Below are 57,671 nucleotides of genomic sequence, written 5' to 3'. Positions count from 1 at the left end.
GCCACCATGACCGACATGGCCTCCACGAAGACCACGTCCTCGTCCCGAATCTCGTACGCCAAGGTGAACCGGACCGGGCTGATCGCGGTCACCCAGGTCTCCACCCGCACGGGTTCGGGACGGAACGTCAGCGCCCGCCGGTAGTCGATCTCGTGCCGCGCCACGACCAGGCCACGATGCGGCTGCCCACCCGCCCGGATCGGATCCAGGTAGAGCATGGCCAGCCGCGCGTCCTCCAGGTAGTCGAAGAACCGGACATTGTTGACGTGCCCCAGCTGATCGATGTCGGCGAACCGGATCTGCCGGGAGAACACATGCCGCACGCTACTCGCGCGTCAGCTTGCGGTAAGTGACCCGATGCGGGCGCGCCGCGTCCGCGCCAAGCCGGTCGATCTTGTTCTTCTCGTAGTCCGCGAAGTTGCCCTCGAACCAGAACCAGTTCGAGCCCTCTTCCCAGGCCAGGATGTGGGTGGCGATGCGGTCCAGGAACCACCGGTCGTGCGAGGTGATGACCGCGCAGCCGGGGAAGTCCAGGAGCGCGTTCTCCAGCGAGGAGAGCGTCTCAGTGTCAAGGTCGTTGGTCGGCTCGTCCAGCAGCAGCACGTTGCCGCCCTGCTTGAGGGTGAGCGCCAGGTTGAGCCGGTTCCGCTCGCCGCCGGACAGCACGCCCGCCTTCTTCTGCTGGTCGGGACCCTTGAACCCGAACGCCGCGATATACGCCCGGGACGGCATCTCGACGTTGCCCACCTTGATGTAGTCGAGCCCGTCGGACACCACCTCCCAGACGTTCTTGCTCGCCTCGATGGCGGCACGCGTCTGGTCCGCGTAGGAGATCTTGACGGTCTCGCCGATGGTGATCGCGCCCTTGTCCGGCGTCTCGCTGCCCGTGATCATGCGGAACAGCGTGGTCTTGCCGACGCCATTCGGGCCGATCACGCCGACGATGCCGTTACGCGGCAGGTCGAAGCTGAGATTGTCCATCAGCAGCCGGTCCTCGAAGCCCTTGGTGAGGTTCTCGGACCGGATGACCGTGGTGCCCAGGCGCGGGCCCGGCGGGATCTGGATCTCGTCGAAGTCCAGCTTGCGGAACTTGTCCGCCTCGGCGGCCATCTCCTCATACCGCTGGAGGCGGGCCTTGCTCTTGGTCTGCCGCGCCTTGGCGTTGGAGCGCACCCACTGGAGCTCGTCCTCCAGTCGCTTCTTCCGCTTGGCGTCCTTCTGCCCTTCCACCTTCAACCGGGCGGCCTTGGCCTCCAGGTAGGTGGAGTAGTTCCCCTCATACGGATAGCAGCGGCCGCGGTCGAGTTCCAGGATCCAGCCGGCCACGTTGTCGAGGAAGTAACGGTCGTGGGTGACGGCGAGCACGGTCCCCGGATACTTCTCCAGGTGGGACTCCAACCACTGCACGCTTTCGGCGTCGAGGTGGTTGGTGGGCTCGTCGAGCAGGAGCAGGTCGGGCTGCTCCAGCAGCAGCTTGCACAGCGCGACCCGGCGGCGCTCACCCCCGGACAGGGTGGTGACCGGGGAGTCGGCGGGCGGGCAGCGGAGCGCGTCCATCGCCTGCTCCAGCTGGCTTTCGAGCTCCCAGGCGTTGCGATGGTCGATCTCGTCCTGGAGCTTGCCCATCTCGTTGAGCAGCTCGTCGGTGTAGTCGGTGGCCATCTGCTCGACGATCTGGTTGTAGCGGTCGAGCAGCGCCTTGGTCTCGGCGACGCCCTCCTCCACATTGCCGAGCACGGTCTTGCTCTCGTTCAGCGGCGGCTCCTGCTGGAGCATGCCGACGGTGAAGCCGGGCATCAGCTGGGCTTCGCCGTTGGAGGTGTTCTCGATGCCCGCCATCATCTTGAGCAGGGTGGACTTGCCGGTGCCGTTGGGACCGAGCACGCCGATCTTCGCTCCGGGCAGAAAGGAGAGCGTGACGTCGTCAAGGATCACCTTGTCGCCGACCGCTTTGCGCACACGTCGCATCGTGTAGATGTACTCGGCCATGGGGTCAAGCTTAGTGGGCCGTGGCGGGCTTGCCGTCCGTCGGCGGATTCTGGGTGGCGGGCAGGCAGATGCGGTCTCGGCCCAGTTCCTTGGCCCGGTAGAGGGCCAGGTCGGCGGCGGCGAGCAGTTCGATCAGGTCGTCCCCGTGCATGTTCATGATCGCGACTCCGGCCGAGATGGTCACGGTGATCATGGCGTCGTCGGCGGGCACGGCCATCCGCCCGACCCGGGTCCTGAGCCGTTCGGCCACCCGGCGGGCCTCGGCCACGTCGGCGCGGGGCAGCAGGACCACGAACTCCTCGCCGCCGAACCGGCCGACCACGTCGTAGTCGCGCAGCTGGCTGCGCAGGGTGGCCGCGACCCCGATCAGGACCTGGTCGCCGACCAGGTGGCCGTAGGTGTCGTTGACCCGTTTGAAGTGGTCGATGTCGACGATCAGCAGGGCCAGCATCTCGCCGGTGCGGCGGGCCCTGACGATCTCGGTGTCCGCCTCGCGCTGCCAGGCGGCGGCGTTGAGCAGGCCGGTCTTCGGGTCGGTCCTGGCCGCGGCCTGCAGCTGGGCGTGGAGCAGGCTGCGCTGCAGCAGCATGACCGGAGGCAGCGCCAGCAGGAGCAGCGCCAGGTTGAGCCCGCACAGGATGGCCACCGACACGCCCAGGCAGAGCTCGACCGCGTCCAGCAGCAGGCTCTCCCGATCCCACAGCACGTCCCGCCAGCGGCTGTCGGGGTCGGCGGTGTGCGCGGCGATGGCGATCAATGCCGTGTTGAGCACGGTGAACATGGCCGCGCAGGCGACCGCCGTCACGATCGGCCAGCCGGTGCCCAGGCCCAGCTCCCCCGGGTCGGCCACCCGGGCATGGAAGGCCACCGAGGCGGTCCCGGCCGCCAGGCCGATCGCGGCCGCGCTGAACACCCGCCGGTAGGCGACAGTGGCCCGGACCCGCAGCTGCAGCAGGATCTGCAGCGGGATCGGCGCGACCAGCGCGTAGACCGGCGGCAGCAGCAGCGCGGCCGGCAGCCACCAGGCCGAGAGCAGGTCGCGGTGGACCCCGGCGGGCATGCCGAGCCGCCGGGTCGCCTCGATGCAGACCGCGCCACAGGCCGTCAGGGCCAGGAACGTGGCCAGGTCGGCGACCGCGAACGTGGTGGTCGCCGCGAAGTAGCCGATCGCCGCCAGATCCAGCGCCACGATCGCCACCAGATAGAGCACCAGCGGACGCCGTTGCGCCAGCAGGGGCCACCGGCCCCCGCGTGCCGGCATTCCGCCCATCGGTTTGGCCGAGGTCTGACTGGGCGCTGCCATCCCATCCCCCAACGCATCCATACGCCGTCTCCAGCGTCTCACGATGTGTAACACAATAGTTGCGGAGTGTGCGACGCGCGACGGGAACCGCTACCTTGGGCAGCGTGGCCATTCGTTCTGATGGCCTGGGGGCGGTTCTGTGGTGATTCGCTACAGCCGCCCGTTGGTGGGGAACCGCTCCTTCGCGGGCGGGCCGTGTGGGAAAGGAGCAGCCATGGTGCGGGGCGTTACCTGGACCTGATCTGGTGCTCTTGCAGCGACGCGGATCGTCGCCATCGGCCGATCTCCGGACCCTGATCGAGGGCACCGGCCGCGCACGGCCGATGCCCCCCTCCCCCGTCAAGCCGCCAGCGGCATCGCGTCACCGGGCCACGGAACCTCCTGCCCGTCGTCCACCGAACCCTCCACCAGACCAGCCACACCGGCCAGACCGCCGACCTCACCACCAGCCAGACCGCCGACCTGGTCATCGACCAGACCAGCCGCATCACCGGCGAGACCATCGCCCAGACCGCCGGCAGCACCGCCAGCCAAACCGCCGCCCAGACCGCCGGCAGCACCGCCAGCCAGGCCACCGGCCAAACCGTCGGCCACGCTCTCGTATGCGCCATCGGCCATATACGGCTCGGCGTGCTCGGCGTCCAGCCTGCCCGCGCCGCCCTCCAGCAGGCGCAGCGTGTTCGAGGGAACCGTGGTGAGCTCCCACTCGCGGGTGGCGTCCTCCATGGCCCGGAGATCGCGCGCGGCGGCGACCGGACCCGTGGAACCGCGCACCGGGCGCTCGAAGCTGCTGATCCCCCATTTGAGGTCGTGACCGACCGAGACCGCCTCCACCTCGACCCAGAAACGCTGCTCCCCGCCGCGCTCGAACTGCTTCACCCGCAGCTTGCCCGACACCACCACCGGATGCCCCCGCCGCACCGACTGGGCCACGTGGTCGGCCAGCGCCCGATAGCAGCGCACGGTGTAGAAGGTGGTCTCCCCGTCCTGCCAGGTCTGCGTCTGGCGATCCAGGAACCGGCGGTTGACCGCGACCCGCATCGAGGTCGCCCGGGACCCGTCACCAAAGTGGAACTGCTTCGGATCGTCGGTGACATTCCCCGACAGGGTGACGTAGATCTCGCTCATGAGTGCCTCCACGGTCCGGACCCTCGCCGGACTCGCGCTCACCCTCCCGCGGACCGCCCCCACCCGAAGCGACCGAACGACGCTCTGTGGATAACTGGCGTTATCCACAGGGCTCGAAGCGGGCCGCTAGTACTTCGCGGTATTCAATGCCTCGTGATAATCGTTGTAGCGCTGCAGCTCGCGCTCCACTGGCTCCACCACCAGTTCCTGCGCCACGCCGGACACCCGCCGCCGCATGTCCCGCTCCAGCCGGTCCCGCTCAGACCCGGCCGCGAGCACGATGAAGTTCCGGCTGGCCACCGCGGAGAGCAGGCCGACTCCGAGCACGCTGGCCATCATGAGCAGCACCCACGGCAGCACCCCGACGTCGCCCAGCAGGTCGGTCGGCGGCGGCCCGGCCTCGAAGACGCCGTAGGCCACGATCGCGCCGGTCACGCCCAGGCCCGCCAGGAACAGCAGGACCAGGAGGTACTGCCAGATCTTGGCCAGCCACCACCAGGCGGGCACCCGGTCCAGCGGCGGCGCGATCTCGCCCAGTTCGTCGGTCAGCACCTTGGGCAGCTGGCCGGAGCGGGAGCGGGCCGCGTCCCTGACGCCGTCCTGCCAGACCTCGGGCATGCCCTGGCTGAGCCCGTCCGACAGCGCCTGGACGGCGTTGTCCACCTCGGCGGGCTGAGCCCGGACCGAGCCGCCGACGAGGGTGCGGATGTCGTCCTTGACGTCGCCGAGGCGCAGGCTCTTCAGCGGGTCGGGCCGGAACATGGCGGCCCAGCGGGCGTAGGGCCAGCCGACCCAGTCGATCGAGCGCACGCCGTAGACGTTCTCGATGGCCTCACCGACCGCGGCCGCGCCGACGGCGTCGCACAGCGCGTCGGCGAGCCCGGCCCGGCGGGCGCCGTCCACGATGGGCTCGACGTGCAGCAGTTCGGGCATGTCCTTGGCCACCCGCAGCATGAGCTTGTCCAGGTCGGCCTCCAGGCGGAGGTATCCGGCCCGGCGCGCGCTCACCGACTCGGCCAGCACGGCCTTCAGGCCGTCGATACCCTTGCCGGTCGTCGCCGACGTGGCGACCACCGTCGGGTTGGCCACGCCCTCCCGCTTCAGCAGCTCCTCCAGGTCGGCCACGCAGATGGCCTGCTCCTCCGGGGTCAGCCGGTCGGCCTGGTTGAGCACGAAGACGGTCACGGCGTCGTGTCCGGCCAGCTCGGTCACGTAGCGCCGATGGGTGGCCGCGTCGGCGTATTTCTGCGGGTCGAGCACCCAGACGATCAGGTCGGCGGCGGTGATCAGCCGGTCCGCCTCGGTGTCGGTGAGCGCCCTGATGGAGTCATGGTCGGGCAGGTCGAGCAGGATCAGGCCGTGCAACTGGCTCTCGCCCTTGTCCAGCGCGCTGGCCCGGGCGAACCGGTGCCGCCACTGGATCTGCAGCCAGTCCAGCAGCGGCGCGGCCCCCTCCAGGCCCCACACGCAGGCGTGCGTGCGCGCCGTGGTCGGGCGGCGCACGCCGGTCGGCGACAGCTCGAGCCCGGAGACCGAGTTGAACAGGGATGACTTGCCGCTGCCGGTGCCCCCGGCGAGCGCCACCACGGTGTGGTCGGGTGAGAGTTTGAGCCGGTTCCCGGCCCGCAGCAGGAGCTGGGTGGCCTCGTCGAGCAGCTCCGGATCGACCCGTCCCTGGCCCAACTCGACCACCCTGGCGAGGGCGGCGAGCCTGGTGCCAAGTCCGTGCCGGGGTTCGGCGCTGATTGTCATCGGGCTACCTCGAGGTTGTAGGTGGCCTGGTAGAGCCGGGTTGCCGCGGCTTCGTCCGGGATCCCGGCGCTGTCCAGCGCGTCGACATAGCGCAGCGTCTCATCGTCGAAGAGTAGGCCGATCCTGGCCCGCAGGTCGCTGCGCGCCTTGGCGCTGATGCTGCGCAGCGACTCGGCGCCGAGCAACCCGCGCAGCAGCCGCTGCGGCAGGGCGCTGTTGCCGGAGCCGACCGACACATCGGTGGTGCCGTATCCGAGCAGCCCCACCGTGAAGATCAACGCCAATGACTGCACATCGAAGGAGACGAGCTTGGCCACCGAACGTTTGGTCACGCCCTCGGTTCTGATCAGCTCGGTCACGTGGTCCTGCCACGAGGTGACCATGCGGGAGGTCCGGCGCGCGGCCTCCTCGGTCGGGCGGCCGAGACCTGGGATGGCGGCCAGTTTGTCCCCCGCTCCGGCACGCTGCCGCCAACGGGTGACGACCTCCTCGGCGGCGCGCTGGGCAGCCGAGGTGATCACGGATTCCAGGCCGGTGTGCAGGGCGCCCTTGAGCGCGCGCAGCCGTTCCGGGCCCTGCTGGCCCGCTTTGGACGCGCGGCGGAGCTGTAACGTGCGCATGAGATCACCAGAGCCGGCGAAGTCCTGCCAGCGGGCCAGCACCTCGCCGCGCAGCAGCGAGCCGTTCCTGGTGGCCTCGTCGATCTCGGCCAGCGCGCTCATGTATGCGGAGTCCACGTCCGAGCGCAGGTCCGCGCGGAGCGCCACCTGGGTCTCCAAGTGGCGGGCGAGCGCGGGGACGCGGTTGCGGAAGCTGTTGAGCACCCCGTTCAGGGTCATCTGCACGGCGTGGGTGCGCCGCTGGTCGTCCACCGAGAGCTCGGCCAGCCACATCCGCAGCTCGGTGACCTCGTCGTCGGGGAGCCTGCTATTGGTGACGGTGGTCTCGTTGACGACGAAACGTTCGACCTCGCCCAGGCCGTATTCGTCGAGCATGCGGACGAAGTGCTTCACGATCACGTCGCGGGACTTGGGCGGGACCCGGGTGAGGATGATCACCAGCCGGGCGTTGCGCTCCTTGGCCAGCCGGAGCAGCCCCCAGGAGGGCGCGTCGGCGTATCGGGCGGCCGTGGTGACGAACACCCACAGGTCGGCGGCATCGAGCATGCGGTGCGCGATCTGGTGGTGTTCCTCGACGACCGAGTCGATGTCGGGGGTGTCAAGCAGGGCGACGCCCTGGGGCAGCCGTTCGGTCGGGGCGATCACGATGCTGTCGAGCCCCGCGCCCTCGCCCGGTTTGTCCAGCCTTCTCAGGCCGGGGAGCAGGTCGCCCTTGACGAACCAGTCGCGGTCGTCCGGATGACAGGCCAGGACGGGCGTGCCGGTGGTCGGGCGGCGGACCCCGGTGGCGCTGACCTGCTGCGCGGCGAGCGTGTTGACCAGGGTGGACTTGCCCGCGCCGGTGCTGCCCGCGACCACGACCAGCGCCGGAGCCGTGCTCATGTGCACGCGCGGGATCACGTAGTCGTCCAGCTGCGTCAGCACCGCGGCCTGCGACTTGCGCGCCTCATCGGCTCCCGGCACGTCAAGCCCGAAATGCAACCCGGTGACGGCTTCCCTGAGCTGGGCCAGAGCCGCCGTCAACGCCGCCGACACCGTCTCAGGCAACTTCTCTTCCTGTACGGCCCGCACAAACGTTCCACTCTTCACCCGGGCCACATCACCGGCGTCACTCCCGTAACCACCACCGGCGCCCTCACCCGCAGAGCCCTCCGAGGAGGCGACAAGGTGCCCAGAGGAGTCCACATCGCCATCCGAGCCAGCATCCGGGGAATCCTGGACACCACCCGGGGAGCCCTCATCATCGCCAGAGTCCTTGATATCGCCCGAGGTCCTGGCGGTACCCGAGCTTTGAGCATCGGCCGAACGCTTGACGCCGCCGAAACTCCAGATATCGCCCGGATCCTTGGCGTCGATCAAGCCCTTGGCACCCCTGGAACGCTCGGCATCGGCCGACCCCTGGACATCGCCAGAACCTCCGGCACCGCCAGAAGCTTTCACATCGGCCAAAGCCTTGGCACCACGCGAGGGCTTGAAATCGGCGGGCTCCTGGGCGTCGCCAGAACTTCCGGCATCGCCCGAATCTCTCGCTTCTGCCAAAGCCTTGGCACCACGCGGGCGCTTGAGATCCGCCGCCTCCTGGGCGTCGGTCAAGCCCTTGGTGTTGCCGGAATCCCTGGGATCAGCCGAATCCTGGGCGTCGTCCGAATTCTGGGTGTCTCCCGAGGTGCCGATCGCGTCAGTCGGCGAATCTGCTCGGCCTTCCCCGGAGCCTGCGGTGTCATCCGAGGAGTCCACGGTGCCAGCGGCAGGAGTCGCTTCGTCGGTGTGAGAACGGGGCGCGGAGCCAGCCTTGGCGGGGTTCCGGAAGAAGCTCCAGGGTTCCTCAGTATTGTCGGGCTCTGGGGTGGTCTGAGTGGTTTGTTCCGCGTTTTCCGGGTCGGGTGCGGCGGGTTCGGGGGTGGGCTCCTCGGCTGGAGTGGCGCTGACCGACAGATGAGCCCACGCGCTCTCGGTCTTCTTGCCCGAACCGCCCTCCTGGGCGGCCAGCACCTTCGCTCTGACCGCCTGGTTGATCACCGGTTCCGGGATGGAACCAGGGGGTGGGTCGTCGGGCCGGATGGCGCGGAACGATGCCGTCTGCTCACCGGGGCCCTCGTCGACCTCGTCGTTCACGGTTTCTCCCGTGGTGCCGATCATTGGGTAACCCGGTGCGTCACCGGAGGCATGCTCGTGTCCGGGCACGTTGGGGGCCGACTTCACGGGACCCGCTCCGCTCGCACCATCTCAATCTCCTGGCCGACTCCGACGACGTCCCCGACGATCACGATCGCCGGGGGCCGAAGCCCGGCGGCGGTCACTCGCTCCGCCACGGTGGACAAGGTGGCGATTACTGTGCGCTGGGTGGGAAGAGTACCGTCCTGTACCACCATTACGGGAGTTTCCGGCGAACGTCCGTCACCTTGCAGAGTTTCCGCGATCTCCGCGATACGTTCAACCGCCATCAGAAGTATCAGGGTTCCCTGGGATCGCGCCAATCCCTTCCAGTCGACGCTCGACTCAGGATGCCCCGGCGGCACGTGCACGGACACGACATGGAAGTCCTGGCTCACTCCCCGATGGGTGACCGGAACCCCCGCCGCGGCGGGGACCGCGACCGCGCTGGTGATTCCCGGCACCACGATGACCGGCACTCCCGCCTTCGCGCACGCGATCATCTCCTCGCCGCCGCGCCCGAAGACGAACGGGTCCCCGCCCTTGAGCCGGACCACGAAACGCCCGGCTTTGGCATGCTCGACGAGGAGCTCGTTGATCCGCTCCTGGGACAGGAACCTCCCGTACGGAACCTTTGCCGCGTCGATGAGCTCGACGTCGGGCGGCAGTTCGTCCAGCAGGCTGCGCGGGGCCAGGCGGTCGGCCACGACCACGTCGGCCTGGGACAGCAGCTGGCGTCCGCGCACCGAGATCAGCCCGGGGTCGCCGGGGCCGCCGCCGATCAGGGCGACGCCGACCGGTTTGGTGCGGTGGCGGCGGGCGTCGACCGTACCGTCCCGGAGTGCGCTGACGACGGCGTCGCGGATGCCGACGGCGCGGCGTGGGTCTCCACCCGCGGTGATCGCGACGCTGACCTCGTCGACCCGGCCACTGGCCGGGGTCCAGGCGGCGGAGGCGTCCTTGTCGTCGGCGCGGACGCACCAGATGCGTTTCGCTTCGGCCTCGGCGGCGATGGCGGTGTTGGCGTCGCGGTTGCTGGTGCAGGCGTGCACCAGCCAGGCTCCGTCACAGTCCCCCGGCTGGTACGGCCTGCGCTCCCAGACCACACGGCCGTCGGCTATCAGGTCGTCCAGGGCAGGGGTGACGCTCGGCGAGACCAGGGTGATCGACGCCCCCGCGTCCAGGAGCGCAGGCACCCGCCGCTGGGCGACACGTCCGCCTCCGACGACCAGCACCCGCCGGCCGTCGAGCCGCAATCCGAGCAGATAGGGCGCCATCTCTCCCCATTGGGTCAACACAGGTCCGTCAGGAGGTAAACCTACCGCCTGACCTGTGACGGCACTTACGAGATGCTCCTTATCGGCCTTCAAGCAGGGGCTTCCTGGGATCCCAGGGCTCCCCTCCTGCGGCGACCTCTCTCCGGCGGGCGATCGCGGACAGTGCTTCGAGGACGACACGGTTTCCGAGGAAGGCGGTGATGTCCGCGTGATCGTACGGCGGAGCGACCTCGACGATCTCGACGCCGAGGACTGGCAATTCATAGCAAATGCGGCGAACGGTGTCGAGGAGTTCGCGGGCTGTCAGGCCGCCGGGTTCGGGGGTGCCCGTGCCGGGGGCGTGGCCCGGGTCGCAGACGTCGATGTCGACCGAGAGGAAGATCCCGTCGCAGTCGTCCAGGGCGATCGTGAACGCCTCAGTGAGGCAGTCAGGGAGGCCTCGGGCGACGATTTCCGTCATTTCGTACGATCGCATGTTCTGCTGGGCCATCCAGCTGAGGATTTCCGGGCCGGGCCAGTAGCCGCGCAGGCCGAGCTGGAGGAAGCGGTCGCCGCGGATCGCACCGGATTCGATCAGGCGGCGCATGGGCTGGCCGTGTCCGTAGAGGTGGCCGAACTCGATCTCACCGGTGTCGGCGTGGGCGTCAAAGTGGATCATGGATATGCGGCCGAAGCCGTGGTGACGTGCGACGCCACGAGCGTCCGGGAGCGCGATGGTGTGATCGCCGCCGAGGATCACCGGAATCGCGCCGGACTGGGCGATCGTGTAGACGGCGGCCTCGATGTCCTTGATCGAGTTCTCGAGGTCGCCCGAGTAGCACTCCACATCACCGGCGTCGAGAACTTTGAGGTCTTTCAGGCCGTCCACGCGCAGGGCCATGCTCGGCCGGGATCCGTCATGACTCAGATAGCACGCCTGCCGCAGCGCCTGCGGTCCGAACCGCGCGCCCGGCCGATTGCTGGTGCCGCCGTCGAAAGGCGCCCCGACGATAACGACATCGGCTTCCGCGAAGCTACTCGGATCGGTCAGGTCGCAGCGATCAACACCAAGAAACGTGATATCCGGCCCAAACATGGGCCCATACCTAGCCATACCGCCATCATCCACCTTGGGCCTGATTCACCGATCGGACACCAGCTACCAACAGCCACATGTGCCCCGATCGCATCCTTTCGACCATGAACCTCATGAGACTGTCCGCTGGCGTACAGTCATCGCACCCCCTCGTCCATGAGCCTCACGATGCTGTCCGCATACGTCATGAGCCTCGGGCATTCACTTCCTGTCGGTGAACTCGCCGCTCACGTTTTGTCGGAAACGCCAGCGGAGTCGAAGGTGGCGACGTCGTGCATGACGCGTGCTGCGGCGACGACCAGCGGGTGGGCGAGCAGTCCTCCGGTGCCCTCGCCGAGCCGGAGTTCGAGATCGACGAGTGGGCGTAGGCCGAGGAACTCCAGCGCCGCCGTGTGTCCCGGTTCGGCGGAGCGATGTCCGGCGACGCAGTATCCGACCGCTTCCGGCGCCAAAGCCGCCGCCACCAGCGCCGCCGCTCCAGCGATCACCCCGTCCAGCACGACGGGAATGCGCTGCGCGGCGGCCCCAAGTACAAACCCAGCAATCGCCGCGTGCTCAAAACCCCCGACAGCCGCCAAAATGCGCAGGGCCCGTGCCTGATCTCCAGTCATTACGGTGATCTCGCCCCGAGTGTCGGGAGCCCCAGCAGTATCGGCGCCAGAGTGTGGCAGCGCGCCGGTCTCCGCGCGAACATGCGAAAGCACACTCTCGTCATTGCCAAGAACGGACGCAGCGTGTGGGACCGCCGCGGCAGCCACGTCAGCGGGGGGAAGCGCTGTGGTTTCGGGCTGAGGGGTAGGAGCTGGCGTTTTGGGTTCTGCGGGTGGCGATTGAGGGCTGTCACCGGATGTCGGTGGAGTTTCGAGGATCGTGTTCTTTGTCAGGGCCTGGCGGATGACGGCGATTTTGTGGTGGAGGGTGGCGTCGTCGATGCCGGTTCCCCTGCCGGTTACCTCGGCGGGGTCGCGGCCGGTGAAGGCGCAGATCAGGGCGGCTGAGGCGGTGGTGTTGGCGATGCCCATGTCGCCGGTGACGAGGCAGCGGGCGCCGTTGGCGATCAAGGTGGTGGCTGTTTCGATGCCGGAGTGGAGGGCGGTCAGGGCCTGATCTTCGGTCATGGCGGGGCCCTGGGAGAGGTCCGCGGTGCCGTACCCGGTCTTGAGGATGAGGAGGTTGGGGGCGGGGGGCAGGTCGGTGGCGACGCCGACGTCGACGACGGTGACCGAGATGCCCGCCTGGGCGGCGAAGGCGTTCGCGACGGCGCCGCCGGCGAGGAAGTTGGCCACCATTTGGGTGGTGACCTCCTGCGGCCATGGGCTGACGCCCTGCGCGTGGACGCCGTGGTCGGCGGCGAAAATGGCCAGTGCGGCGGGTTCCGGGAGTGGGGGCGGCGAGAGCGCGGCGATTCCGGCGAGCCGGACGGCCACGTCCTCCAGGGCGCCGAGTGATCCGCGTGGTTTGGTGAGCCGGTCCTGATGGGCTCTGGCCTCGGCCATCGCCGCCGCGTCCGGTGGGCTGATCGCCGCGATGGTCTCGGTCAGTCGGGTACGGCTCGGCACGGGGCACTCCTCAGCGCGTGGGGGACGTGTTCATTGTGACTTCCAATGCTTTGAGCAACGCGTCCGAGGTGTCCGGATCGCGTACGGCGATGCGGATCCAGTCCTCGCCGAGTCCGGGGAACGTGTCGCCGCGGCGGACGGCGAATCCCTTCTCGCGTAAGGGCAACCGCACAGCGGGGAGTCGTACGCAGACGAATGACGCTTGGGGGTTGGGAATGACGTGCGCTCCCAGCGACCGTAGGCCGGACACCAGGTAGTTACGGTCTGTGGCTAGTTGTCTGGCCCACGTTTCGGCTTCCGCGATCGCCCGAGGGGTCATGCAGGCTTCCGCCGCGGCCAGAGCCGGTGTGGAGACGGCCCAGAGCGGTTGGGCCTCCGCCAGTTGGGCGATCGTGGGGGCGTCCGCGAGCACGTACCCGATCCGCAGCCCCGCCAGTCCCCAGGTCTTGGTCAGGCTGCGGATCACGATCAATCCGGGGAGTTGTACTGATGCCAGTGACTCCGGTTCTCCGGGGATGCAATCCGCGAACGCCTCATCTACCACCAACGTCCGGCCTGGCCGGATAAGGCTCCGCAGAATCCGCACCGGGTGCGATACCGAAGTGGGATTTGTCGGGTTGCCGACCATCACCAGATCCGCGTCGTCCGGCACCAGCTCGGGATCCAGCGTGAACGCGCCCGACAGGATGACCCGCTCCACCCGATGCCCCGCAGCCGCCAGCGCGGCCTCCGGCTCGGTGAACTGCGGATGCACCACCACCGCCCGCCGAGGCCGAAGCACCCGCGCCAACAGGACGAACGCCTCCGCCGCGCCAGCGGTCAGCAGCACCTCATCGACACCACGCCCATGCCGTTCCGCCACCGCGGCCCTGGCCCGATCCCCGGACGGATAAGCCGCGAGATCGCCGACGGCATCGCGCACCACGTCCGCAAGCCATCCTGGCGGCATCCCTTGCCGCACATTCACCGCGAGATCCACCAGCCCTGGCGCAACCTCACGATCCCCGTGATGCCGCAAATCCACCCATTCAGACACGACCAGCGACCATATCCCACCCCTACTCAGGACCTCACGGAGTGGCGATTGCCGGGTTCTCCCACCCGTCCGGCTTAGACCGGGGTGGGTTCTTCGGCGTAGGTGGTTGTGGTGCGGGAGCGGGGGAAGCGTTGGACCGTCAGGGCCTGTTGCACGCGCTGGCGGGCGCTCCATTCGGCCGCGTCGGAGAGGGCTTCCTCGTAGCGGTCGATGACCACGTCGGCCAGTCCTTCGCAGTCGCCGATGACTTCGGCGCACCGGATGTCGATACCCTCATGGTTGGCCCCATATGCGAGCGCCTGCGCCCAAATCCGCTCCAGCACGCCCCCGGCGAACAGCAGATACGGCAGCACGATCACCCGTTTCGCCCCGAGGCGGCGGCAGCGCTCCAGGCCGCCGGGAACGCCGGGACGAGCGTGCGACACGTACGCGGTCTCGACGGTCAGGAACTCAGCCGCGTGGGTCTCCCAGAAGAGCCGGGAAACCCGATGCACCTCCGCGTTCACGGACACATTCGTAGAACCGTGACCCACCAGGACGATGGCGGTCTCACCAGGAGTGATGCGCTCAGGCTCCTCGTCGGTGAGGCGGAAGGGCTCGGTCCGTACCAGATGGGGCATGTCCGCCTGAGCGTCGGCGAGACGTTCGGCGAGGAGTTCGAGCACACGCGGGTCCGGACCGAGCGGACGTGCCAGGTCGTATCCGAGCGTAGGGTGCCGTTCCTGCTCCAACGCGAGCGTGCCGGGAATGTCGCCCAGGGCTCGCCGGTCGTTGGTGAGGCTGAGCGGCAACGCGATCAGGTGGTGGTGGCCGCGGGCCACCAGGGAGGTGATCGAGTCGCTCAGCGGCGGCCGGGCCTTGGTGATGAAGCCGCCGGTCACATCGGCGACCACGCCGTCCAGCCGGCATCGCAGCCGGTGCACGAAACGGCCGAATTCAGCGACGCCCGTCTCATCGTGCGTGCCGTGCCCGATGAGCACCAGCGGCGGTTTCATCTCACCGATCTCCCATGCCTTGTCCGGATCGTGACAATAGCGGACGGTACTGGGCCATGGGGGATCCTTGACCTGTCATTTAAGGTTGGAGTTCGTCCTGAAGCAGGCTGTAGAGGATGGCATCGGTGCGTCCGCCCGGAACCGGAAGGCCTTTCCGGAGGGTCCCCTCTTCGGTGAAACCCGCCCGTCGCGCGACCGCGCGGCTGCCCACGTTCCCGGTCGCGATGGTCAGCTGCACCCGCGTGTACCCCTGCGCGAGCAGCCAGCCGGCCACCGTTTTGGTGGCTTCCGCGGCGTACCCCTGGCGGCGCGCCCATGGTGAGACCCAGTAGCCGATCTCGACGTCGCCGCGCTCCTGGTCGGCCCGGTGCACGCCGACGGCACCGGCCAGCCGCCCGCCATCGCGGGGTTCGAGCGCGAATGTCAGGCCGTTGACCCGATCGGAATGCGCCAGCCTGGTGCACCAGTCGAGGGCACGTTCCAGGGTGTAGCCGGGAGCCCACGGCATCCAGCGGGTCATCTCGGCGTCGTCCTTGACGGCCGCGAGCAGGTCGAAGGCGTCGCGTTTGCCGAAAGGGCGCAGGATCAGGCGGGGGCTGTCGAGGCGTCCGCCGAACGTGGGGCCGGTCTCGCCGCGCAGCAGGCCGAAGACGACGACGTCATGCGGGCCGTCGTCCTCGAATCCGGCGCCGCGAAGCACGCCTTCCCGGGTGAATCCGGCTTTCTCCGCGACCCGGATGGACGCGGAGTTCTCCATCGTGGCGCGCAACTCGATCCGGCGCAGGCGCGCGGGTCCGAGCGCCCATTCGGCCAGTCCGCGTACGGCTTCCGGGGCGTAGCCACGTCCTCGATGGTCGGGATGTATGCCGTAGCCCACTTCGGTGGTGCCTGTCCCCCAGTGGGTTTTGAAGAGGCTGATCGCGCCGATGATGGCGCCTGCGGCTTCGATGGCCAGGTGCAGGCCCTGACCGGATTTACGCAGTTCGTGTACGCCATGGGACAGCCACTGCGCGATTCCCGCCGCGTAGCCGGGAGCGCCGGGCGGCAGGGCGGTCGAATGGTTGCCTTCCTGGACGATCGCCCGCACGCGGGCCGCGTCGCTCGGGCCGAAGTGCCGCAAGATCAGGCGTTCGGTTTGGATCGTGAGATGTTCATCGAACACGCCCATACCGTACGGCATGGCGTCAGATCGAGATGATCACCTCAAGTGTTCGGGGGCCGTGCACGCCTTCGACGCGGTTGAGTTCGATGTCGCTGGTCGCGGAAGGGCCGCTGATCCAGGTCAGGGGGCGTGCCGGGTCGAGTCGGGCGAGAGCGTCGGGCACGCCGGGGACGATCTGGTCCGCGCGGACGACGCACAGGTGATAGTCGGGGACGAGAGTGAGGGCTCGGCGGCCCATGCCGGCGCCCGCGTCGAGCACGATCGTCCCGGTTTCGGCGATCGCGACGGCGCAGGTGGTGACCACAGCGTCCGCGGTCGTCAGATCCTCGATCGTCGATTCAGCGAGCCAGTCGGCAGGGAATCCTTCGGGGACGACGACCTGTTCGGCTGCTCGTCTGGTCAGCGCGGCGCGGAGGGCGTCGGGCACTTCTGCCGCGTTGACGGTATGGACCACAGCGCGGTAGTCGCGGACTCGTTCGGCGAAATATTCGACTATGTCTTCTCTGTGCGCTCCTGTGCCTTGATAGTTCCGGGGGATCTCCACGTCGGGGGCGTTCGCGACGGCGGAGCGGATCCGGGCGAGGATCACGTCGCGTGAGGTCATCGGGTGCCGCCTTCTGTCTGGTTCCACCAGGCGCGGAAGGAATCTTTGGGGATGTCGGGAAGGTCGCGGGTGTCGGTCCAGGCCGACAGGGGGCCGGGGAGCCGTTTGGGGACCAGTCTCCGCATACGTCCGCCGAAGCGTTGAGCCCGCGCGAGCCGTACCGAACGGTTGAAGACCCAGCCCGCGGCGGCCATGCCCATACGTTCGGTGCGGGGATGTTTGGCTTTTGCCCGTAGATCGATGAGTACGGCTGGGATGTCGATCGCGACCGGGCACACCTCGTAGCAGGCGCCGCAGAGAGAGGACGCGAACGGGAGCGATCGGTCCAGTTCGGTGTTCATGCCGCGCAGCTGTGGTGTGAGAATCGCGCCGATCGGCCCGGGATAGACGGATCCATACGCGTGTCCACCGGCCCGTTCGTATACCGGGCAGACGTTCAGGCACGCCGAGCAACGAATACACCGCAAAGCCTGCCGCCCGACTTCGTCGGCAAGCACGTCGGTACGTCCGTTGTCGAGTAGAACGAGGTGGAAATCTTGCCCTTCGACCGCACCTGTCCACATTGAGGTGTACGGATTCATCCGTTCCCCCGTAGAACTGCGCGGCAACAATTGCAGGAAGACCTCCAGATCCCGCCAGGTCGGGAGCAACTTCTCTATCCCCACGACGCTGATCAGAGTTTCCGGCAGGGTCAGGCACATACGACCATTACCCTCGGATTCCAGGACGACGAGCGTGCCTGTCTCCGCGATCATGAAATTCGCGCCGGAAATCGCGACTTTCGCGCGGAGGAAACGTTCCCGGAGATGCAGTCGCGCCGCCTCGGCGAGGGCCCTTGGCTCATCGGTGAGGCCCGGGGGCACCTTCTCCATGTGCTCCAGGAAAATCTCCCGGATCTCCGCTCGATTACGATGAATCGCCGGAACCAGGATATGTGACGGCCAATCATCCCCAAGCTGCACGATCAGCTCAGCGAGGTCGGTCTCATAGGCCTTGATGCCTTCCACCTCGAGTGCCTCATTGAGCCCGATCTCCTGCGTCGCCATCGACTTGACCTTGACGACTTCGGTCTCGCCGGTAGCTTTGACCAGGTCGGCGACGATACGGTTGGCTTCCTCGGCATCCTTGGCCCAGTGCACCGTCCCACCGGCAGCCGAAACCGCCGCCTCCAACTGCAGCAGATACTCCTCAAGGTTACGAAGCGTATGATCCTTGATCGCCTTACCCGCCTGCCGCAGTTCCGCCCAATCCGGCAACTCCCCGACTACGGCGGCACGTTTACCCCGAATCGTATGCGTAGCCTTCCGAAGATTAAACCTCAACTGCGAGTCTTGTACGGCTTTCGCGGCATTTTTCGGGAATGACGGCATCCCCACGAATGTCTGACTCATCGAGCCCCACCCTCCGTAGCCGCCAGGATCTCCGCCAGATGCATGACCCGAACCCCCGACTTCTGCCGGTGAAGCGTCCCCCCGATATGCATCAAACAAGAATTGTCCGCAGCACAGAGCACTTCAGCCCCCGTCTTCATGACATTTCCCACTTTATCCGCACACATAGCGGCCGAGATATCGCGATTCTTAACCGCAAACGTCCCCCCGAACCCACAACACTCCTCCGCCCCCGGCAACGCCACCAACTCCAACCCTCGCACCCCCTCCAACAACCGCCGCGGCCGATCCCCCAAATGCAACCCCCGCAACGAATGACACGTCGGATGATAAGTCACCCGATGCGGAAAATAGGCCCCCACATCCGTAACCCCCAACACATCCACCAAAAACTCCGAAAGGTCATAAACCTTCGGCACCACCTCATCAACCACCTCACCCCATGCCCTACCTCTCTCCCCACCCACCGGCCCGCCTTTCGAACCCGCCGCAGCCGCCGCCAACCGCGGATACTGCTCGCGAATCATCGCCGTGCACGATCCCGACGGCGTCACCACCGCGTCGTACTCCGCGAACACCTCGGTGAAATGCCGCGCGAGCCGTACCCCCTCGGCCGGATAGCCCGTGTTGACATGCATCTGGCCGCAGCACGTTTGGGCTTGCGGAAACTCCACGTCCACCCCCAGACGGCGCAGCAGGGTGACGACCGCCCGGCCGGTGTCGGGGAAGAGGGTGTCGTTGACACAGGTGATGAACAGTGCGACCCGCACAGGTGCTCCCGCAGGTATGGTCAGACCAAATATGGTCAGACCATACACCGATCCCCCCGAGAGGCCCAGAGTGTCGAAACTCACCGGATCCCGAACTTTTGAGCAGGTTCTCGCCGAGATCGAGCGGCGGATCACGAGATCGGGTCTCACCGTGGGGGACCGCCTCCCGGGCGAACGGCAACTGGCCGAAGAACTGCAGGTCAGCCGATCCTCGGTGCGTGAGGCGTTTCGGGTCCTGGAAACTCTGGGGCTGGTGGAGTGCCAGGTCGGCCGGGGACCCAACGCGGGCGCGATCCTCACCTACGACCCGGACGGCACCCTCACCGACCTGCTCCGACTCAACCTCAGCCTGTCCAGCCTGACCATGCGCGAGGTCATCGACACCCGGCTCATGATCGAGCAATGGTCAGCGGCCCAGGCCGCCCGAATACCCCACGACGCCGAATCCACCGCCAAATCCACCGCCAAATCCACCGCGGCCATGACCGCCGCCCTCGCCGCCATGGACAACGCCACCACCCCGGAAGACTTCGTCCACCACGACATGGCCTTCCACATCGCCCTCACCGACCGAGCCGGAAACACCCTCAACTCGGCCATCATGCGAGCCCTCAGCAACACCCTCCACCAGTACGCGGTCGAAGCCGTCCACCGCTTGGGCCACACCGCCGACCTGCAAACCGACCACCGCCTCATCCACACCGCGATCACCACAGGCGCGCCGACGGACGCCGTGACTGCCGTAACCGAACATCTGGCCCGCGCATATCCGCCTCGAGCCCCCGAGAAGGAACGCGAAAACTGCTAGCCGGCCCTACCAGCCGCCGCACACAACCGCCCTCGAACCCACGAGAAGGGACGCGAGAACTGCTAGTCAGCCCTACCAGCCGCCGCACATAACAACCCTCGGACCCACGAGGAGGGACACGAAAACTGCTAGTCGGTCGTACCAGCCGCCGCGCGTATCCACCCCTGACCCACGAAAATCTGGCCGCGCCAATATAGAACGTGTTCTACTAACAGGCATGGCGAACGATCTGAGGCTGGGACTGAATCTGGGCTACTGGCAGCGGGACGCGACCGACGCGACCGAACTCGTCCAGACCGCAGAACGGCTGGGATACGACTCGGTGTGGACCGCAGAGGCATACGGCAGCGACGCCTTCACCCCCCTCGCCTGGTACGGCGCCCGCACCAGCAGGATCAAACTGGGCACCAGCGTGGTCCAGCTCTCGGCCCGGACCCCGGCGGCCACCGCGATGACCGCGATGACCCTGGACCATCTCACCGGCGGCCGCCTCCTGCTCGGCATCGGCGCCTCCGGCCCGCAGGTCGTCGAAGGCTGGTACGGCCAGCCCTTCCCCCAGCCCCTGGCCCGCACCCGCGAATACGTCGAGATCATGCGCAAGATCTGGCGCCGAGCCGAGCCCGTGACCAGCGACGGCCCGCACTACCCGCTCCCCTACCCAGGCGGCGCCAACCTCGGCAAACCCCTCAAACTCATCACCCACCCACTCCGCCCGGACATCCCCATCTACCTAGGCGCAGAGGGCCCAAAGAACGTCGCCTTATCCGCAGAAATCGCCCAGGGCTGGCTCCCCCTCTTCGTCTTCCCCGAGAAGATCGAATCAATGTACGGCGCCTCCCTCGAACACGCCGCCCCCAGCTTCGACATCGCCGCCATGGTCCTCGTCATCGTCACCGACGACCTCCGCGCCGCCCTCGACGGGGTAAAAATGATGTTGACCCTCTACATAGGCGGCATGGGCTCCAAATCACGCAATTTCCACGCCGACATCATCGGCCGCATGGGCTACGCCGAAGCCGCCGAACACATCCAGGCCCTCTACCTGGCCGGCCGCCGCGACGAGGCCTTCCACGCCATCCCCGACGAACTGGCCGACGGCATCTCCCTCCTCGGCCCCCTCCCCAGAATCCGCGAACGCCTCGACCTATGGCGCAAAAGCCCCGTCACCAACCTCCTCATCATGGGCCCCCACGACGAACCCACCCTCACCGGCATCCGCGACCTCGTCCTCGGCTAATACGCGACGAGACCCCCGCATCCGCAACTTACGGGCAGATGCCTCGCCGCCACCCAACAGAAGTGGCACCCGGCAAATCCCGAAGATCCACGACCTCGTCCTCGAGATAACACGCGGTACCCCCGATAGGAACACGCAGCAGAATGCCGCCGCCGCTCTTGGCGCCGGTGTGGCGAGAACCACCACCAGCGTTAACGGCACCGGATAACGGGGAGCGACGTGTTGAGCGCGCTGGGGCAGCAGGGCGACCCCGCAGTTAACGACACCGGATAACGGCGAGCGACTCCGGCGACCCCTGGGCCCCGATGGACCACCTCTCACGCGACGAGTCCGCCGAGCCACCAGCCGCTCAGAGAGGTTCCCAGCGGTGGCCGTCAGGCGGGAATCACCGGACAGACCGTATATTCCTCGCGTGAAGGTGCTCATCGCCGATGACCAGGAACTCGTCCGTGCCGGTTTTACCATGATCCTCGACGCCCAGCCGGACATCGAGGTGGTCGCCGCGGTCGCCGATGGTGCGGCGGCGGTGCAGGAAGCCCGGCGGTTGCGGCCGGACGTCTGCCTTTTGGACATCCGGATGCCCAAGCTTGACGGTCTCGAAGTCACCCGCGCCCTGGCGGGCCCCGGCGTGCCCGACCCGATGCGTGTGGTCATCGTGACCACGTTCGACCTGGACGAATACGTCTATGGCGCGCTTCGTGCGGGTGCGTGCGGATTTCTGCTGAAGGACAGCGGCCCGGCCCTGCTGATCGAGGCGGTCCGCGCCGCCGCGGCGGGTGACGCCCTGGTTTCCCCGTCTGTGACCGTACGCCTGCTGGCTCATCTGTCCCGCCCGGTCGCCCCCCGGACCACCGGCGAATCGTTGACCGAGCGTGAGCTGGACGTCGTGCGTCTGGTGGCCCGGGGGCGTACCAACCAGGAGGTCGCGGCGGAGCTTTTCGTGTCGCTTTCCACGGTAAAGACGCATCTCAGCAGTATTTTCATCAAACTGGACGCCCGAAATCGGGTGGAGATCGCGGCTTGGGCCTGGGAGTCCGGTGTCATGGCCTGATTAGCGGGAGCTCTGCCGGGATATTAATCAGAAAGTCGTGATCTGGACGGCCTGCGGCGGTGAGTCGCCTGGTCAGCGACTATGCGGCTGTCTGTGGGACGGGTTTCTGGTTAGTACAAGTAAGGCAAGTGCTCGGTGACCGGCTGCGACCGGAGGATGAGCTCGCGTGCCGGGGGGAGAATTCATGCGCTCGCTTCAAAGAGCCGCGACCGGGGTCTACGCCGCCCTCACCGCACAGATCACCGCCACCACGGCACTGGTCATCTTCGAGGAGACCCGCGGTCACCGCCTGGCCCAGCAGCTCGCCTCGTTCGGCGGCGACCCGAACGCGCCGGGGGCCGCCGAGGTGGTCGGCGCGGTCACGGTGTTCGCCATCCTCATGATGATCGTCGTCGCCACTGCCCTGATCGCCGCCGCGACCTACCTGGTCTGGCTCCGCCGGGCCCGCCCCAACTCGTCCGCGACCTCCGTGCTGGCCGCCTGGCTCCTGCCCGGCGTCAACCTGATCATCCCCCCGCTCCTCGCCGACTGGGCCTGGCAGCACACCGACCGCCAGGGCCGCACCCGCTGGCTGACCCTGCTCACCACCTGGTGGACCAGCTGGCTGATCGTCCTGTGGATCCTCCTGATCCACCTCCCCGGCTCCGCCGGCCTGACCGGCCTCGGCCCATCCGAACTGGCGATGATCACCCTCGCCGCGCTGCTCTGCGCCACCACCGTCCGCGAAATAACCACCAGCCGCGTCAAATCCCGCGCGGTCAGCCACACACCCTCCCCCATGGCACAGTTCCGGCGAACCGCAGGTTCCACCAGGAAAATCGCCTAAGCATGAGCCAAGCCGCTCGCCGTTATCCGGCGCCGTTCACGCGGGTGGCGGTCCTCGCCGCACCGGCGCCGAGAGCGATGGCCTGAAAGACCCGGAGGCACTGAAACACGCCGAAAAGGTGAGAGACGGCCTGCCCCTGTCGGGTGTCCCCAGACGTGTTCGCGATCGCGCCGATCCGACGAGCCGCCAGCCAGCTACCCATCTTGTTCCAGGTCCAGCGTGATCAGCCACCGCGAGCTGTCAGGGTGTGGGGCCTGAGCTGCCCATGCTGGCGTGCCACAACACCCGCGGCGGCTCCTTGACCCCCGCCGTAGGCCCGATATCCGCGTACGGCGAGAGCCGATACCCGTTCTCATATCTGATCTGGCGCCCCCCGACCCCGTCTCCCGACCCCGGCCTTTCCGCCAGGACGGTATGCACCGCCTGAATGCCCTGAGCACGCCAGAGCCGGTCGAGATCGGTCAGATTCCAGCAGTGCACGGCCCGCATCGAGATCCCCCGCGCCCCCGTGCGCCGCACCACCCCCCGCGCGACCAGCAGCCACGACCCGAAGACCGTGGACGCGGTATGCCCCTGCACCGACTCGAAGAAGGTCAGATCGACCGGCCCGGTGGAGTCGTCCAGCGTCGTGAAGATGACTCGCTGCCCGGACCGCACGGCGGGCGTCTGGGTCGCCACCTTCACCCCGGCGACCAGGATCTCCGCGCCGTTACGCTGGCGGAGCAGGTCACGCGCCCGGACCACGCCGATCGCGTCGAGCAGCTCGTCGTGGAAGCCGATCACGTGCCGGCTCACGTCCATGCCGAGCACGGCCAGCTCCGCCTCGACCGCCTCCGCCTCGGTCATCTCCGGCAGCTCCCCGGGCGTGATCCGCTCGGCGAACCCCATCGGCAGCTGCACGGCCAGCGCGCTCACCCCGGACCTGGACGCCCGTTCCAGCGCCCCGACCTGGGCGATCAGGTCACGCCTGGTCAACCGCCCGGGCCGCCAGCGGGGCTCCCCGGGCCGCAGGCCGTGCACCGCGTCGAACCCGCCCACCTCGACGATGCGCTCGGCCACCGGCCGGGACGGCCGCGCCCGCGCCCAGAAGTCGGCCATCGACGTATACGGCCGGCCCGCCACCATACGATCCACTTCGGCCTCGCTGATGCCTTTGATCGCGGAGAAGGGCACGCGCAAGCCGTACCCCCGGCCGAACTCCTCGGCGCGGACCGCGCTGGCCCGCGCGTCGCCGGGGCTCGCGGGGCCGAGGTCCTCGGGGCGCACGTTCAGGGTGAGCTTCTCGACCCGCCATTCCCGGTCGGAGTGGTTGATGTCCAGCGGCAGGATGTGCACCCCGCACTGGCGGGCCTCGTCGAGGATCACCCGATTGGGATACATGCCCGGCTCGTGGGTCAGCACGCCGGCGAAGAACGCGGCCGTGTGATGGCGTTTGAGCCAGGCCGACTGGTAGGTGGGCACGGCGAACGCCGCCGCGTGCGCCTTGCAGAAGCCGAACGCGCCGAACGCGTCCAGGATCTGCCACACCTTCTCCACCGTCTCGGCGTCGAACTCGGGCCGCACCCGCAGCTCCCACCAGGCTCGCACCTTGCGCCGCCCGTCAGGGCTGGAGAGGGTCCGGCGGATCTTCTCCGCCTCCGAGAGGCCGCATCCGGTCATCGCGTCCACGATCCGCAGCACCTGCTCGTGGAAGACGACCACCCCGTGCGTCTCCCGCAACGATTCCCGCAGGTCCTGGTGGGGATAGTGGGCCGTCCTGAACCCATGCCGGGACTCCAGGAACGGCGTGACCATGTCCGAGTTGACCGGCCCGGGGCGGAACAGCGAGATGTCCACGATCAGGTCGTGCATGGTGCGCGGTTCCAGCTTGGCGACCAGTTCCCGCTGCCCGGGCGACTCGATCTGGAAACACCCGAGAGTACGGCTGGCGCAGATCATGTCATACGTGGCCACGTCATCCCGGGGCACCTCCTCCAGCGCGAGCTCCTCCCCGTCCACCCGGCGCACCTCGCTCACCGCATACGCCATGGCCGACTGCATGCGCACGCCGAGCACGTCCAGCTTGAGCAGGCCCGCCTCCTCCACGTCGTCCTTGTCGAACTGCGACATCGGGAAGTCCAGGAAGCTGCGCTCGATCGGGGTGCGGCCGCCGAGGCCGGAGTTGCCGATCAGCACGCCGCACGGGTGCAGCGCGATGTGCCGGGGCAGCCCGTCCAGCCGTTCGGCCAGCCGGAACACCGTCTCCAGCGCCCGGTCGTTGAGCCCGCTCCCCCGCAACTCCGGCAGATCGTCCAGCGCGGCCCGGATCTGCCTAGCCCGGACGTGCGGGAACGCCTTGGCGATGGCGTCGATCTCGTGCGGCGGCAGGCCCATCGCGGCGCCCACGTCCCGGATCGCGCTGCGCGCGCGGTAGGTCTCCATCATGGAGACGCAGGCCACCCGTTCCGTGCCGTATCGCTCGAGGATGAGGCGGTAGCAGTCCAGGCGGCGGGCCGACTCCACGTCCACGTCGATGTCGGGCAGGCCGATGCGGCCCTCGGCGAGGAAACGTTCCATCAGCAGGCCGTGCTCCAGCGGGTTCACCTCGCCGATCCTGATCAGGTAGTTGACCAGGCTGCCCGCGCCCGAGCCGCGGATCGCGCAGCGGATGCCATGCGAGCGGATCATGTCCGTGATCCCTGCCACTGCTACGAAATATCCGGACAAGCTTTTCTTTTCGATGATCCGTAGTTCGTCGTCGAGCCGCTGCCTGGCTTCGCGTGAACGATGCAGGCCGCGCTCGTGCAGCCCGTCCTGGCAGCGGTGGCGGAGGAACGGCACCGGGTCCATGCCCACCTCCGGCAGGTGCAGGATCGGATGCCGCTGGTTCAGCAGCGGGACGATCTCGAACGGGTCGAGCGCGGACGCCTCGGCCGTGCGCCGGGTCTCGGCGAGCAGCCGCAGCATCCGGCCCTGGTCGCCGCCGCAGATCCGGGCCGCGACCCGGGCCATCTCGGCGCCGTTTTTGAGGTATGCGTGCGAGGACGGCTGGATATGCCGCCCGTGCAGGGGCACGAGTTTGCGGGCCGCGTCCAGGACGTTGCCGATCTGGTAGTCGGCAGGGTCGAGGTGGCGGACCGCGTTGGTCAGCACGGCGGGGACGCCCAGGCTGTCGGCCAGGGCGAGCAGGCGGGTGGCGGTGGTGGCGTCGCGGTAGCCGTACCGATCGACGAGTTCGACGGCGAGGTTCGGGACGAGGGAGCGCCAGGTGGTGAGCAGGGCTGCGGCCTGGCCGTCGCGGCGGGCGGCCATCGCCCGGCCCACGTCGGAGTCGGGGCCGAGCAGGACCGTCAGGCGGCCGGACTCGGCCAGCATCGCGGGGGTGACGAACGGCGCGCCGCGCTCGCCCGCGTGGTGGGCGGCGGTGATCAGGCGGCACAGGTCGCCCCAGCCGTCGGAGCGGGCCAGCACCACGATCCTGGTCTCCTCGTCCTCCACGGCCAGATCCACGCCTACGATCGGGGCGATTCCCGCCCGGTAGCAGGCCTGGACGTGTTTGATCGCGCCGTAGAGGCCGTCCCTGTCGGTCACCGCGAGCATGTCCATGCCGTGTTCGGCGGCCCGTTTGACCAGGGCGTCCGGGAACGCGGAGCCATATCGCAGCGAATAGGCCGAGGCGACATGCAGGTGACAGAAGCTGGGGTGGAACGTTCCCATCAATCCCACGCCCGGAGCAGGAGCCATGCCTCGCTCGCGGTGTCGAACCGCAACTCGTAGGTGCCGACCTCACGACCGGCGGCGGCCTCGACCCGCCAGAACCGGCGCTCGCCGGGGTCGGTCTCGGAGGTCTTCCACCATTCGCGGGCGACCACCCAGTGGTCAAGGATCTGGCGGACGACATAAAGCCGGTCACGCCAGACAAATCGAGCGGGCTGCCCGTCTCTGACCCATACCTCGATCGGATCGCCATAGAGTCGGCTCACGGTCATTCTCCCTGTGGCTGGCAACTGCCACCCGGGGGAAGACGGGCGGTGCTGTATCGAACATATGTTCTCTGGAGATCGAACGCAAGTTCGGGTTGCCGGAGAATGAGCGTGGGCAAGACCAGATCAGAGGGGAGTCGCATGCGCGCCATCGTCGTTTCCGCTTTTGGCGGATCTTCCGTACTCGACTACACCGAGGCGCCCGACCCGGTGCCCGGGCCTGGCGAAGTGCTGGTGGACGTCGCGGCGGCCGGGGTCAACTACATCGACGTCTACCACCGCGAGGGCCGCTATCCGATGCCGCTCCCGCTGGTGCCGGGCTCCGAGGGCGCGGGCACGGTCGCCCAGGTCGGCCCCGGCGTCGCCGACGTCGTGGTGGGCGACGCGGTGGGCTGGGTGAGCGTGCCGGGTGCGTATGCGGAGAAGGTCGTCATCCCGGCCGATAAGGCGATCCCGTTGCCGCCCGGCGTCAGGCCGGAGCAGGCCGCCACCGTCCTGCTGCAGGGCCTGACCGCCCACTATCTGACCACCTCCACCCATCCGGTGCGGCCCGGCGACACCGTGCTCGTGCACGCGGCCGCGGGCGGGATGGGCCTGCTGCTCACCCAGATGGCCAAGCTGCACGGAGCCCGGGTGATCGGCACGGTGTCCACGCCCGAGAAGGAGAAGATGGCCAGGGAGGCGGGGGCGGACGAGGTGATCGGCTACGACGACTTCGCGACGCGGGTCCGCGGCCTGGTTCCCGACGGCGTGGACGCGGTCTACGACGGCGTCGGCGCGGCCACCTTCGACGGCTCGCTGGCCTCGGTCCGCCCGCGCGGCCTGCTCGCGGTGTACGGCGCGGCCAGCGGCCCGGTTCCCCCCTTCGACCTGCAACGCCTCAACCAGGCCGGTTCCGTCTTCCTCACCAGGCCGTCGCTGGGGCCGTACATGGCGACCCGGGAGGAGCTGCTGGGCCGGGCCTCCGACGTGCTGGGCTGGCTCGCGTCCGGGCAGCTCCACGTGCACGTGTTCGCCCGGCTGCCGCTGGCCGAGGCGGCGCGCGCCCACGACGACCTGGAAGGCCGCAAGACCATGGGGAAGCTGCTATTGATCCCTTGATGTCGGCCAGTCCAGGAGCCGCGCGCCGAGAATGGCCGTCTCCAGGGTGAACCGCTGGGTCGGGTCCTCAGGGGAGAATCCGGTCAGGCGGCGGACCCGCTCCAGCCGGTAGGTGACCGCCCGGGTGCTGATGCCCAGCCTGCGGGCGGCCGCCGTCTGGTTGCCCTGGGCCGCGAAGACCTGCTCCAGCGTGTCAATCAGCGGCTCCGGGCCGCCGCGCGCGTCGAGCAACGGGCTGAGCACGCTGGTGACCAGATCTTCTATGGCCTCCCTGTCCCGCAGCAGCACCGGGAAGACCAGCAGGTCGGCGGCCTTCAGCACGGGCGCGCGCAGTCCCAGCCGGTCGCCCAGGTCGATCGCGTTGCTCGCCTCCCGGTAGGAGGTGACCACGCCGCCCGGGCCCCGATGGGCGCGGCCGATCCCGATCCGCCAGCCCGGCTCGAACCGGGAGCGCACATGATGGGTGAACTCGCCGGTCGCGGCCGTCAGCGTGCCCGGCACCACGCAGACGAGCAGCCCGGACTGCACCGCGATCAGGATGTTGTGCGAGCCGAACCGTGCGATCAGTTCCCGCTCGATCGTGCCGGCCATCGCGTCGGGTATGCCGGTGACCGGGCGCGCCACGGCCACCACGTACGACTCGGCCAGCCTGAGCCCGAAATGTTCGGCTCGTTCGGCCAGCCGTTCAGCCCGGCCCTGGAGCAGGTCGTCGACGAACTCCCTGCGGGCCTCCTCCTCCGAGCGCAGGGCCAGGCGCTGGGCGTCCTCGTACCCCTCGATCAGGGCCGAGACGGCGCGGCGCAGCGCGGGCAGCACGGCGGCCGAGCCGATTTGCTCGGCCTCGCGCAGCGCGGCGTCCACTATCGTGCGCAGGGGAACGCCCTGCTGGGCGGCCTTCGTTCCGGCTGAGCGGTATTCGTCCAGCATCGCCCGGTCGGGCAGCCGGCCAGCTGTCTCTCCGAGCAATCCCATCGGACACTCCGCATCAGACTCCGACATCGCGCCGGTCGAAGGCCAGTGCCGCCGTCAGCAGCAGCACCGCCGTCGCCCCCGCCAGAACAAGGTAGTCGCCGACGGGAAAGCCCTGGTAAATCGGCTTGCCTTCGAGGTAGTAGTGGAACGGCGAAATCCACTTCAGCCACGCTATGGCGGACACGTTCTGGCCGATCGTGACGATCGCGTAGCCCCCGATCGTCCACACCGCGGCCACCGCCGAGGCCAGTCCCTTGCGCCCGGTGGCCGCGCCGACGGCCAGGGTCAGCGTGCCGAAGAAGAGCGCGAGCAGGAGCACGCCGGTGTGGGCGGCCAGGATACGATCCGCCGGCACGCCGACACCCACGTTCGTGGCGACCGCCCAGGCGATCGCATAGGTCAGCACCGCCGCGGCCAGCAGGCCGAGCAGGCCCGCCCCGAAGCGCTGGAGCAGCAGGCGGACACGTTCGATCGGGAGGGTGACGGTCAGCTCCAGCAGGCCGTCCTCCTCCGGCTGGGCGATCGCCCGGTTGCCGATCCCGCAGGCGCAGGCGATGAACAACATCGGGACGAACAGCTGGTAGACCACCGACTGCAGGAATCCGGGACCGCTGGTGAAGTCGGCGAGGCCGCCCATGAGGTCCTTGAGAGCGCCCGGGTATTTGGCGAGGGCGGCCGGGCCGTACACCTCGGGGCTTTCCTTGATGCTCGCGTAGATGCCGATATAGATGGACATGAAGACGCTGATGCCGATGGTCCAGCCGATCAGCAATCGCCGGTACTCACGCAGGCTTTGCATTACCAACGCGGGCATGCCGATCCTCTTCTTCGCTGTAGTAGGTCAGGAAGATCTCTTCCAGGTCGGGTTCCGCGCTGACCAGGTGCACCACGGTGAACCGGGCGGCGGCCTTGATCAGCGCATCGGGGCGGCCGTCGATCGTGCAAGTCACGCTCGCCCCGGCCACCTTCAGATCGCGTACGCCCGGCAGCCCCTCGAACGCCTCCTGCGGCACCGGCGCGTCGAAGTGCAGCTCGATCCGGCGAACCGCCTTCTCGCGGAGCGCGGCCACCTCCTCGACCGCCACCAGCCGCCCGGACCTGACGATCCCCACCCGATCCGAGACATGCTCCACCTCGGCCAGCACATGCGAGGACATCAGCACGGTACGCCCATCGGCGCGCACTTCCCGCACCATCGCCAGGAACTCCTGCTGCACGAGCGGGTCCAGGCCGCTGGTCGGCTCGTCCAGGATCAGGAACTCGGGGCGGTGCATGAAAGCCTGGATCAGCCCGACCTTCTGCTTGTTGCCCTTGGAGAGCTTGCCCATCGGGACCGACAGGTCGGCCTCCAGGCGTTCGGCCAGCTCGTCGATCCTGGCCTGGGCGACGCCGCCGCGGGCGTCCGCCAGAAAGCGCAGGTACTGCCCCGCGCGCTCGCGCCCCGCCAAGGCCAGCTCGCCGGGGAGGTAGCCGATCCTGGCCCGCACCTTCGCGTCCCCGGGGTCGAGGCCGAGCACCGTGGCCCGGCCCCTGGTCGGCCGGATGACGTCCAGGAGGAGCCTGATCGTCGTCGTCTTCCCCGATCCGTTCGGGCCGAGATAACCGAACACCTCGCCCGGCTGGATCGAAAGGTCCAGATCCTCCAGACCTCTACGCTGGCCGTAGAACTTGGTCAGTCCTTCGGCTTCCACTACCGCTGTCATGCCGTAAATGGTGGCCGTCCCGGCCTGCCGCCGACAGGTGCCCAGTTCGACAGTTGCCCGCCGATTGCTTTCGCGGTTCCGGCAACATGCCTATGTTGGGAGACGGAGGATCTGGTGGATATCACTGCGTTCGTGCTGGGTGGGGGCGGGGTGCTCGGAGCCCATGAGGTGGGCATGCTCCGCGCCCTCGCGGAGGCCGGGATCACCCCCGATCTGGTGGTCGGAACGTCGGTGGGCGCCCTCAACGGCGTGCTCCTCGCCGCCTCCCCGGCCGACGCCGTCGACCGGCTCACCGAACTGTGGGGATCTTCCATTGTTCGTACGGCTTTCGCCGGCTCGTGGGTGACCCGGCTGTCCACGCTCGCCAAGACCGGCACCCATTTGCACCCGATCGACCCTTTACGGCGGCTGCTCGGCGCGGCCATCCCCGAGACGTTCGAGGAGCTTCAGATCCCGTTCCAGTGCGTGGCCGCCTCCATCGAGGGCGCCTGCGCGCGCTGGTTCTCCACCGGGCCGCTCGCCGACGCCGTCCTCGCCTCCTGCGCCGTGCCGGGGTTGCTGCCGCCGGTGCGGATCGGTGACGAGCACTACCTGGACGGGGGTCTCGTGCACAGCATCCCCGTCGGGCGTGCCGTGCAGCTCGGCGCGCGGCGGATCTTCGTGCTGCATGTGGGGCGGATCGAGCGCCCGCTGACCCCGCCTAGCAAGCCGTGGGAAGTCGGGCTTGTCGCCTTCGAGATCGCCCGGCGTCATCGTTTCACCGAGGAAATGGCCTCCCTGCCCGACGATGTCGAGGTGCATGTCATGCCGGCGGGCTTCAACGGCAGGCCAGGCCTGTCCGATCTGCGCTACCGCGATTCCTCCCGGATCGGGGATCACATCGCGCGCGCGTACCACTCCTCGACGGCCTACCTGTCCACGCTGACCAGTCCGTCCTCACCATGACCGCGTCACACCCGGCGCGGCCAGGAGTTCGCCGCCAGCACATCGTTATCCGGCCGGATGCCGCCGGGAGTTAGGAGCCGGTCATGGTGCCGCCCCGGATTATCCGGCGCCTGATCTTCGCGCCCTTGGTGATCGCGCTGACGCTGGCCGTCATCGTGACCCTGCCGATCTGGCTGCTCGTCGCCTTCCTGGCCTCCCTCCACCTGCCGCCCCCGCAACGGCGGGGAATGCGGCTCATCGCCTTCGCGGTCATCTGGCTGGCCCTGGAATCCGCCGCCCTGATCGCCTGCCTCGGGCTGTGGATCGCGAGCGGCTTCGGCGGCCGCATCCATGTCGAGGTCAACCAGGAACGCCACTACGCGCTGATCCGCTGGTTCCTGTCCCGCATCTACGCCGCCGCCGTACGGATCTTCCGGCTCTCGGTCGACATCGACGAACCCGAGCTCACCCCCGAGGAAGCCTCCCGCCGCCTCACCCGCCCGGTGATCGTCCTCTCCCGCCACGCGGGCCCCGGCGACTCGTTCCTCCTCGTCTACCACCTCCTGGCCCGGTACGGCAGACGCCCCCGCATCGTCATGAAAGCGGCCCTGCAACTCGACCCATCCCTCGACGTGGTCATCAACCGATTACCCAACGCCTTCGTCCCCCGCAAAATCGCTGAAAGCGGCATCATCCACGAAATCCAACGCCTCTCCGCCGGAATGAACCCCGTCGACGCCCTGGTCATCTTCCCGGAGGGCGGCAACTTCACCCCCCACCGCCGCCACCGCGCCATCGGCCGCCTCCGCGAGAAGGGCCTCCGCGAGGAAGCCGCCCGCGCCGAATCCCTCGACCACCTCCTCCCGCCCCGCCCCAACGGCGCGATCGCCGCCATCGAGTCCTGCCCCACGGCGGATGTCGTCTTCGTGGCGCACACCGGCCTGGACGACCTGATCACGGTCGGCGACGTGTGGCGAAAGCTCCCCGCCCATGCTCATATCCGCGCCAAATGGTGGCGTTACCCCTCGGACCAGGTCCCCCGCACCCGCGAAACCCAAATCACCTGGCTCTTCGACCAGTGGACCCAAATCGACAACTGGATCACCGAGAACCGGGCTGTCCAATCGACGCCTAAATAGCCTTCTATTCGTGCGGGGGCGTGCCGGAGGCATCGCGGCGGAGGTGTTCCCGCCCCCTCCGTTACCGGATCGCCGAACCTTCTTCTGGGCGCATCCTCCGGAGGGTGAGGGCGCGCCGACGACGTAGCGCGGCCGTGCGAACGAAGGAGTCGGCGATGTTGAGGTGGGGGAACGGCTCGTCGGGGATTTCGACGTCGAGAAAATCGCACAAGGGCTGCCACCCTTGCCGCACGTCGAACACCAGCAGGCGGTCAGGGGCAATTGCCCGCTGCACGGCCTTGTTGTGTCGCTGGAAGATTTCCATGGCGAATTCAGGCTCATCGAAGCGGCTCTCGAATGTGTCCTTCCAGATCAGACGCTCGCACAAGGCCCGCCGACGCCGCAGGGACGGATAGAGCCGTTCCTCCAGGCGCATGATCACGCCCTCGATGCCGGGCTGTTTAGCCATGTATCGATAGATGGTTTCGCGGGCGCTCGCATACCAGCTTTCGGGGTCACGGACCGTGAGCACCACCTTGGCATCCGAATACGTGTCCGCCAGATCGCGCCAGAACGAGCACACCGGCCAATCGACAGCCGACCGGTATCCCGCCAGCAGGTCCTTCCAGTCCACCTCCTCGCCTCGCACCACGGCCTCCCACCGAGGGATCGACCCGGGATGCTCCCCCAGGGAGGACATGTGATGACACGGACCGTATCCAAGCCGCACCAGAGCCGCTTGCAGGGAGTACGTACCGGTCCGCCCCATACCAGCGCCGATGATCTCCACCATGGGGACACTCCTCCGTGGATCCACGATGTGCGGTCGCCTGTTGTACGCACGAACCAGCGCTCCGGGATTCACCAACAGGCACTCGACCCTGGGCAGACAGCTTGCGCTATCCCTCCAACCAGGTACGACGACATTCGCGCCCCGCATCTCGACGATCTGCTAATTCGGCTGCTGCTAGCAGCTAATTAGCAGCTAACACGTCAACAATTAGCAGGTGATCATGAAACATCCGCGCCTGCCGCCGGAATGGAGGGAGCGCATCGGCCTGATCTTCCCCCTATGTCCTAGCGCTTCAGACCACGCCCGTCCTTTACCTGCCCTGGGTATGAGCTGCGATCGCGTACGCGATCTGGAGAGCCGGAGGCTGCTGGTCCGTATCGCTCAGGGACGCGCCATGCCTGGATCCCCTCGGCTGGCCTTGCCGGTCTTTCGGTTCCTGAGAATCTGGCGCGGACGCTTACGTACGTCTTACTCGTGTCCTATTTCAATCGGCTTTGGATGGAAGGGGTGAGCAATGAATGATCCTGAGTTCAGGCCGGCTGAGGTTCTGGGCTATGAGCCTGTTCGGCGGCCCAGGAATCGGGTCCTGATCGCTGGGGTGGCGGCGGCGTTAACCGTGGTCACGGGGGTTGGGGTGGCTGCGGCTGCCTCGTCGCCTACGCCGAGCGAGAGTGGGTCGCCGGTGCCGAGTGAGAGTGGGACGCCTTCGGGGACTCCGAGTCCTGGGGTGCCTTCTGAGAAGCCGGGGAAGATCTGGGGGCCGATGAGGGGAGGGATGTTCGGGGCGGTTCATGGTGAGTTCGTGGTGCCCAAGGAGGGGGGCGGTTTCCAGACCGTTTCCACTCAGAACGGGACGGTGACGGCGGTTGATCAGGCGTCGGTCACGGTTCGTAGTGAGGACGGGTTCTCGCGGACCTATACGATCGCGGACACGACGCGGGTCAACGGCGGTCGCGAGGGGATCGACTCGATCGAGGTCAATGACCAGGTGACCGTGCTCGCGACGGTGGAGGCCGGGAAGGCGACGGCCACGATGGTGATCAACATGACGCGTCCGGAGTGGCCTGGCTGGGTCGGTCCTCGCGGTGGCGACCTCGAGTGGGGGCCCGGCCCGGAATTCCGCAAGCGGTTCCCCGACGGCGTGCCCGGGGAAAGGCTCAAGCGTTTCCCGTCAGACTCCGAGCCCGTCCCTGATTCCGCGAAACCGGAAACGGTCACCCCCACGCCAACGGCCTGATTCACCAGCCGCCGCGGGAGGCTTCAGCCGTTGGAGAGGATGGAGAGGCGGTGGCGGTATTCCGCCTCGTCTATCTCGCCGGCGGCGTAGCGGCGGCGGAGGATTTCTCGTGGGTCGTCGGGGTGGGCGGGGAACGAATGGCGGGGACGGCGGGAGAGGACGACGACCGTGACCACGCCGGCGACCACGGCGAGAAGGAATAACAGGCCTGCGGTGAGGAGAAGGGCGGTTGATGTCATCGTGCGCCTCCTGGGTGGATGAGGGGGAGGTCCCGGGGCGGGCCGTTCTCGATGAGGTCGAGAATCGCGCCGGTATCCACATGCTGCTCGATGAGGTCGCCCAGCGCGTCGAGCCGGGCGGCCCGGAATTCGGCGAAGGAGATGCCGGGGGCGGGGGTGAAAGGGCGGCCTGCCGTCGCGGCCACGTCGGCGAGGAACGCCTGGCGGAAGGCGTCGTTTTCCAGGGCGCCGTGCCAGGTCGTGCCCCAGACCGAGCCCGAACGGCAGCCGTCGAGAAACGGCCGCGACGGGGTGGCTGTGTCCACGGTCACGACGCCATGGTGGATCTCGTAGGCGGCCACGCGGTGACCGTACGCCGTGCCGACAGGTCTGGCGAGTGTTTTTTCCGCGGTGAAACGCACGGTGGCGGGGAGGAGTCCGAGGCCGTCGATGTGGCCTTTCCTGGATTCGATGTCGTCGTGGATTGTGCGGGCGAGCATCTGGTAGCCGCCGCAAATGCCGAGCACCGGCCGTCCGGCGGCGGCCCTTTCCTGTACGGCTTGCGCGATACCCGTCTCCCGTACCCAGCCGAGGTCGGAAACCGTCGCGCGAGAACCGGGGATGATCACCAAGTCGGCGTCCTCCAGTTCGGCCGCCGACCGGACGAAACGCACGACGATCCCTGGCTCGCTAGCGAGCGCGTCGATGTCGGTGAAGTTCGAAATTCGCGGTAACCGGACCACGGCGACGCGGAGCGAGTGCGGGCGGTAGGGCTGGGCGGGGCGGTTGTCGAGAGCGAGGGAGTCCTCGACGTCCAGCCAGAGCCCGTCGAGCCATGGCAGCACGCCGTAGGTTTCCCGGCCGGTCAGGCCGTGCAACATGTCGAGGCCGGGGGCGAGGAGTTCGGGCGCTCCCCGGAATTTGTTGATCAGGAAACCGGCGATCAGCGCCTGGTCGGCGGCGTCGAGCAACGCGACCGTGCCGTAGAGGGAGGCGAACACGCCGCCGCGATCGATGTCGCCGACCACGATCACCGGCAGGCGGGCGGCCTGGGCCAGCCCCATGTTGGCGATGTCCCCCGCCCGCAGGTTGATCTCCGCCGGGCTTCCCGCGCCTTCGCAGATCACCACGTCGTACTCGGCCCGGAGGCGTTCCAGGGACTCCACGGCGACCGCCCGTAGCCGAGCTTTGAACGCGCCGTACTCCATCGCGTCCACGTCCGCGATCGCGCGCCCGAGCACGACGACCTGGCTGCGGCGATCGCTGCCCGGCTTGAGGAGAACGGGATTCATGTCCGCCGTCGGCTCGATCCCGCAGGCGGCGGCCTGGGTCGCCTGCGCCCGGCCGATCTCCGCGCCGTCGGCGGTGACGAAGGAGTTGAGCGACATGTTCTGCGCCTTGAACGGAGCCACCCGCACTCCCTGCCGGGCCAGCCACCGGCAGATTCCCGCCGTCACGACACTTTTCCCGGCATCCGAGGTGGTCCCGGCGACCAGCAGCGCACCCTTCACCGCGTCCTGCCCTGAGTGCGCGCCTTGCGTACGGCCAGTCCGGCTCTGGTGAGGATCGCCAGAATGGCGGTGGTCCAGGAGACGGCTCTGGCGAGGCGGACCGAGCGGCGGATGTCGGGGACCGTGGGAGGTGGGCCTTCGCCGAGTTCGGGGCGGTGTTCCAGGCGGCCGGCGTAATTGTTGACCCCACCGAGGCGTACGCCCAGAGCGCCCGCGAAAGCCGCCTCGCAGCGGCCGGAGTTGGGGCTGGGGTGGCGGTGGCCGTACCTGGCCAGCACGCTGATCGTGGTCCGGGACGAGCCGCCGACGGCGGGAGCCAGGGCCGCCGTGAGCAGGGCGGCCAAGCGGGCGGGCAGGTAGTTGGCGAGGTCGTCGAGCCGCGCCGAAGCCCAGCCGAAACGCTCGTATCGCGGTGAGCGGTGGCCGACCATGGCGTCAAGGGTGTTGATCGCCCGGTACGCCACCAGCCCGGGGACTCCGGCGATCGCCCCCCAGAAGAGCGGCGCCACGACGGCGTCGGAGGTGTTCTCGGCGATGGATTCGACGGTCGCCCTGGCCAGTTCCGGCGAAATCAATTGGGACGGGTCACGTCCGCACAGATGGGGTAATCGTCTCCTTGCGGCGGTGATGTCGTCTCGTTCGAGCGCGTTGGCCATGAACGCACCCTCACGGGCCAGCGTGGTTCCCCCGAGAACCGCCCAGGTGGCGGCAGCCGTCATCGCCGCACTAACGACCGGCCGCCTGCGGCTCGCCCGCTCCGCGACCACGCCGATCCCGGCCACGACGCCGACACACACCCCTGTGAACACGGCTCCCCGAAACCGCGAATCCCGATATATCCGCTTTTCGAGCGCTGCCGCCTTGGTGCCGAACACCGCAACCGGATGCCCTCTGCGAGGATCCCCGACAACGGCATCCACCCCGACCCCGATCGCCATCCCCACCGCGACCGCCCCAGACCTGATCACCCGGGCATTCTCCCCCATTCCCCACAATCAGCCCAGTCAGGGGTATAGGAACACCCATCGCCTCGCTTCCGCTCAACAATGCAGGAGCTAGACCAGGTGATCGCGCAGGTCGTCCTCATGGGCGTCCAGCCAGGCGCTGGCCCGTCTGATGCGCTGGCCCGCACCATTGGCCCAGAGCTGAGCCCAGGACCCGCCATGGGATTCCGCCTTGCGCTGCATGGCGAGATAGGAGCGGTCGAATCGCAGGCGGGCGGTCGGCAGGAGGTTCCGGCGGTCGCGCGGCGTCAAGCCGTACGCGTCGGAGAACAGGCGGAGGCGAGGGCCGACGTCGAGGCCGCTCTGGCGGGGATCGCGGTCGAGGGGATCGGCGATGGGCGCCCAGTGGCGGAGCGTCGTGACCACGTCGAACAGGCGCGTAGTGGGGCGGGCCAGGTCGAAGTCGATTAACGCGTGCGGGCGGCCGTCGCGGAAGATGACGTTCTCGGGAGTGACGTCGCAGTGACCGATGATCTCGGGGGTGTCGTCGGAGGTGGACCCCTGTTCCCAGCTGGCGTTCGCGGGTGGGACAAAGGTGGCGACCGCGTCGTGGTAGCGCCGCAGGAGGCGGGCGAGCGTGACGAGGGTTTCGTCGGTGACCGCGTACTCGGGGAGGGGGCGGACGGCGGCGGCGCCCTCGATGTAGGTGAGGATCTCGCGGCCGGACGCGTCGATGCCGAGCACGCGCGGCGCGCCGTCGAATCCGGCGGACTCCAGGTGGCGGAGCAGGGCATGGACCGATGGCGTGGACGGTTTGAGCGGACGGCGCACGGTCAGGCCCACACGGACGACACCTTCGGTGACATCGCCACCGGTGAGAGGTGTTTCAGACTCGGCCCGTCGCTTCGTCGAGACGAACATGCCACCTCAGCGTAGTGGCCGATCTCTTCTCCTGAACGGGATTCGGGAAACATCAGCGGACGGCGGCACCAAAACCCGGCGCCGCCGCCCTCGGTGTCAGATCGAACGCTGGTACGCGCCGAAGGCCCGCGTGGCCAGGTAACCGAGCAACAGGGCGATCACCGAGAGTGTCGCCAGCGGCCAGCGAGCTAGTCCCCCGGCCACGGAGATGGTTTGCGCGCTCATCGACGCCGCCCTCTGGTTCGCGTGGGTGTGGTCGTGTCCCGGGGAGATGCGGCGGCGATGGCCGCATGACAGTGCCTGGCTGCCTTCCGTGCGGAAGGGACAGGTTTCGCGACCTCCGCGGCGGCTTTGTCGTGGACCGGGTTGGTGATGATCCTGATCATGCTCATGCCGCGACCCCTTCCGCGTCGGCGAAGGCGCGACCCGCGTAGCGGAGGTAGACGTCGTCCAGGGACGGCCGGGCGACGTCCAGGCTCAGCCCGTCCAGGGCACGGACCTTGCCGTACTCCTTGACCAGGCCTGTTGCGTTGATCATTTACGTGACCTTTCCGGCCACGCGCGTACCATGTCTCCTGATGCGTTGACGGGTCGCCGCGGGTGGCCTGTTGGCTCCTCGCCCCCGGCGTCGTGCTGCAACACCCGCCGGGGGCCTTATGTCACTGCTTGTGGAAGTTGTGCCAGAGCGCCAGCCCTTCGATGGTCTCCTCCCGGATCTCCCGCACCAACGACGAGACGAATTCCAGCTCGGTACGGCGAAGCGAGATCCGGTACTCCCATTCGATGTAGAGCAATCGGGGCAGCTTGGTCATGGACGCGTGCCCCCGCAACCCATCGGCCGCCGCCAGTTCCTGCTCAAGCCTGGACACCCGCTCCTCAAGCAGCCGCACCGCCTCGTCCGGCCTCAAACACCCCAGCAGCGACAATGCCGCCTCGAATTGGGTGAACTCCTTCGTGGGCACCGCGACCAGCTCGCTCAGCCAGTCGATCAGCTCGACCGAGCCCGGCTCGGCGATCGCGTACACGGTGCGCTCCGGGCGGGACCCATCCCGCTGGATCTCCTGGGCCACGATCAGGCCCCGGCGCTCCAGCGACTGCACGACCGAGTAGAGCGACCCGTAGTTGAGCTTGATGCTGTCCTCTTTGCGGCGTTCGCGAAGGGTGGTGGCCATCTCGTACGGATGCATCGGCCGCTCGAAGAGCAGGGCGAGCACCGCGAGCGCGAGCGGATTGCTGCGTTGCCGTAATCCCATGGCCGACCTCCTTTACTCGATTCCGAGTATTTTCGAGATACATCGCGAGTGTCAAGAGGGCATCGTCAGAAGTTCGGCACCCCACGGCCGCCCGAATGGGAACATGTCCGTCATCGAGGAGATACACCGGCATGCCGGTCTTTGTCGTCGAGAGACGGCATGATGTCAGTTGTCAGACAGATCACTAACCGCCGACGGGCTTTCCCATCGCCTGGAGCCACCATGTCGCAGTACCCGCAGGGCCCGCAGCAGTATGGGCCGCACGGCTACTACTACCCGCCACAACCACCGCCGCCCCGCAAGAGCAGCACGCCGCTGATCCTGCTGGTCCTCGGGATCTTCATCGTGGTGGTGGCGGTCAGCGCCGGCGTCCTGGTGGCGATCAACCGGTCGACGGTGACGGCGGAACCGACGACGTCGGCGACGCCGCGTACCAGCAAGACGGTGAGAACCGCCGGGACCGGGGACGAGACCGAAGAGACGGCCGAGCCCGAAGAGACGGTGAGAGCCGCCGGGACCGGGGACGAGACCGAAGAGACGGCGGCTCCCGCGGAGGGGGCGCAGCGGCTGGGCCGGGCCATCGAGCTGCACGGCATCGCCCCGGAAACCGTGGTCCAGGTGACCGCGCGGCGCATCATCGCCCCGGCGCGGCCAGCGAATCAGTACATCGTGCCCAAGGCGGGCTCCCAGTACATCGCCGTCGAACTCATCCTCAAGAACGTGGGCGAGAAGCTCTACAACGACGCGCCCACCAACAGCGGCAAGCTCATCGACGTGGACGGCCAGCAGTACAACGCGGCCTTCGCCGAGGTACGCGACGGCGTCTCACTCAACGGCATGGTCACGGTGTCCGTCGGTGACAGCCGCAAGGGCGTCCTGGTGTACGAGGTCCCCAAAGGCACGAAACTCGCCAAGTACCAGTTCGTCCTGGACAGCGGCTACGGCAAGGACCAGGGCGAATGGATGATCAACGGCTGAGAGGCGGTCAGATTCGATCGCCAGGGGACAACCTGGCGTGCTCGGCCAGCGCTTCGGTTCCCGCGGTTTCGGCGTAGTGGCGTGCCATCACCGGAGACTTCCAGCCCCCGACCCGCATGAGGTTGAGCGGATCCCCGCCCTCTCGCAGATATCCGCTCGCCATCGTGTGCCGGAAGCGATGCGGAAACACGCCGGGGATGCCCGCCTCCTCGCCGCGCCGGTGCAACATCTGCTGGATCCCGGTGGCGGTCAGCCGCCGATCTCCCCCATGCGCGGTCACTCCCCGCTCCGGCAGCCAGAGCCACGGTGAGGACGCGTGCCTCAATCGCGTACGAGCCCGCAGATACCGATCGACCGCCGCCGCCGATTTCCGCCCAAGCGGAGCCAGATAGACATCCCCGCCCTCGAGGATGATCCGCAGCACATGCCTGCCAAGCCAGACATCGTTCGCCTCGGGATCGGACGCGCTGTACCGCAGCCCCGCCAGCGCCGACACGCGCATCCCGTTGTCCATCAAAATCCGCATGATCGCCGTATCCCGCCGATCGATCCACGAATCACCGGCACAGACCGCCAGCAGCCGGGCCTGCTCCTGCTCGGTCAGCGGCCGGACCGGCTTCCGATCCACCTTCGGCGGTTCCACCTCGGCCAGCGGCGACCCCTCCGCCCGCTCCCCCTCAGCGACCAGCCACCCGAAGAAGACCCGCAGGTTACGGAAGTGCTTGTGCGCGTTACCCGGCGAGGAAACCTCCAGCGAACGGGCCAGAAACGCCCGAATCTCCTCGGAGCTGACCCCCTCCGCGTCCGCCCGCATCCCCCCGTCGATCAGGAACGCCGACAGCCCGCGTACGCTGTCCAGATAGCTGCGAATGGTTCCCGGCGACTTGTGCCCTGCCTGCAACGACAGCTCCCACGACGGAAGCAGTTCCAGCAGCGTGGGGGACACGGGCACCTGTCTTCGGGGGCGGACCATCGCTCCTCCAGAAATCCGACGCTGTTCCGGCACAACCCGGCTATGCTAGCTTCGCACAAGACCGCCAAATAAGCTGGTCAACGCAGCAGCGGAAGCGCCCATAGCTCAGCCGGATAGAGCATCGGACTTCTAATCCGACGGTCGGGGGTTCGAATCCCTCTGGGCGCGCTTCCACGATCAGGCCGATCTCTCTTCTCACCTGGGGTAACGCTCGCCCTTCCCCTGCTGAGATGTGCCACGGTGTGCCATCGAAGGCACCCGAACGCCAGCGATGGCCGAAATCGTCCTCGGCCGAGGCGTGAGCGCGTTCCGTTGGCGTGAAGCCGATCTTCGGCCGTCTTGTGGATCATGTTGTCAAGCTGCTGGGCACCCCGACAGCGACACGTGGTCCCGCGATCTCACAGTCGAAGTCGACGGACATGGTGTGATCAACCACGCCGGAGCAGCCGTCCTTCGCCTGTTCGCCGATGGCACCGGGCTGACCGGACGCCTGCCCAGGGCGCTACACCTCCGCTGCTTCACCCCGCCCATGATCGCGGCCGGGTCCATTCCGCTGAGTAGGGGTACCCAGCCGGGGGTGAGTAGACCGACCCTAGCGCGTCGAACAGGTCGAGGAGATCGTCATGATATGCGAGAGGTAACCGCTTGGGGCGTGATCGGCAGAGCTGTGATCGTGGGTCTGGTGGTCGGGGGCGTGGTCGCCGTCATCTGGGCGGATGGGCTGAACCGCGAACTCGACGGGGTCTTCAACTTTTTCGGGATGATCATTATCCCGTTCCCCCTCGGCGCGATACTGACCTGGGCGCTCGGGCTGCCGCGCTGGGGCATCGTGGCGTTCCTCGGCCCGATCGCCGCCTTCACGTTGGTTAAGGCCATGTTCCGGGTGGCGCCCGACTCGCATGTCTGGGGCTTCGACGAAAAGCTCCTGGGTGGGATCTACGTGCTCGCCGGAGTACTTGGTTACCTCGCCGCGGCCTGGGTGGCGCGTGAGGCGAGTGGCTGGCGGTCGTGGGTCGCGGTCACACTCCCGATCCTGGTCGTTTACGCGATTTCTGGCCTGGTCCAGGAGCCGGTCCGCCGCTGGTATGAAGTGCGCGGTTTCGAGCGGCTCGGTGTCCCACTGGTGGCACCGGACGTGCCCGATCACTTGCTCCGCGGGGTGGAGATATGGCGGGTCGAAAGCGGCCCAGCGGTCGCCTTGACGTATGAGCATGGTGTCAAAATATTCGTCCGCCCGGCAGCAGCTGCCACTCCCGAGGTCGCCTGCGCCGACCCGTACCCACCGTTTACCTGGGGCAGCGGGGGGCTACCCTGCCGTCCCATCGCCGGTGGCCGCCGGCTCCGCGGGAGTGCATCGGACCACATGATCGGGGTGTTCGCCCGGCATCAGGACGCGCTTATCCAGATTGAGGGCCTGCGCATGAGCGAAGAGAGTCTGCTGCCCCTCCTCGACGCGCTCCGTCCGGTCTCCGCCGAATGGCTGGTTGCGCGGAGTTTTTACCGGAGGCGTTGATCTAGAAGCCTTCAGCTCTACGGCGTAGTCCAATGCGTTTTGAAGGATGGTCTTGTTTCTGCGCATCTCTCCCGGCTGGGATGTGCCATTGGAGGCGCCCGAGCGCCAGCGGTGGCGGAATTTACGTGGAATGATCCGGACTGCCGGGCAGCGGTGCGGCCTGGCTGGGCGCGCCGGCGAAGTTGCCGGAGGCTGCCAGGCCGCACTCACTCTTGCGGGGACTATCTGGAACGGGCCGTGTTTCTAGTTGCCGCCCCGGTTCAGCCAGGCGCGGACTGAGCCGCCGTCGTAGACGACCAGATAGTCGGCTTTGCCGTCACCGCTGATGTCGGCGAACTGGACGTACTGGCGGGGGTAGTTGGACGCGTAGGCCCAGTTGTGGCGGGCCTCGAAGCTGCCGTTGCCCCCGCCACCGCGGTTGAGGAAGGCGTGCACCGAGCCGTCCCCGCCGACCTGCAGGTAGTCGGCCGGGCCGTCGCCGTCGCCGTCGGCGAACCGGACGGCTTCCAGCGATGAGCCCTGGGTGCCGCCGGCCCAGTTGAGCCACAGCTGCCAGTCCGGGGGCTGTGGCTGGCTGCTGACTTGCTGGCTGGTGGGGTCCCACATGTTCCGGTACGCGTGGACCGCGCCCTCCGCGCTGACCCGCAGGATGTCGTCGCGCCCGTCTCCGGTGACGTCCGCGAATCGGAGGTTGTTGCGGCTGAACGACGCCTCTTGGAAGACGGTCCCCCAGTGGGCGAATTCGAGCTTGTTGTCCGGCCCGCGGAAGTTGATGTAGGCCCGTACCTTGCTGTCGGAACTGACCACGAGGTAGTCGTCGCGTCCGTCCCCGTTTAGGTCGGCGAACCGTACCTCATCCCCTTGGACATCGTCTCCCGGCTTGTACGTGCCTACGTTCACCCAGTCGGGTTGCCCGGGGGTGCCGACGGTGTTCACCGATGCGCGGAAGCTACCGTCCGCAGCGACCTGAAGGTAGTCGGCCCGCTGGTCGCCATTGAGCTCGGCGATGATCGTGCGGCCTATCCTGGTGCCGTAGCCGGGCGCGATCACGCCCAGCGCGCGCCATCCCTCGCCCAGAGCCGTCCCGCTCGACCCGATGGGATTCTCCCCCGGGTCGCTGGACCCGACGGAAGAGTCCCCCGGGTCGTCGTCGATGGGAGAGCTCGCCGGGTCGCAGCCGTTGGCTTCGTTCTCGGGCAGCGGGCTCTCAATCCAGCCCTTGGCCTCCGCCGCCATTAGGGCGTCGTACCAGGCGTCGGCCATCTTGGCGTAGCCCGCGTCCGTCGGGTGCGCGTCGTTCTCCAGTCCGTCGCTGACCAGCACCCGCCTCATGCTCACCAAAAGTACGTGCTTGCCCTCGCTTTGCAGGTCCTCCACCATGTCGGGCAGTGCCGCGTTGTATGCGTCGATGAGCGGCTGTAGCCCGGCCTTGCCGGTCGGGATGAGCTGGGCGACCAGCACCGTGGCACGTGGTGAGTGCGTCAGCGCCTGGTTGATCAGCTTCTTGAGCCGGGTGGGCGCGGCCGACAGGTTGTAGTCCTGGTTTATGTCGTTGGTGCCGGCGTGCAGGGTGATCACGTTCGGCTGGTACCGCGGCACGGTGCAATAGGCGAAGGCCGCGATCTCGCCAATCCGCTTGCCCGGGTGACCCTGGTTGTCGCGGTCACTCATCGAGCCGGCCTGCACTGACCCGACGAAGTCAACGCTGCTCGCGATGCCCTTCAGGTAGTCGTACAACTCGTCGCGGTAGCCGTCCCCGTCTGAACTCTCCACGCCGTAGGTGATCGAGTCTCCGAGCGGCATCACCCGCAGCGGGGAGACGGTCATGGGGATGCCACGCCGGTGCGCCTCGCGCACGATCGCGTCCCAGATCAGCTGGGAGAGTTCCGCCCACTTCTCGCCGGCGCTGTTGACGAGGTTGCTGATGGTCTCGCCCGCCCATCCTCTGATGGCCACGGCCAGGTCCTTCAGCACCTTGCTGACCCTGACCGCCGTGCCGGGCAGCGCCTTGCTCATCCAGTTCTTGCCCAGGTCCCAGCCGCCTCCGGGCAGCAGCGCCGCGACCAGCCCGAACGCGAGCGCTTCGGCCCACAGTTGCGGATCGTTGGGCGCTCTGCCCGCGAAGTAGGAGGCCACCATGTACCCGCTGAAAGCCCCCATGCCCTGGGAGACGGCCGAGCAGACGTTGACGAACAGCGCGCTGGCGGGCGGGGCGGCGAAGGAGACGCAGAACGCGAAGACGGCCACGCGTACGCCGAGCGCGGTCATCATGACGGCGACCGCTCGCCACCACCATCCCCAGGACGCCTCACCGACCTCCGCGGACGGGATGACGATCGCGAGCCCGTCACTGGTCGCCTGGAGCGTGCCGTCGACGTCGACGTCGTCATAGTCGCTGATGTCGACGATGTCGGCGATGTCCGTCGACGCGCCCTCGAAGTGCTCCCGCTGCCCGTTCAGCACGGCGAGTGCCTGGTCGCTCAGCGAGACGCCGGGCTGGTACACCTCGTCGATCGCGTCCTGCATCATCTCCTGGGTGACGCCCTCGAAGGCGAAGCTGATCACCAGGTCGTCGGCGGCGGCCACCAGCGTGGCATCGGCGAGGACGGCGTCCTCTCCGCAGAGGATCTCCATCCCCGTCGTGCCCACGGGTGCGGTGGTCTGCAGCGCACGTGGCAGACCGCAGTCGGCCGTCGCCGACCGCGACTGGGCGGGAACGCGAACGAGACTCAAGGTCAGGACCAGGACCAACCCGCTCGCGATCGCACGAATGGCGGAGCGTGCCACGCTGCGCCGGACTCTCGGTTTCACTCAGAGCTCATTTCCGCTGTCGCCGGGGGTGTCAGGCCCCAGTAAGGAGCCACCACGATGGACATGGTCAAGGCCACCCGGCCAGTCGTTCTTCGCGTATTCACGCACACCTCCACATTCGGGGTTGATCATGTCCAGACCAGACAAGATCGGCGTGAATCCCCCGTTAACACTCGCGGGTAATTATGAGGATTCCGGCTTGTTCCTCAGCTTTGGGAGAACCCGAGGTACGACTGGAACATCGGGTGCACCTGGAAGCGCTTGACGGCGGCGAGGTTGAGATGCTCCACCTCGTGCGCGCCGACGAAAGGCCTCTCGTCGCCGTTGGACTTGGCTCGCAGGAAGCCGACCTGCCAGAGGGTCTCGATCAGGTTCTCCGGGCTGCGTTCCTGCAGCCACCAGGAGGCGGCGTTGACCCGGATCTCACCGGTGACGAGTTCCAGGCAGAGGAGCTCCAGATCGTCCCGGTCGAAGTCCGGTCCCCGCTGGCGGAATGCGTCGAACACGCTCAGCAGGCCTGGGCACTGGAAGCGGTACTCGGCGGCGATGTCCCGTGCGCGGTCGGCGGAGTACCCCCGCTCCGCCCAGCCGATGGCGGCGAGTGGGAGCGGCAGCGTGGGGTGCCGGTCTCGCGCCGCGTTGAGCGCCGCGGTGCAGAACTCGATGATCTCCCGCGGGCGGTGCAGCGTCCGCTCGGCTACGTACGCGAACGAGCGGCCCGCCGGAAGTCCCGGCGGGAGGCCGAATACGGCGTTCCAGCAGATGATGTCGCCGGCGCGGTCAAGGACGTCCGGGGCGTAGCCCATCTCGCGCGCCGAGTGCCGGATCCGCCTGGCGATGAGGTTGAGCAGGGAATCCTCGGACCAGCGAACCGTCTCCAGCAGGTCGCGGTGCTTCTGCGCGTCCTCGTACAGGGCCGGGATGTCGTCGTACAGCTCCTGCCGCAGTGACACGTAGACGCGCAGGTTGTCGTGGAGTGCGTTGATGGAGACACATGCCTGGAAGAGGCCGGACACGAATGCCTGGGCGTCTTCGGAGGAGTCCCACCCGCGGTCGAGTTCGTCCACCAGCACAACTACCCGCACGCCGTCGAGGACGCGCTTGAGGGACGGCAGCAGATTGTGGATCTCCTCAAGCCGGTAGAGCCGGTCCAGCTCCCTGGTTCTCATCCCGGCCTCTATCGGGCCGAGCTTGATGGCCTCCAGGCGCTTGAGGTACGAGACGAGGAGCGAGAGCGGTCCCATGCCCGTGGTGGTGTGGTTGTCACGGATGTAACGGTAGATTTCGGCGCCGCCCCGGGTCAGCCGCATCCCCTTGCGCGCGACCTCCTTCATGATCAAGACATAGATCAGGTACTTCCAGGCCGCCGCGTACGCACCGTGTTTCGCCCACGAACCCGCGTTCTCCGCCGCCATCGTCGCGCTCAACAGCTCGTACGAATAGTCGTCGGGAGTGAGTTCGATCACCCGGCTGCCCTTGGATCTCTCCCGTCTGGCCAGGATCTGGAAGATCGCGCTCTTTCCGGAGCCACGGCTGCCGAGGACGATCGTCTTGTCGCCGGCCTCGACACGCTGGTACGTGGGCGACTCGACGAAGTATTTCTCCAATCCTCGCCCGATGTCCCGCTCCGCGGCGGGTGCCCCGAAGTCCAGGCCATGAAGGATTTTGGGGGAGAGCGCCAGTCCGGCCATGAATGCTCCGCGACTCGGGGACGGGGACTCAGGACGGTGACTCAAGGACCGCACGAACAGCCTCGCATCGGCTCAGGCCTTGTCAACTCTCCCAAACGCCATGCTGCTGGCACAGTCCTGTGTTGACACCCGCTTACGATCTTGATGCCGTGCCGATCACGCTCTGATCCTTGATCACTCTGTGTAGTTGTACTACAACATCTAGTTATGACTCGAATGCGCTTCGTCGTGACCGCGGCTCTCCTCACCGTCGGCCTCATACCAGCCATCGCTCAGGCCTCGGTGGAGCCGCTGCCGGGGCTGAAGGATCAAGCACTCGATGCCGTGAACGCCAGCCGGGCCAAGTATGGCGCCAGGCCCCTGACGTGGAACGATGCGCTTTATCCTGATGCCGAGCGGTGGGCGCTGGGCTGCCGATTTCAGCATTCCGACGCCCACGGCCGCTACGGCCAGAACCTGTACGCGACTTCCGGCGCCACCAGCGCCTCCGCCGCGATCACGGATGCCTTCAAATCCTGGATGGCCGAGGCATCCAGGTACGGCTACCACCATCCGGGCTTTTCTCGGGCCACAGGTAGTTTCACGCAGGTGGTGTGGAAGAGCACCACACAACTCGCGGTTGCTGTCGCCCAATGCCCTGGGGGCACCATATTTCCGTCCGTGTCCTACTTCGTGGTGGCACGCTTCAGTCCGCCCGGTAACTTCGCGGGCCAGTTCCCGCAGAACGTAGGCCGCCCCGTGGCGTAGCAGGGCGACGAACACCCGCGGTTTTGTCACACGGGCTCGCTACCGTGTGCGGGGTACGCGTTTTTCGGACCTGAGGTGGCTGGACGGCATGACGGCTGTGCTCATCGGGCGAGATCACCCGGCGGGAGTGCTGCGGTCCGAGATTGAGCGGGCCGCGGACAGTCACGGCGGTCTCGTGCTGGTCACGGGTGAGGCGGGGATCGGGAAGACGACGCTGGTCACGGGGGCGGTGGAGGAGGCCAGGCGGCTGGGGGCGCTGGTGCTCAGCGGGTCGTGCTGGCATTCGGAGGGGGCGCCCGGGTTCTGGCCCTGGGTGCAGGTCGTGCGGGGGCTGCGGCGGAGCGCGACGCCGCAGGAGTGGGAGGCTGCCGCGGCTGCGGCCGGAGGCAATCTGACGGTGGTGCTGGGCGAGCAGCCCGCGCCGGGGTCAGCCGAGGCTTTCCAGTTGTACGACGCGGTCACCGTTGCCCTGGTTTCGGTGTCGCAGCAGCGGCCGGTCGTAGTCGTGCTCGACGATCTGCACTGGGCTGACACGGCGTCGCTGCGCATGCTGGAGTTCGCGGCCCAGCACACCTGGTTCGAGCGGCTGCTGCTGGTCGGGACGTACCGGGATGTGGAGGTCGAGTCGGGCGGGCATCCGCTGGAGACGCTGATCATGCCGTTGGTGGCCAAGGCGACGACGGTGACGTTGACGGGGCTCTCCCGCGACGAGGTGGGCACGCTGATGGCCCGGACCGCCGGGCGGGAGCCTGAGCCGGAGCTGGTGGACGAGGTTCATCGCAGGACCGGCGGCAATCCGTTCTTCGTGGAGCAGACGGCTCGGCTGTGGCGGAGCAGCGGATCGGTGAGCGCGATCGCGCCGGGGGTCAGGGATGCGCTGCAGCGGCGGCTGTCGTTGCTGCCGCCGCCGCTGGTCGAGTTGCTGACCGTGGCGTCCGTGCTGGGGCGCGAGTTCCATCGGGAGGTGCTGGCGGCCACGTCGGGCACGCCGCCCGGGCGGGTGGGCTCGCTGCTGAACCAGGCGGTGAACGCCCGGCTGGTCGTGGCGGGTGAGGACGGGCGGTTCTCGTTCGCGCACGACCTGGTCAGGGAGACGTTGTACGCGACGATCGAAGGTCCGCAGGCGCGGCGGCGGCATGCCGCGGTGATCCGGGCGCTCGATGAGTCGGCCGCGTTGACCGAGTGGATATTTCCGGCGGATCAGGCTCATCACTCCTACCTGGCCGGGGATGAGCTGGATCCGGCGCGGGTGGTGAAATCGTTGCGGGCGGCCGAGCAGGATGCCGGCAGGCGACTGGCCACCGAGGAGGGGATGGGGCATCTGCGCCGGGCGTTCGACGTGTCGGCGGCGCTGGATCCCCGCAGCCGGGCGATGATCGCTCTTGATCTCGGTGAGGCGTTCGATCATTCCGGGGAGCCCGAAGAGGCCAGACGGGTTTTCCGCATCGCCGTGGAGCTGGCCAGGGAGGTGGACGCGCCGGATCTGCTGGCGCGGGTCGCGCTCAGCCTGTATCGGTCCGAAGGGCCCGCCTGGAACACCGGCCGGAGCCCGCAGGTGACCATCGATCTCGTCCGGGAGGCGCACGCCCGGATGCTGGGTGACCCCGGATCCGCCGCTGAGGCTTCGGTGGATTCGCTGGCGGAGGAACTTACCGCGCATATGGCGGAGCTGGCTCGCCGCGACCAGGACGACGAGGCGCTGGCGTTCAGTCTGAGCACGCGGTTCGACGCCATCTGGCGGCTGGGGACCGCGGTGGAGCGGGCCGCGATCACCGCCGAGATGATCGAGACAGCGCGCCGCAGGGGCGATCGTGACGGGGAACATTTCGCCGCGTCGTTGCGGTGGGTTTCGCTGCTGGAACAGGGCGATCCCAGCTATCTGGAGCAGTACGACACCTCGACCACGTTCGCCGAACGGGACGGCATGCCCCGGTTGACGTTCTCGGCGTTCGTCGACCAGAGCATCATCACCACGCTGATGGGCCGCTTCGAGGAGGCGGAGACCTTTCTCGAACAGGCCATCGGCGCGGCCGGGGAAGAGGGCGACTCCTTCTTCCCGTTCATGGCCGGTCATCTGCGTTGGGCCTTCCTGCTGATGCAGGGTCGTTTCGACGAGCTGGGCGAGGTGCACGCGAGGCTCGTGGAGTTCGGGCATCCCTATCCCGGGCTGCTGGAGGGGATCACGGCCCTGAATCAGGGAAACGTGTCCGCGGCGCTGGGCATGGTGCCGGAGTTCGTCCCGGGCGAGAATCCGTATCCGCGGAATGTCATGGCGCTCGGGTTGCGATTTCTGGCGCACGCCGCGGTGGCCTCGGGCGATGCGCGGTTGTGCGCGTGGACGCGGGCGGAGCTCGCGCCGCACCGGGGGCAGTGGCTGGTCTCGCTGTACGGATGCGACATCAGTGGGCCCGTCGATCTGTGGCTGGCCAGGATCGACGCCGTCCAGGGGCGGTTCGGGGACGCGATCGAGGAGTTCACCGCCGCTTATCGGTCCGCCGATCGGTTGAAGGCGCGGCCGTGGTCGATCGAGGCGCGCATGCAGCTGGCGGCGACGCTGGTGGACCGGGGTGACGGCGAGGATGTGGCCGTGGCGAAGGAACTCATCGATGCGGTGGAGCGGGAGGCCGTGTCCATCGGCATGCGGCACGTGGTCGAGCGGGTCCGGCGGATGCGCCGCGAAGCCGACGCGGACGCTGCGGCGGCTTCGGCGCCGAAGCCGAGCGGGGTGTTCCGGATGGAGAGCGGGGTCTGGTCTCTGGGCTTCGGCGGGCTGACCATTCACATGCCTGACGCCAAAGGATTGCGCGATCTGCACTATCTGCTCGGTAGTCCCGGCGGTGACATTCCGGCCGTGCGCCTGCTGGATCCCGAGGGCGGGGAGATCGTGGTGGCCGCCCGGCGTTTCGGCGGCGACGCGGTCCTCGACGAGGAGGCCAAAGCCCGGTTCCGGCGACGGCTCACCCAGCTGGACGACGAGATTGACCGAGCCGCCGAACTGGGGGACGACCGGCGTGCCGTCGCCTTCGATCAGGAGCGTCAAGCCCTCCTGGCCGAACTGCGGGCCGCCGCTGGGCTGGCAGGACGGGACCGCCGTCTGGGCGATGAGGCCGAACGAGCCCGCAAGACGGTGACCGCCCGCATCCGCGACACCTTACGCAAACTGGACGACCGCCATCCTGACCTGGCCGCACACCTCCGCTCGGCGGTGTCCACCGGCTCCACGTGCCGTTACCAGCCCGAACGTGAGATCGACTGGCGGCTGTGACGGCGGCTTCATGAGCTTGGTGTCCGCGATCATGATGATCGCGGACGCCAAGGGCTATTTGCGGTTGTAGAGCCGCATGGTGAGGGTGCCGAAGATGGCGGTCATGACCACGCAGGAGATCAGGACCCAGGTGATCTCGCCGGTGTCCCAGGTGCCCGCCATCAGGGCGCGCACGGCGGTGACCAGGTGGGTGATGGGGTTGACGTCGACGAATGCCTGGAGCCAGCCGGGCATCGTGGTGGGCTCGACGAAGACGTTGCTGAGGAAGGTGAGCGGGAACTGGAACAGCATGCTCACGCCCATGACGGACTTCTCGCTGCGCAGGAACAGGCCGAACATCGTCCAGATCCAGGAGAAGGCGAACGAGAAGACGACCAGGAGGGCTACTCCGGCGAGCACTCCGACGATGCCGCCGGAAGGGCGGAAGCCCATGATCAGGCCGACGATGATGATCGTCGTGGAGGCCAGGACGTAGCGGAGGAGGTCGCCGAGCAGGTTTCCGACCAGGGCCGCCGGACGCCAGATGGGCAATGTCCTGAACCGGTCGAAGACGCCCTTCGCGATGTCGGTGTTGACCGCGACGCCGGTGTACATGGTGGTCATCACCACGCTCATCACCATGATGCCCGGCAGCAGATACTGCAGGTACGCCCCCGTGGACCCGGCCAGCGCGCCCCCGAACAGATACGTGAACATCAGCGTCATCATGATCGGGAACGCGGTCACGTCGAACAGCTGCTCAGGCACATGCTTGATCTTCAGCATCGCCCGCCAGCCGAACGTGATCGACGCCGACAACGCACTCGGCCGGGGCGGCCGCTCCCCCGGCGCCATGACCGCCCCAATGGTCTCGGCGGCCGGCACATAGGGAACAGCAGGAGCGAGATTCTCCGTAGTGGTACTCATACCGCACTCTCCTTATAAGAATGTCCGTAACCCATTACGCGGCCGCATCCGCAGGGGTAGAGCGATCAGTGAGAGCGAGGAACACCTCGTCCAGGCTGGGTTGGCCCAAGGAGAAGTCGTCGACCACGATGCCCGCGGCGGCGAGTTCGGACAGCGCCCGGGAGGCCTGTTCCGCGGCGCCCATGTCGAGTTCTCGGTCGGTCCCGTCACCGATGACGCGCGCCGTGAGCGCGACAGGATCGGCGTCCAGCTGCACGGGGACGTTCAGGACTCGAGCGAGCACACGTTCGGCGTCCTGCCGCTGGCCGGGGTCGCGGAGGCGGAGGTGGACGGTTCCCGCGCCGATGGAGGATTTGAGTTCGCCGGGGGTGCCTTCCGCGATGACGTGGCCGTGGTCGATGACGGCGATCCGGGCGGCCAGGTGGTCGGCTTCGTCCAGGTATTGGGTGGTGAGCAGGACGGTGGTGCCCTGGGCGACGACGGCGCGGATGATGTCCCAGACCTGGTTGCGGCTGCGGGGGTCGAGGCCGGTGGTGGGTTCGTCGAGGAAGAGCAGGCGGGGGGTGTTGAGGATGCTGGCGGCGATGTCGAGCCTGCGGCGCATGCCGCCGGAGTAGGTCTTGACCTGGCGGTCGGCGGCGTCGGTGAGGCCGAAGGCTTCCAGGAGCTGGGCGGCGCGGGCGCGGGCGGGGGGTTTGCGGTAACCGAGGAGGCGGGCGAGCAGGATGAGGTTCTCGTTGCCCGTCATGTCCTCGTCGACGGAGGCGTACTGCCCGGTCAGGCTGACCAGGCCGCGGACGGCGTCGGCTTGCCGTACCACGTCGAGGCCGAAGACGCGGGCTTCGCCGGCGTCGGGGCGGAGCAGGGTGGCGAGCATTCTGACGGCGGTGGTCTTGCCCGCGCCGTTGGGGCCGAGCACGCCGTACACCGAGCCGGCGGGGACGGTGAGGTCGAGGCCGTCGACGGCGCGGGTGGTGCCGAATACTTTCACCAGGCCGGAGGTCTCGATGGCCGGGGCGGTTTCTCGTTGAATCATGGGTGACCCTCTCTGTCACCCTGCTGGCGCGAGAGACACCGCTAGATCGGATCTAGCGGGGAGTCGATCACCCAGCGTGTACGGTCGGAAGCGAGCATCTGGAGGAGCTATGTCTGACGTCTTCGACGTGATCGTGATCGGCGCCGGGCCAGCCGGCGAGAACGTGGTGGGCCGGGTGACGCGCGGCGGGCTCACGGCCGCCATCGTGGAGCAGGAGCTGGCGGGGGGTGAGTGCGCCTACTGGGCCTGCGTTCCGAGTAAGGCGCTGCTGCGCCCGATGGAGCTGGTCGCGGAGACGGGCCGGATGCCGGGCCTGACGCTCGAGCCGGTCGATGTGGCGGCGGTGCTCGCCCGGCGGGACGAGACCGTGTCGAGGTATGACGATTCCGGCCAGATCCGCTGGATCGAGTCGGTCAACGGCACGCCGTTCCGGGGCACGGGGCGGCTGGCGGGGCCGCGCCAGGTCGAGGTCACCGACGGGGACGGCGGGAAGCGGCTGCTCACCGCGCGGCACGCGGTCGTGCTGGCGACGGGGAGCGCGGCGACGATCCCGCCGGTGCCGGGGCTGGCGGACGCCCAGCCGTGGACGAACCGGGAGGCGACCGGCGTCAAGGACGTGCCGGAGCGGTTGGTCGTGCTGGGCGGCGGCGTGGTGGCGTGCGAGATGTCGCAGGCGCTGTACGCCTTGGGGGCGAAGGAGACGACGCTGGTGGTCCGGGGTGACCGGCTGCTGGGACGGGTCGAGCCGTTCGCGAGCGAGATGGTCACCGATTCCCTGCGCGAGTACGGGATCGACGTGCGGTTCAACACGACGATCCAGCGGGTGTCGCGGCCGGTTCCGGGGGGTGAGGTGACGGTCGACCTGTCGGACGGGTCGCGGATCGTCGCCGATGAGATCCTGGTGGCCGCCGGGCGGAATCTGGGCAGTTTCGATGTGGGGCTCGGGTCGATCGGGCTGGCGGCGGAAGGGCCGGTGGTGGTCGATGACAGCATGCGGGCGACGGCGGTCGAGGATGGCTGGCTGTATGCGGTCGGAGATGTGAACGGGCGCAACCTTCTTACGCATATGGGGAAATATCAGGCGAGGCTGTGCGGGGATGTGATCGTGGCTCGGGCTACCGGCGGCAAGGAGGATCTGCCGTCGATGCGGGACCGTTCGGACGCGATCGGCGCTCCGCAGGTCATCTTCACCGATCCGAACGTGTGCGCGGTCGGGCGTACCGAGGAGCGGGCGCGCCGGGAGGGCTTCAACGTCCGGAGTGTGGAATACGACCTGGGTGCGGTGGAAGGGGCGTACCTGCTGGGAGATGGGTACAAGGGGCGGGCCAAGGCCGTGGTGGACGAGGATCGGCGGGTGTTGCTGGGGGTCACGTTCGCAGGGCCCGGCGCGGCGGAGTTGCTGCATGCCGCGACGATCGCCGTCACCGCCGAGGTGACCCTGGACGATCTGTGGCACGCTGTCCCGACGTTCCCCACGGTCAGCGAGATCTGGCTGCGCCTGCTGGAGGAGTACGGCCTTTAAGTTCACCTGGAGTTCCTTGCGGGAGCGCCGGAGTGACGGTTCGGTGAGATCTCATGAACGTGAGCGAACCGGTCATCGTGGACTCGACGGCCGAGCGGGATGGTTCCGGTGAACTCCGGCACGAAGGCAACCGGGTGCCGGACATCGTCGCGCTGGACGCGGACCGCTGGGTGGTGGCGTGGCGGGCGGGCCTGCGGGACGATCGTGATCCCGCCGCGACCGATCAGGGTTCGATTCGGTACGCCCGATCCAGCGACGGGGGACGCACCTGGACGAAGGGCACGCTCGCTCCGGCGACGGCCACCCATCGTTTCCACTATTGCGTGTTCCTCAACGATGACGGCGTGCTCTACGCCCTGCTCGGCCGGATCACGATCGCGGAGGACCGGGTAGGCAACGACGTGGACGGCTTCCCCACCCGATTGGCCATGAAACGAAGCACCGACCGTGGCGAGACATGGTCAGATTTCCCGATAACTGTGGATGTTCCTGGCAATAACCGGGGTGTGGTCGTGGCGGGGAAGCCGCTGAAACACCAGGGCGTGTGGCTCATTCCGTACTGGCGGCAGGGGACCCGGGTGTCGCAAGCGGGCGTGCTGCGATCGACGGACCTGCGGACCTGGACGTCCGGCGCGCTCGCGGAGACCCCGCAGGGGATCGGCGTGGAGGAACCCCAAATCATCGCGGATGGTGACACTCTGCTCATGGTCACTCGAGCGTTGGTACGGACTGCGTCGCCGGAGAAACGCGACGAGTACTACCGCACCCACACCGCCTACTCGGCCATCACCACCAGCACCGACGGCGGCCTCACCTGGGCTCCTATGACCCTCGACCCCGATCTACCCAACTACTACGTGAAAACCTTCTACGCGAGAGGCGCCGATGGGCGACATCTGGCGATATACAACACGCTCGCCGGACCTTTCGCCGGTTCGGCCCAGAGCAAGCCCGACCGCCACCGCGAAGTCCTCCACTACAAGGTCCGCGAACCAGGCGAACCCTGGCAACCAGGCAGGCTCTTCGCCGACGGGCCTCGCCTGACCAAGGGCGCGGCCAGAGGCTGGGACGTCTACCCCAGCGGCGACGAATTCGCCCCCGGCAAGTTCGCCATCGTCTGGGAGCACAACCAGATCAACATCAAGGTCGCGATCCTCGACCTCGACCACGACCTCCCCCTCGATCTGGCCCCCGGCAGCTGGACCCTCGACCCCGGGGCCCGCCAGGACGAAACCGGCATCCACCTGCGCAGCACCACCGCCACCCCGGTCAAGGCGACGACACCGCTGATCGCTCTCTGCGACTTCACCGTGGAGTTCCACGGCCGCGTCATCGACGACAGCGCTTTGGATCCCCGTACCGGCCAAGGGGTCAGCCTGGGCACAAAGGTCTGCAACGGAGCCAGACGCCTGATGCTGACCATCCAGCGCGGCGGCGTCTGGACGATGCGCAAAGGCTCGACAACTTGGGAACGCGTGCACTCCGCCTCCATGGCCGAAACGACGTGGAAGGTGACCACGGACAGCGCCGGACTGGCCCGCCTCTTCCGCGACGAGGAGGACACCGGCGTCACCTGGATCATCCAGGACAGCAGCGAGAAACCCGGCCTGACGCACTGGGTGGCCGGCACCCCCGGCGGCAACACCGCCGAAGCACACATCGCCTGGACGAAGGTCACCCCGACGATCGCGCCCATCGAGTAGCAGGCGCACCCGGTATTTTGGACGCCGTGACAGCTATTGATCCCGGCACCACCGGTGCGCACGGCGTTGGCCTGGCGACGATCGCCGCCAACGGCACGGTTCTGGACACCTGGTTCCCCGCGCCCACCCTGGGCGAGCCGCCCGCCCTCGGCACCCAGCGCCTCTCCCCCGACGAGGCGGGCGAACTGGCCACGCACATCGGCCCCGACGCCGACCGTGGCGTGGACGTCGTGGCCGTACGCACCGGGATCGGCAAGCTCGCCGAGCCCCCCGCCGACGCCCACGACGCGTACCTCCGCCTGCACCTGCTGTCCACCCGCCTGATCCGCCCCCACGGCGTCAACCTGGACGGCCTGTTCGGCCTGCTCGCCAACGTCGTCTGGACCAACCACGGCCCCTGCGCGGTCGAGAACTTCGAGTCGGTACGGCTCCGCCTGCGCGCCCGCGGCCTCGTCACCGTCTACGGCGTCGACAAATTCCCGCGCATGGTCGACTACGTCCTGCCCACCGGCGTCCGCATCGCCGACGCCGACCGCGTCCGCCTCGGCGCCCACCTCGCCTCCGGCACCACGGTCATGCACGAGGGCTTCGTCAACTTCAACGCCGGCACTCTCGGCGCCTCCATGGTCGAAGGCCGCATCTCGGCCGGCGTCGTCGTCGGCAACGGCTCCGACATCGGCGGCGGCGCCTCGATCATGGGCACCCTCTCCGGCGGCGGCAAGGAAACCATCACCATCGGCGAACGCTGCCTGGTCGGCGCCAACGCCGGCGTCGGCATCTCCCTGGGCGACGACTGCGTGGTAGAAGCCGGCCTGTACGTCACCGCCGGCACCAAGGTCACCCTCCCCGACGGCACCATCACCAAAGCCCGCACCCTCTCCGGCCAGCCCGGCATCCTCCTCCGCCGCAACTCCACCACCGGCACCGTCGAAGCCGTCCCCCACAAGGGCACCGGCATCGAACTAAACGCCGCCCTCCACGCCAACGACTAACCCGGATCGTTTGCCGGGGGATTCCCACCCACCCAGCCCTTTTGCTTAACCCCGGGCTCCGCCCGGACCCGCCAGCGCCGTGGTTGCCAGTACGAAATGGGGACAGACAAACTGGCGGGCGAAAGCACCCATACCACAGT

General features: G+C 67.9%; 48 protein-coding genes and 1 tRNA gene (1 of these 49 running past the window's edge). 16 read left to right on the top strand and 33 right to left on the bottom strand.

Annotated elements, in window-relative coordinates:
- From Aple_RS39725 to Aple_RS39655, 15 genes are all read right to left on the bottom strand, one after another.
- Nucleotides 1-314: the 5' portion of an acyl-CoA thioesterase gene (locus Aple_RS39725; protein ID WP_218038734.1), read on the bottom strand. Its footprint begins 76 nt before the window's first position; only the first 314 of its 390 coding nucleotides appear in the window; the start codon lies at nt 312-314; the stop codon falls past the left edge of the window.
- A gap of 10 nt (nt 315-324) precedes the next feature.
- Nucleotides 325-1,989: an energy-dependent translational throttle protein EttA gene (ettA, locus tag Aple_RS39720; protein ID WP_155349927.1), complete on the bottom strand. Its 1,665-nt coding sequence runs from the start codon at nt 1,987-1,989 to the stop codon at nt 325-327.
- Between the two features lie 10 nt (nt 1,990-1,999).
- Nucleotides 2,000-3,292, bottom strand: a complete 1,293-nt coding sequence (locus Aple_RS39715; RefSeq protein ID WP_155349926.1) for a GGDEF domain-containing protein — start codon at nt 3,290-3,292, stop codon at nt 2,000-2,002.
- A gap of 339 nt (nt 3,293-3,631) precedes the next feature.
- Entirely contained in the window at nt 3,632-4,420 is a 789-nt protein-coding gene (locus Aple_RS55820) for a single-stranded DNA-binding protein (protein ID WP_155349925.1), read from the bottom strand.
- Nucleotides 4,421-4,546: 126 nt separating this feature from the next.
- Complete coding sequence (locus Aple_RS39705) at nt 4,547-6,172, bottom strand: GTPase (protein WP_155349924.1); 1,626 nt, start codon at nt 6,170-6,172, stop codon at nt 4,547-4,549.
- A complete protein-coding gene (locus Aple_RS39700; RefSeq protein ID WP_246265070.1) occupies nt 6,169-8,907 on the bottom strand; it encodes a GTPase in 2,739 nt (912 codons plus the stop codon). The genes Aple_RS39705 and Aple_RS39700 overlap by 4 nt, the downstream gene beginning before the upstream one ends.
- Before the next feature lie 83 nt (nt 8,908-8,990).
- The gene (gene cobA / locus Aple_RS39695) at nt 8,991-10,223 is read right to left on the bottom strand and encodes a uroporphyrinogen-III C-methyltransferase (protein ID WP_155349923.1); all 1,233 of its coding nucleotides are present in this window, start codon (nt 10,221-10,223) and stop codon (nt 8,991-8,993) included.
- Nucleotides 10,224-10,302: 79 nt separating this feature from the next.
- The gene (gene speB, locus Aple_RS39690) at nt 10,303-11,298 is read right to left on the bottom strand and encodes an agmatinase (RefSeq protein ID WP_218038733.1); all 996 of its coding nucleotides are present in this window, start codon (nt 11,296-11,298) and stop codon (nt 10,303-10,305) included.
- Between the two features lie 227 nt (nt 11,299-11,525).
- Complete coding sequence (locus Aple_RS39685) at nt 11,526-12,857, bottom strand: nicotinate-nucleotide--dimethylbenzimidazole phosphoribosyltransferase (protein ID WP_373869692.1); 1,332 nt, start codon at nt 12,855-12,857, stop codon at nt 11,526-11,528.
- A gap of 10 nt (nt 12,858-12,867) precedes the next feature.
- Entirely contained in the window at nt 12,868-13,893 is a 1,026-nt protein-coding gene (gene cobC, locus Aple_RS39680) for an Rv2231c family histidinol phosphate aminotransferase CobC (protein WP_246265069.1), read from the bottom strand.
- 74 nt (nt 13,894-13,967) lie between these two features.
- A complete protein-coding gene (locus Aple_RS39675) occupies nt 13,968-14,888 on the bottom strand; it encodes a sirohydrochlorin chelatase (protein WP_155349920.1) in 921 nt (306 codons plus the stop codon).
- A gap of 79 nt (nt 14,889-14,967) precedes the next feature.
- A complete protein-coding gene (locus Aple_RS39670; RefSeq protein ID WP_170321903.1) occupies nt 14,968-16,050 on the bottom strand; it encodes a GNAT family N-acetyltransferase in 1,083 nt (360 codons plus the stop codon).
- A gap of 22 nt (nt 16,051-16,072) precedes the next feature.
- Nucleotides 16,073-16,654, bottom strand: a complete 582-nt coding sequence (locus Aple_RS39665) for a LutC/YkgG family protein (RefSeq protein ID WP_155349918.1) — start codon at nt 16,652-16,654, stop codon at nt 16,073-16,075.
- A complete protein-coding gene (locus Aple_RS39660) occupies nt 16,651-18,045 on the bottom strand; it encodes a lactate utilization protein B (RefSeq protein ID WP_155349917.1) in 1,395 nt (464 codons plus the stop codon). The genes Aple_RS39665 and Aple_RS39660 overlap by 4 nt, the downstream gene beginning before the upstream one ends.
- Nucleotides 18,042-18,815, bottom strand: coding sequence for a (Fe-S)-binding protein (locus Aple_RS39655; protein ID WP_155349916.1), 774 nt, complete (start codon nt 18,813-18,815; stop codon nt 18,042-18,044). Before Aple_RS39655 ends, Aple_RS39660 begins: the two co-directional genes overlap by 4 nt.
- Before the next feature lie 70 nt (nt 18,816-18,885).
- Between Aple_RS39655 and Aple_RS39650 the strand changes: the two genes are divergently transcribed.
- The 4 genes from Aple_RS39650 to Aple_RS39635 all read left to right on the top strand — a co-directional run bounded on the left by Aple_RS39650 (nt 18,886) and on the right by Aple_RS39635 (nt 22,737).
- Nucleotides 18,886-19,623 (top strand): FadR/GntR family transcriptional regulator, encoded by a 738-nt coding sequence (locus tag Aple_RS39650; RefSeq protein ID WP_246265068.1) that lies wholly within the window; start codon nt 18,886-18,888, stop codon nt 19,621-19,623.
- A 217-nt stretch (nt 19,624-19,840) separates the two neighbouring features.
- A complete protein-coding gene (locus Aple_RS39645) occupies nt 19,841-20,860 on the top strand; it encodes an LLM class F420-dependent oxidoreductase (protein WP_155349914.1) in 1,020 nt (339 codons plus the stop codon).
- Between the two features lie 418 nt (nt 20,861-21,278).
- The gene (locus Aple_RS39640) at nt 21,279-21,911 is read left to right on the top strand and encodes a response regulator (protein WP_155349938.1); all 633 of its coding nucleotides are present in this window, start codon (nt 21,279-21,281) and stop codon (nt 21,909-21,911) included.
- A 184-nt stretch (nt 21,912-22,095) separates the two neighbouring features.
- Complete coding sequence (locus tag Aple_RS39635) at nt 22,096-22,737, top strand: hypothetical protein (RefSeq protein ID WP_155349913.1); 642 nt, start codon at nt 22,096-22,098, stop codon at nt 22,735-22,737.
- 240 nt (nt 22,738-22,977) lie between these two features.
- On the opposite strand, the gene Aple_RS39630 is transcribed toward Aple_RS39635, so the two are convergent.
- Nucleotides 22,978-26,433 (bottom strand): DNA polymerase III subunit alpha, encoded by a 3,456-nt coding sequence (locus Aple_RS39630; protein WP_155349912.1) that lies wholly within the window; start codon nt 26,431-26,433, stop codon nt 22,978-22,980.
- A complete protein-coding gene (locus tag Aple_RS39625; RefSeq protein ID WP_155349911.1) occupies nt 26,433-26,705 on the bottom strand; it encodes a DUF6504 family protein in 273 nt (90 codons plus the stop codon). Before Aple_RS39625 ends, Aple_RS39630 begins: the two co-directional genes overlap by 1 nt.
- Before the next feature lie 135 nt (nt 26,706-26,840).
- Here Aple_RS39625 and Aple_RS39620 point away from each other — a divergent pair, with 135 nt between their 5' ends.
- Nucleotides 26,841-27,800, top strand: a complete 960-nt coding sequence (locus tag Aple_RS39620) for a quinone oxidoreductase family protein (RefSeq protein ID WP_155349910.1) — start codon at nt 26,841-26,843, stop codon at nt 27,798-27,800.
- On the opposite strand, the gene Aple_RS39615 is transcribed toward Aple_RS39620, so the two are convergent.
- The 3 genes from Aple_RS39615 to Aple_RS39605 are packed head-to-tail and all read right to left on the bottom strand — an operon-like array spanning nt 27,786 to nt 30,475.
- Nucleotides 27,786-28,772 carry a PucR family transcriptional regulator gene (locus tag Aple_RS39615; protein WP_246265067.1) on the bottom strand — a complete coding sequence of 329 codons (987 nt, stop codon included), beginning with the start codon at nt 28,770-28,772 and terminating at the stop codon, nt 27,786-27,788. The two genes, Aple_RS39620 and Aple_RS39615, sit on opposite strands and share 15 nt — an antisense overlap.
- A gap of 13 nt (nt 28,773-28,785) precedes the next feature.
- Complete coding sequence (locus tag Aple_RS39610) at nt 28,786-29,586, bottom strand: ABC transporter permease subunit (RefSeq protein ID WP_155349908.1); 801 nt, start codon at nt 29,584-29,586, stop codon at nt 28,786-28,788.
- Nucleotides 29,555-30,475: an ABC transporter ATP-binding protein gene (locus Aple_RS39605; RefSeq protein ID WP_155349907.1), complete on the bottom strand. Its 921-nt coding sequence runs from the start codon at nt 30,473-30,475 to the stop codon at nt 29,555-29,557. The genes Aple_RS39610 and Aple_RS39605 overlap by 32 nt, the downstream gene beginning before the upstream one ends.
- A gap of 114 nt (nt 30,476-30,589) precedes the next feature.
- Between Aple_RS39605 and Aple_RS39600 the strand changes: the two genes are divergently transcribed.
- Together Aple_RS39600 and Aple_RS39595 are read left to right on the top strand one after the other, a co-directional pair.
- The gene (locus tag Aple_RS39600) at nt 30,590-31,420 is read left to right on the top strand and encodes a patatin-like phospholipase family protein (RefSeq protein WP_155349906.1); all 831 of its coding nucleotides are present in this window, start codon (nt 30,590-30,592) and stop codon (nt 31,418-31,420) included.
- A gap of 83 nt (nt 31,421-31,503) precedes the next feature.
- A complete protein-coding gene (locus Aple_RS39595; RefSeq protein ID WP_155349905.1) occupies nt 31,504-32,538 on the top strand; it encodes a 1-acyl-sn-glycerol-3-phosphate acyltransferase in 1,035 nt (344 codons plus the stop codon).
- A gap of 61 nt (nt 32,539-32,599) precedes the next feature.
- Here the strand turns inward: Aple_RS39595 and Aple_RS39590 are convergent, their stop codons facing one another.
- Complete coding sequence (locus Aple_RS39590; RefSeq protein ID WP_170321902.1) at nt 32,600-33,310, bottom strand: sulfotransferase family protein; 711 nt, start codon at nt 33,308-33,310, stop codon at nt 32,600-32,602.
- A gap of 775 nt (nt 33,311-34,085) precedes the next feature.
- Between Aple_RS39590 and Aple_RS52910 the strand changes: the two genes are divergently transcribed.
- On the top strand, nt 34,086-34,547 hold the full coding sequence (locus Aple_RS52910) for a hypothetical protein (RefSeq protein WP_174889934.1): 462 nt from the start codon (nt 34,086-34,088) through the stop codon (nt 34,545-34,547).
- Between the two features lie 23 nt (nt 34,548-34,570).
- Here Aple_RS52910 and Aple_RS39580 read toward each other — a convergent pair whose 3' ends face one another.
- The 7 genes from Aple_RS39580 to Aple_RS39555 form a co-directional block, all read right to left on the bottom strand.
- A complete protein-coding gene (locus Aple_RS39580) occupies nt 34,571-34,786 on the bottom strand; it encodes an SHOCT domain-containing protein (RefSeq protein WP_155349904.1) in 216 nt (71 codons plus the stop codon).
- On the bottom strand, nt 34,783-36,276 hold the full coding sequence (locus tag Aple_RS39575; protein WP_155349903.1) for a cobyric acid synthase: 1,494 nt from the start codon (nt 36,274-36,276) through the stop codon (nt 34,783-34,785). The genes Aple_RS39580 and Aple_RS39575 overlap by 4 nt, the downstream gene beginning before the upstream one ends.
- A complete protein-coding gene (locus tag Aple_RS39570; protein ID WP_373869690.1) occupies nt 36,273-37,244 on the bottom strand; it encodes a cobalamin biosynthesis protein in 972 nt (323 codons plus the stop codon). The genes Aple_RS39575 and Aple_RS39570 overlap by 4 nt, the downstream gene beginning before the upstream one ends.
- Before the next feature lie 87 nt (nt 37,245-37,331).
- Nucleotides 37,332-38,141, bottom strand: coding sequence for a phosphotransferase (locus tag Aple_RS39565; protein WP_155349901.1), 810 nt, complete (start codon nt 38,139-38,141; stop codon nt 37,332-37,334).
- Between the two features lie 96 nt (nt 38,142-38,237).
- Nucleotides 38,238-38,366 carry a hypothetical protein gene (locus Aple_RS55815; protein ID WP_281361659.1) on the bottom strand — a complete coding sequence of 43 codons (129 nt, stop codon included), beginning with the start codon at nt 38,364-38,366 and terminating at the stop codon, nt 38,238-38,240.
- A 163-nt stretch (nt 38,367-38,529) separates the two neighbouring features.
- Nucleotides 38,530-38,679 (bottom strand): hypothetical protein, encoded by a 150-nt coding sequence (locus Aple_RS39560; RefSeq protein ID WP_155349900.1) that lies wholly within the window; start codon nt 38,677-38,679, stop codon nt 38,530-38,532.
- 121 nt (nt 38,680-38,800) lie between these two features.
- Complete coding sequence (locus tag Aple_RS39555) at nt 38,801-39,394, bottom strand: PadR family transcriptional regulator (protein WP_155349899.1); 594 nt, start codon at nt 39,392-39,394, stop codon at nt 38,801-38,803.
- A 222-nt stretch (nt 39,395-39,616) separates the two neighbouring features.
- Here Aple_RS39555 and Aple_RS39550 point away from each other — a divergent pair, with 222 nt between their 5' ends.
- A complete protein-coding gene (locus Aple_RS39550) occupies nt 39,617-40,372 on the top strand; it encodes a DUF4352 domain-containing protein (RefSeq protein WP_155349898.1) in 756 nt (251 codons plus the stop codon).
- A 7-nt stretch (nt 40,373-40,379) separates the two neighbouring features.
- On the opposite strand, the gene Aple_RS39545 is transcribed toward Aple_RS39550, so the two are convergent.
- Nucleotides 40,380-41,318, bottom strand: a complete 939-nt coding sequence (locus tag Aple_RS39545; RefSeq protein ID WP_170321901.1) for a tyrosine-type recombinase/integrase — start codon at nt 41,316-41,318, stop codon at nt 40,380-40,382.
- A gap of 121 nt (nt 41,319-41,439) precedes the next feature.
- Here Aple_RS39545 and Aple_RS39540 point away from each other — a divergent pair.
- A tRNA-Arg gene (locus tag Aple_RS39540) sits at nt 41,440-41,513 on the top strand.
- A 526-nt stretch (nt 41,514-42,039) separates the two neighbouring features.
- A complete protein-coding gene (locus tag Aple_RS39535) occupies nt 42,040-42,858 on the top strand; it encodes a hypothetical protein (RefSeq protein WP_155349896.1) in 819 nt (272 codons plus the stop codon).
- 243 nt (nt 42,859-43,101) lie between these two features.
- Here the strand turns inward: Aple_RS39535 and Aple_RS39530 are convergent, their stop codons facing one another.
- Together Aple_RS39530 and Aple_RS39525 are read right to left on the bottom strand one after the other, a co-directional pair.
- Complete coding sequence (locus Aple_RS39530) at nt 43,102-45,669, bottom strand: GDSL-type esterase/lipase family protein (protein ID WP_155349895.1); 2,568 nt, start codon at nt 45,667-45,669, stop codon at nt 43,102-43,104.
- 206 nt (nt 45,670-45,875) lie between these two features.
- Nucleotides 45,876-47,360 (bottom strand): P-loop ATPase, Sll1717 family, encoded by a 1,485-nt coding sequence (locus Aple_RS39525; protein ID WP_218038732.1) that lies wholly within the window; start codon nt 47,358-47,360, stop codon nt 45,876-45,878.
- A 216-nt stretch (nt 47,361-47,576) separates the two neighbouring features.
- On the opposite strand from Aple_RS39525, the gene Aple_RS39520 reads away from it, so the two are divergent.
- Nucleotides 47,577-48,107 (top strand): CAP family protein, encoded by a 531-nt coding sequence (locus tag Aple_RS39520; protein WP_170321900.1) that lies wholly within the window; start codon nt 47,577-47,579, stop codon nt 48,105-48,107.
- Nucleotides 48,108-48,195: 88 nt separating this feature from the next.
- Nucleotides 48,196-51,372, top strand: coding sequence for an ATP-binding protein (locus Aple_RS39515; RefSeq protein ID WP_155349893.1), 3,177 nt, complete (start codon nt 48,196-48,198; stop codon nt 51,370-51,372).
- A gap of 54 nt (nt 51,373-51,426) precedes the next feature.
- Here Aple_RS39515 and Aple_RS39510 read toward each other — a convergent pair whose 3' ends face one another.
- Entirely contained in the window at nt 51,427-52,278 is an 852-nt protein-coding gene (locus Aple_RS39510; protein ID WP_155349892.1) for an ABC transporter permease, read from the bottom strand.
- A gap of 34 nt (nt 52,279-52,312) precedes the next feature.
- The gene (locus tag Aple_RS39505; RefSeq protein ID WP_155349891.1) at nt 52,313-53,314 is read right to left on the bottom strand and encodes an ATP-binding cassette domain-containing protein; all 1,002 of its coding nucleotides are present in this window, start codon (nt 53,312-53,314) and stop codon (nt 52,313-52,315) included.
- A gap of 109 nt (nt 53,315-53,423) precedes the next feature.
- Between Aple_RS39505 and Aple_RS39500 the strand changes: the two genes are divergently transcribed.
- From Aple_RS39500 to dapD, 3 genes are read left to right on the top strand one after another with little or no spacing between them, the layout of a single operon-like run.
- Nucleotides 53,424-54,836 (top strand): dihydrolipoyl dehydrogenase family protein, encoded by a 1,413-nt coding sequence (locus Aple_RS39500; RefSeq protein ID WP_155349890.1) that lies wholly within the window; start codon nt 53,424-53,426, stop codon nt 54,834-54,836.
- 53 nt (nt 54,837-54,889) lie between these two features.
- The gene (locus Aple_RS39495) at nt 54,890-56,539 is read left to right on the top strand and encodes a sialidase family protein (RefSeq protein WP_155349889.1); all 1,650 of its coding nucleotides are present in this window, start codon (nt 54,890-54,892) and stop codon (nt 56,537-56,539) included.
- Nucleotides 56,540-56,565: 26 nt separating this feature from the next.
- The gene (gene dapD / locus Aple_RS39490; RefSeq protein ID WP_155349888.1) at nt 56,566-57,531 is read left to right on the top strand and encodes a 2,3,4,5-tetrahydropyridine-2,6-dicarboxylate N-succinyltransferase; all 966 of its coding nucleotides are present in this window, start codon (nt 56,566-56,568) and stop codon (nt 57,529-57,531) included.
- Nucleotides 57,532-57,671 lie beyond the last annotated feature (140 nt).

Source organism: Acrocarpospora pleiomorpha (assembly GCF_009687885.1).
In the GTDB taxonomy this organism is placed as follows: Bacteria; Actinomycetota; Actinomycetes; order Streptosporangiales; family Streptosporangiaceae; genus Acrocarpospora; species Acrocarpospora pleiomorpha.
Note: the sequence above shows the minus strand (reverse complement) of the source record. Positions and strands in the feature narration are given on the sequence as shown.

Excerpts from the sequence above, each read along its gene's own strand:
- Aple_RS39495 (WP_155349889.1), top strand. The coding sequence starts at position 54,890 with ATGAACGTGAGCGAACCGGTCATCGTGGACTCGACGGCCGAGCGGGAT.
- Aple_RS39510 (WP_155349892.1), bottom strand. The coding sequence starts at position 52,278 with ATGAGTACCACTACGGAGAATCTCGCTCCTGCTGTTCCCTATGTGCCG.
- Aple_RS39610 (WP_155349908.1), bottom strand. The coding sequence starts at position 29,586 with ATGCCCGCGTTGGTAATGCAAAGCCTGCGTGAGTACCGGCGATTGCTG.
- Aple_RS39595 (WP_155349905.1), top strand. The coding sequence starts at position 31,504 with ATGGTGCCGCCCCGGATTATCCGGCGCCTGATCTTCGCGCCCTTGGTG.
- Aple_RS39620 (WP_155349910.1), top strand. The coding sequence starts at position 26,841 with ATGCGCGCCATCGTCGTTTCCGCTTTTGGCGGATCTTCCGTACTCGAC.
- Aple_RS39705 (WP_155349924.1), bottom strand. The coding sequence starts at position 6,172 with ATGACAATCAGCGCCGAACCCCGGCACGGACTTGGCACCAGGCTCGCC.
- Aple_RS39615 (WP_246265067.1), bottom strand. The coding sequence starts at position 28,772 with ATGGGATTGCTCGGAGAGACAGCTGGCCGGCTGCCCGACCGGGCGATG.
- Aple_RS39515 (WP_155349893.1), top strand. The coding sequence starts at position 48,196 with ATGACGGCTGTGCTCATCGGGCGAGATCACCCGGCGGGAGTGCTGCGG.
- Aple_RS39645 (WP_155349914.1), top strand. The coding sequence starts at position 19,841 with ATGGCGAACGATCTGAGGCTGGGACTGAATCTGGGCTACTGGCAGCGG.
- Aple_RS55820 (WP_155349925.1), bottom strand. The coding sequence starts at position 4,420 with ATGAGCGAGATCTACGTCACCCTGTCGGGGAATGTCACCGACGATCCG.
- Aple_RS39555 (WP_155349899.1), bottom strand. The coding sequence starts at position 39,394 with ATGGGATTACGGCAACGCAGCAATCCGCTCGCGCTCGCGGTGCTCGCC.
- Aple_RS39560 (WP_155349900.1), bottom strand. The coding sequence starts at position 38,679 with ATGATCAACGCAACAGGCCTGGTCAAGGAGTACGGCAAGGTCCGTGCC.
- Aple_RS39665 (WP_155349918.1), bottom strand. The coding sequence starts at position 16,654 with ATGACCTCACGCGACGTGATCCTCGCCCGGATCCGCTCCGCCGTCGCG.
- Aple_RS39550 (WP_155349898.1), top strand. The coding sequence starts at position 39,617 with ATGTCGCAGTACCCGCAGGGCCCGCAGCAGTATGGGCCGCACGGCTAC.
- Aple_RS39660 (WP_155349917.1), bottom strand. The coding sequence starts at position 18,045 with ATGAGTCAGACATTCGTGGGGATGCCGTCATTCCCGAAAAATGCCGCG.
- Aple_RS39580 (WP_155349904.1), bottom strand. The coding sequence starts at position 34,786 with ATGACATCAACCGCCCTTCTCCTCACCGCAGGCCTGTTATTCCTTCTC.
- Aple_RS39590 (WP_170321902.1), bottom strand. The coding sequence starts at position 33,310 with ATGGTGGAGATCATCGGCGCTGGTATGGGGCGGACCGGTACGTACTCC.
- Aple_RS39565 (WP_155349901.1), bottom strand. The coding sequence starts at position 38,141 with ATGTTCGTCTCGACGAAGCGACGGGCCGAGTCTGAAACACCTCTCACC.
- speB (WP_218038733.1), bottom strand. The coding sequence starts at position 11,298 with ATGTTTGGGCCGGATATCACGTTTCTTGGTGTTGATCGCTGCGACCTG.
- Aple_RS39675 (WP_155349920.1), bottom strand. The coding sequence starts at position 14,888 with ATGAAACCGCCGCTGGTGCTCATCGGGCACGGCACGCACGATGAGACG.
- Aple_RS39520 (WP_170321900.1), top strand. The coding sequence starts at position 47,577 with ATGCGCTTCGTCGTGACCGCGGCTCTCCTCACCGTCGGCCTCATACCA.
- Aple_RS39630 (WP_155349912.1), bottom strand. The coding sequence starts at position 26,433 with ATGGGAACGTTCCACCCCAGCTTCTGTCACCTGCATGTCGCCTCGGCC.
- Aple_RS39500 (WP_155349890.1), top strand. The coding sequence starts at position 53,424 with ATGTCTGACGTCTTCGACGTGATCGTGATCGGCGCCGGGCCAGCCGGC.
- Aple_RS39525 (WP_218038732.1), bottom strand. The coding sequence starts at position 47,360 with ATGGCCGGACTGGCGCTCTCCCCCAAAATCCTTCATGGCCTGGACTTC.
- ettA (WP_155349927.1), bottom strand. The coding sequence starts at position 1,989 with ATGGCCGAGTACATCTACACGATGCGACGTGTGCGCAAAGCGGTCGGC.
- Aple_RS39605 (WP_155349907.1), bottom strand. The coding sequence starts at position 30,475 with ATGACAGCGGTAGTGGAAGCCGAAGGACTGACCAAGTTCTACGGCCAG.
- Aple_RS55815 (WP_281361659.1), bottom strand. The coding sequence starts at position 38,366 with ATGAGCGCGCAAACCATCTCCGTGGCCGGGGGACTAGCTCGCTGGCCG.
- Aple_RS39715 (WP_155349926.1), bottom strand. The coding sequence starts at position 3,292 with ATGGCAGCGCCCAGTCAGACCTCGGCCAAACCGATGGGCGGAATGCCG.
- Aple_RS39505 (WP_155349891.1), bottom strand. The coding sequence starts at position 53,314 with ATGATTCAACGAGAAACCGCCCCGGCCATCGAGACCTCCGGCCTGGTG.
- Aple_RS52910 (WP_174889934.1), top strand. The coding sequence starts at position 34,086 with ATGTTCGGGGCGGTTCATGGTGAGTTCGTGGTGCCCAAGGAGGGGGGC.
- Aple_RS39635 (WP_155349913.1), top strand. The coding sequence starts at position 22,096 with ATGCGCTCGCTTCAAAGAGCCGCGACCGGGGTCTACGCCGCCCTCACC.
- Aple_RS39625 (WP_155349911.1), bottom strand. The coding sequence starts at position 26,705 with ATGACCGTGAGCCGACTCTATGGCGATCCGATCGAGGTATGGGTCAGA.
- cobA (WP_155349923.1), bottom strand. The coding sequence starts at position 10,223 with ATGGCGCCCTATCTGCTCGGATTGCGGCTCGACGGCCGGCGGGTGCTG.